Source organism: Citrobacter sp. SX206 (assembly GCF_024181025.1).
Taxonomy (GTDB): Bacteria; Pseudomonadota; Gammaproteobacteria; order Enterobacterales; family Enterobacteriaceae; genus Citrobacter; species Citrobacter youngae.
Genome location: NZ_CP049738.1, coordinates 748533 through 805830 on the forward strand (window position 1 = coordinate 748533; position 57298 = coordinate 805830).

Consider the following 57298-nt stretch of genomic DNA (forward strand, 5'->3'; position numbering starts at 1 on the left):
TAAGCAGGGGGGACGCGTGGCGCTATTCGAGCTGCTCGTTAACACGCCCGCCGTGGGCAATTTGATCCGCGAAGGGAAGAACCATCAGCTACCCGGCGTGATTCAAACCGGGCAGCAGACAGGTATGCAGACGTTTGCACAAAGTTTGCAGCAGCTACAGGCGCAGGGGCGGCTTTAATAGCCCTGCTCGAAATAGCTTTCCAGGATAATAACGGCAGAAGCGGAGTCCACTTTGCCTTTATTCAACGCCCGGTAACCGCCTTGCTCAAACAGGCCTGAGCGGGCTTCGACGGTGCTCAAACGTTCATCGTGCAGCGTTACGGTTACGCCAAAGCGACCATGAATGCGGTTGGCGAATTTACGCGCGCGCGCGGTAAGAGGTTGTTCGGTACCGTCCATGTTGAGCGGCAGGCCGACGATGATCTCATCTGGTTGCCACTCTTTTAGCAGGCGTTCAATCGAATTCCAGTCCGGCGTACCGTCCTGCGCTTTGATGGCGGGCAATGGCCTGGCCGTACCGGTAATGCGCTGACCTACGGCGACGCCGATACTTTTCGTACCAAAATCAAAAGAGAGTAATGTTCCGCTCATCATGCGTGTCCCGCCACGCCGGGCATGGTCTGAATATCTATTCCGATAAGTTTGGCAGCGTCGCGCCAGCGGTCGGCAATCGGCGTTTTAAACAGAATGTTGAGATCGGCGGGGGCGGTGAGCCAGGCGTTATCCAGTAGCTCTTGCTCCAGTTGACCTTTTTCCCATGATGAATAACCCAGTGCAACCAGCACTTCGGACGGTTGTTCTTGTGTGCCCAGGGTTTCTAATACATCGCGGGAGGTTGTGATGATGGTGTTATCAGAAATGCGAATACTGGACGCAAAGCGCGACGGTGGGGTATGAAGTATAAATCCACGGTCTTCTGCCAGCGGGCCGCCGAGCATCACGGGCTTATCCAGACGAATGGCCGGATCGCGTTCTTCTGGGGTAATCTTCAGCTTTTCCAGAATCCCTTCAATTTGTAAGTTTTCCAGAGGCTTATTAACGATAACCCCCATTGCTCCGTTCTCATTATGTTCACAGATGTACACCACGGAACGGCGGAAAATTGGATCCTGGAGAGCAGGCATGGCAATTAGAAAGTGATGCTGTAAATTCATTGTCAGAGGTTCTGTTTCCTGGTTCAAAAAAGCAACAGCGCCCAGTATGCGTACAAACAGGAGCGCTGTCACTATTAGTATTGGTAGGGTCCCTTCTACCGGCGAGTTCTTTTATTTTTGCAGGCGCGCTTCAATGGCATCCATCAGCATACCGGTAATCGAAACCGGGAACTCCGCTTCAATTTCACGAATACAGGTTGGGCTGGTGACGTTAATTTCCGTCAGACGATCGCCAATGATGTCCAGACCGACAAAAATCAAACCTTTCGCTTTCAGCGTTGGCCCAATGCGACGTGCAATTTCCCAGTCGCTGTCGGTCAATGGACGCGGCTCGCCACGACCACCAGCAGCCAGGTTGCCACGGGTTTCGCCGCCCTGTGGAATACGCGCCAGGCAGTACGGAACGGGTTCACCATCGACCACCAGCACGCGTTTATCGCCATCTTTAATGGCCGGCAGATAGTTCTGCGCCATGCAGTAGCGGGTACCGTGCTCTGTCAGCGTTTCCGCAATAACGCCAAGGTTCGGATCGCCTTCCTTCACGCGGAAAATAGAGGCCCCACCCATGCCGTCCAGCGGCTTAAGTATGATGTCGCTGTGTTTTTGCCAGAAGGCTTTCAGCTGCGCTTTGTTACGCGTGACCAGCGTTTCCGGCGTCAGATCGGCAAACCATGCGGTGAACAACTTCTCGTTGCAGTCGCGCAGGCTCTGCGGTTTGTTGACGATCAGCGTTCCTTTTTCTTCTGCACGTTCCAGAATATAGGTTGCATAAATGAACTCGGTATCAAACGGCGGATCCTTACGCATCAGAATAACGTCCAGGTCTGCCAGCGGGAGATCCTGCTCGCTCTTGAACTCATACCATTTGTCGTAGTTCTGCTCTACGCTCAGGGTACGCGTATGGGCGCGGGCTTCACCGTTGATCAGATAAAGATCGGCCATCTCCATATAATGAATTTCGTAACCGCGGCGTTGCGCTTCCAGCAGCATAGCGAAGCTGGAATCTTTCTTGATGTTGATGCTTGCGATGGGATCCATCACGATGCCGAGCTTGATCATTGTTTTTCTCCGTTAGCCCAGATCGCCAAAACGCACCTGTAGCGCGGTAATGGCGGTGAGCGCAGTTGTCTCAGTACGCAGAACGCGAGGTCCTAACAGAATATCAGTAAACTGATACCGTGCGGTCATGGCAATTTCATCTGCCGATAGCCCACCTTCCGGGCCAATCAGCAAGCGGATGCGCTCCACCGGGAGCGGCAGCGTGTTGATGCTGGCGCTGGCGCGAGGATGCAGATTGAGTTTCAGACCTTCGTCCTGTTCTGCACACCATGCTTCCAGATCCATTGCCGGGCGAATTTCAGGTACCCGATTACGACCGCACTGTTCGCAGGCGGCAATGGCAATTTTCTGCCACTGCTGGAGCTTCTTGTTCAGGCGTTCACTGTCCAGTTTAACGCCGCAGCGCTCAGAAAAAAGTGGCGTAATGAGGCTTACACCCAGTTCGATCGATTTCTGGATAGTAAATTCCATTTTTTCACCGCGCGACATTACCTGGCCCAGGTGGATATACAACGGTGATTCACGATCGTCGAGCTCGGCGTTAAGTACCTTCACGTCCACGCTTTTCTTACTGGCATGGGTAATTTCGGCGTCGAATACCTGATTGCTGCCATCAAACAGCTGTAGCGGCTGGCCTGGCCCCATACGTAGTACGCGGCCGATATGGTTGGCGGCATCCTCACACAATGAAATTTGGCTACCGGAAGTGATTGGCTCAGGGTGATAAATGCGGGGAATGCGCATAGTTAAACATCCGCGTCATGGCCCTGAGCTATTAAAGGCCAGGGCATGGTTAAAAATATTGCCGCTAGTGTAGGTTAGCTCTTTTGCGCCTGGCAAGCGCGTTGCACATAAGGGTTATGATTCCCCTGTACCTTCGCGATGCGTTCGTCGCGCTCACACTCCCAGTCGGTGACCGGATACTGCTTATTCCAGGCATTAAAAAGCTGGGTTTGCTGGCGGGAGAGCGTCAGGTTGTATTGGTCGCGCATATAAAAATAGGTACGCGCGATGGCGCCACGTGCGCGGGCAGGCGGTTCGGCAACTTTCTCTTTGAAATCAACCTTCATCGCGCACTGTCCATACTGGCCTTCGCCACCGTTCCACTGGCTGTACATAAAGTTTGCGCGATCGCCATTCACTTCACCTACCGCAGGCTGCAGGTTATGCATATCGCTTTCCATTTTGCGATAGACCGGATCTTTAGCGCAGTTTTTACGCCCCCCGTCCTGCCAGCACTGGCGCTGATGACCAAACTGCCAGGCGGGGACAACGTGTTCCCATTCAATTCGACTGGCGCGGTTTTCGTTTTTTCGCACTTTATAGCCGCAGGATTCGAGGTCCACGACCCCTTTTTTGCCTTGCCAGTTAATTTTACAGCCACAATAGAAATCGCCCGGCGCATCGGCGTTAACTTTGACGCCCGCAGCTTTTGCCTGGGAAAAACTATTGATGCCTTCGGCTAAAACCGGACCTGAAAACGCAGCGGCTAACAGGGCGGCTGCAAAAGAAAAATTACGGTACATCACGAACTCCGTGTCAAAACGAGCCCGCAACGTAGCGAAAGTCATTCCTGTATGCAATCAGTTAGATCAGAAAAGTTCCTGATAATTCTGAAGATTATTCTGCAATCAGTGGTTCGCCGCAGTGAACGCAGCGGTAGGTGGCTTCACCGCGTACCACGCGGTTATGGCGGCGTACGGTCAGTTGGTGTTCCTGACATTTGCAGCGGTAAGTAAAGGTCTTACGCTGCACGGATTGCAGTTCGAACTGATGCGTGCGTCGGGCTGGCACGCCCAGCACGCTCTCCATCATCCATTTCCACTCTTTGCCGTGCGGCGGCACGCGACCAAAGTATTTCCACACCAGTAAATGCGCCAGTTCATGGGGCACCACCTCATTCACGAATGCGTCGACATTTTCCATCAGCAGTACCGGATTGAGGCGGATTTCGTAGGTTTGTAACCACGCGGTGCCTGCAGCGGTGCCGCGCTGTTGGTACACCAGCTTAGGTTCCGGATAATTACGCTCGAGCTTAAGATTGGCCTGTGCGAGTTTTTCCCGCAGGCTGCGCATAACGGCTTGCTGGATGGCGATAGGGAGACGGGAGGTTTTCATAACGCCAGAGGATAGTGCGACAGGGAAGGGACTGCAAGAGGAAGGCTTCCTCCCGCGGGGGAGGAAGCTTTTCGTGATTAGTCGTGTGCGCCAATTTCGCGCAGTTTACGACCTTTCATCAGGTTACGTTCAATGTGTTCCAGAGAGACATTTTTAGTTTCAGGTATCAGCCACAGGGTCAGGAAGATGAACAAGACGTTCAGACCACCGTAGACCCAGAAAGTATTGGCGCTTCCCAGCGAGTTCAGCATCGTCAGGAAGGTAGCGCCGACAATCATGTTGGCTATCCAGTTGGTTGCGGTAGAGCAGGTGATACCGAAATCGCGACCTTTCAGCGGCTGAATTTCAGAGCACAGTACCCAAATCAGCGGACCGGCACTCATGGCGAAACCAACAATAAACATCAGCAGCATCAGTACAGCGAAGTATTGCGCGGCTGCCGAGTGAATACCCACGTGCATCATCGTGCCCAGTACGCCCATACCGACGGCCATGACGATAAAGCCGAGGATCAGCGTAGGCTTGCGGCCCCAACGGTCAACCAGACCAATGGCGATAAAGGTTGCCAGCACGTTGGTCAGACCGACGATAACCGTCCCCCACATCTGCTCGGTGGTGTTGGTGTAGCCCGCCAGCTCAAAGATTTTCGGTGCGTAATACATAATGACGTTCATCCCGGTGAACTGCTGCATCACCTGTAACAGGACGCCAAGGAATACCGCGCGGCGGAAGTTGCTGTTCTCTTTAAACAGCGCCCAGCCGCTCTGCTTCACCTGCAGACTTTCACGAATTTCATCCAGCTCGCGTTTGGCTTCTGCGCTGGTATCACGCAGACGCAACAGAACACGTTCAGCATCGACAAAACGACGTTTAGCAGCAAACCAGCGTGGGCTGTCCGGCAGGAAGATAACGCCAACCAGCAGCAGCAGGGCAGGGATGATGATCACGCCCAGCATCCAGCGCCATGCACCGCTGTAGCTAAACGCCGTATCGGAAAGATACGCGCCTAAAATACCGATGGTGATCATCAACTGATACATAGAGATCATGCTGCCACGAATTTTTTCCGGGGCAATTTCAGACAGGTACAGCGGCGCGGTATAAGACGCAACGCCCACCGCCAGGCCGAGCAGTACGCGGGAAACCAGCAGCACTTCAACGTTTGGCGCCGCGGCGGAGAACAGTGAACCGGCAACAAACAGGATTGCGCCGATCATCAGACTCTTTTTACGCCCCAATTTGAAGGAGAGCCAACCGCTGCCGACGGCACCCACGGCAGCACCAAACATCATCGAACTCACCACCCATTCCTGAGTGTGGGGGGTAATTTGGAACTCGTCGGTGATGAACGGTAAAGCACCGGCAATAACACCGATATCCAGGCCAAAAAGTAATCCAGCCAGGGCTGCAAGAAAGCAGACAAAAAATGTCATGGCTTTGTTGGAACGCCCCGTTTTTTTATTGTCAGGCATGATGCCCTCCGGTTGGGTAGCTAGTTTTGTTGATGTTAAGGGTAGGTGAGTACGGGGTAAAAAAATGCGAATCACATCACATTAGTGTAATCGGTTACACTGACATTTATCACGATTATCGATTAACCATTTGAAAATTAACATTTTATAATACGATTAAATATGGTTAATTGCCTGGAATTAAGACGATCCTGAAAAATAATGTAACAGTGACGCAAGCTTGACGGAAAAGAGATGTTAACTTGTTGTGGATATAAAATCGGTGCTATGTAATCGCTTTCATTGTTGTTAGAGGACCGCTTCACTGCATTGTTCAGGTGACGAGGCGTTGGGGGGAAAATTGGGGAATAAAAAAAGACCAGCACGAGGCTGGTCTTACTAAGCGGACAGTCTTCAGTAAATTACTTCAGACCGGCAGCTTCACGCAGCAGAGCGGCTTTGTCGGTTTTTTCCCATGGGAAATGTTCGCGGCCAAAGTGACCGTAAGCTGCGGTTTCTTTGTAGATCGGGTGCAGCAGATCCAGCATCTGAATCAGGCCATACGGACGCAGGTCGAAGAACTCGCGCACCAGCAGGGTCAGTTGCTCAGAAGGTACTTTTTCGGTACCAAAGGTTTCAACCATGATAGAGGTCGGTTCAGCCACGCCGATGGCGTAGGAAACCTGAATCTCACAACGGTCAGCCAGACCAGCGGCAACAATGTTTTTCGCGACGTAACGAGCTGCATAGGCTGCGGAACGGTCAACTTTAGATGGATCCTTACCAGAGAATGCACCGCCGCCGTGACGCGCCATGCCGCCGTAGGTATCAACGATGATTTTACGACCTGTCAGGCCACAGTCGCCCATCGGACCGCCGATCACAAAACGACCCGTCGGGTTGATGAAGAATTTGGTCGCAGCGCTCAGCCATTCAGTCGGCAGTACCGGCTTGATGATCTCTTCCATGACAGCTTCTTGCAGAGATTTCTGGTCGATATCTTCAGCATGCTGAGTCGACAGAACCACGGCATCAATACCGACGATTTTGCCGTCGTCATACTGGAAGGTAACCTGGCTTTTTGCATCCGGGCGCAGCCACGGCAGAGTACCGTTTTTGCGTACTTCAGCCTGACGCTGTACCAGACGATGCGCGTAGGTGATTGGCGCAGGCATCAGCACGTCGGTTTCATTGGTTGCATAACCAAACATCAGGCCCTGGTCGCCAGCGCCTTGTTCCAGCGGATCCGCGCGGTCAACACCCTGGTTGATATCCGGAGACTGCTTACCGATGGCGCTCAGAACCGCGCAAGAGTTGGCGTCAAAGCCCATGTCGGAATGCACATAGCCAATTTCGCGAACCGTGTTACGCGTGATCTCTTCGATATCTACCCAGGCGCTGGTAGTGATCTCACCGCCAACTAAAACCATACCGGTTTTGACATAGGTTTCGCAGGCTACGCGTGCTTTCGGATCCTGCTCGAGGATTGCATCCAGCACGGCATCAGAGATTTGGTCAGCGATTTTGTCAGGATGCCCTTCTGATACGGACTCGGACGTAAAAAGGTGTTTTGCCATATTTAATTTCACCTAAGGAATATTTAGTTAGCTCAAACTGTCGAGTGGAATAGCCATGTGTAGAAGATTCTACCATGAGTCTGCAGATGACGGACACTGGCAGTCTGAGTGTTAATCGGTATAGATGGATTAACATCTGGACGGCTATTTTAGGACAGTTCTTCGCCTGATTTCCAGCTTTTTTTGATTGAGGTCGCATTGTACTGAAAATGTAACTGGAAATTTTTCCTGACGGTGCTGGCAATGTACGTATTTATCTTTTGCATTTTCGTACTGTTGTCGGTATAAAACGCGGCGCGCGGCTCATACAAAAAGCACACGACGTTTTCATCGTGTTGCCACTTCCAGCCGGGTTAACACTTTAGCTTTGGCTTGTGGGTTCGTTCCGTCAGGAGCAACCGTGGAGGTGATACGAGATAATGAACCGTTGTATTCTGCTGAATCTGTCGCACCGTTCTGGTGTACATATGTCCCCCGCAATCTGCATCTTGCATACCTGCCGATGTTATACCCATCTCGGCGCTTCTCAGGACTCAAGAGCCGGTAACGGTCACTAAGAACTGAACAAGGGCGCTCTTGGTAAACAAGAGTTTTCTCGTGGTTTCGCCGAACCGTCAGCATTAAGTTCGGTTACGTGTTTACATTGATATGAAAAAGAAACCGGTCGCACAGTCGGAGCGTCAGCACTATCTGCTGGAAATTCTGCCTGTATTTGGGTTGTTATCGCGTCTATGGATTGCGATAGTAGTCAACTGTTTTACACTTGTTAATAAAATTGAGGTTCGCTATGTCTGACGACATTTCTTTGGGTTCGCCTTCGTCAGCAGGCGAACACGGTGTACTACGCTCCATGCAGGAGGTTGCAATGAGTTCCGAGGAAGCCAGCAAGATGCTGCGTACTTACAATATTGCCTGGTGGGGTAATAACTACTATGACGTCAATGAGCTGGGCCACATCAGCGTGTGCCCGGATCCGGACGTACCAGAAGCGCGCGTTGACCTTGCTGAGTTGGTGAAAGCCCGTGAAGCGCAGGGCCAGCGTCTGCCTGCATTATTCTGCTTCCCGCAGATCCTGCAACACCGACTGCGTTCGATTAACGCCGCGTTTAAACGCGCCCGTGAATCTTACGGTTACAACGGCGACTATTTCCTCGTTTACCCGATCAAGGTCAACCAGCATCGTCGCGTGATTGAATCGCTGATCCACTCCGGCGAACCGCTGGGGCTGGAAGCCGGTTCCAAAGCTGAACTGATGGCCGTTTTGGCCCATGCCGGAATGACCCGTAGCGTGATCGTGTGTAACGGCTATAAAGACCGTGAATACATCCGTCTGGCGTTGATTGGCGAGAAGATGGGCCATAAGGTCTATCTGGTCATCGAGAAGATGTCTGAAATCGCTATCGTGCTGGATGAAGCTGAACGTCTGAATGTGGTTCCGCGTCTGGGCGTGCGTGCGCGTCTGGCGTCGCAGGGGTCCGGTAAATGGCAGTCTTCCGGCGGCGAAAAATCCAAGTTCGGCCTGGCGGCAAACCAGGTGCTGCAACTGGTGGAAATACTGCGCGAGCGCGGTCGTCTGGACAGCATTCAGTTGCTGCACTTCCACCTCGGTTCGCAGATGGCGAACATTCGTGATATCGCCACCGGCGTACGTGAATCAGCGCGTTTCTACGTTGAGCTGCACAAGCTGGGCGTGAATATCCAGTGCTTCGACGTCGGCGGTGGTCTGGGCGTGGACTACGAAGGTACCCGTTCGCAGTCTGACTGCTCCGTAAACTACGGCCTGAACGAATACGCCAACAATATCATTTGGGCGATTGGCGATGCCTGTGAAGAGCATGGTCTGCCGCATCCGACGGTCATCACCGAGTCTGGTCGTGCGGTTACCGCGCATCATACTGTGCTGGTGTCTAACATTATCGGCGTTGAGCGTAGTGAACATACCGAAGCCACACCGCCGGCTGAAGATGCACCGCGTGCCCTGCAAAGCATGTGGGAAACCTGGCAAGAGATGCACGAGCCGGGAACCCGTCGTTCGCTGCGCGAATGGCTGCACGACAGCCAGATGGATCTGCATGATATTCACGTGGGTTACTCTTCAGGCACCTTCAGCCTGCAGGAGCGTGCGTGGGCAGAGCAGTTGTATCTGAACATGTGCCATGACGTGCAGAAACAGCTCGACCCGAGCAACCGCGCGCACCGTCCGATTATCGACGAACTGCAGGAGCGTATGGCGGATAAGATCTACGTCAACTTCTCCCTGTTCCAGTCGATGCCGGATGCATGGGGGATCGATCAGCTGTTCCCGGTACTGCCGCTCGAAGGACTGAATCAGGTGCCAGAGCGTCGTGCGGTGCTATTGGATATTACCTGTGACTCCGACGGTGCTATCGACCACTACGTTGACGGTGATGGCATTGCGACCACCATGCCGATGCCGGAATACGACCCTGAGAATCCGCCGATGCTGGGCTTCTTTATGGTGGGTGCGTACCAGGAGATCCTCGGCAACATGCACAACCTGTTTGGTGATACCGAAGCGGTTGACGTGTTCGTCTTCCCCGACGGTAGCGTGGAAGTTGAGCTGTCCGACGAAGGGGATACCGTGGCGGATATGCTGCAGTACGTGCAGTTGGATCCGAACACCCTGCTGACGCAGTTCCGTGACCAGGTGAAAAAAACCGATCTGGATGCTGAGCTGCAACAGCAATTCCTCGAAGAGTTCGAAGCGGGTCTGTACGGATACACTTATCTCGAAGACGAGTAAGGCTGCTCGGGTTCGCTTGAACCTGGGCAAATTAACGGCGATAATTCGCCCATACAAGTAGTCACGTAAATCAATCCCTTCCTCGTCGGGCTTAACGACGCGGAGGGGATTTTTTTTCACCGATTTTAAAAGAGGTCAGTACATGAGCACCTTAGGTCATCAATACGACAACTCCCTGGTTTCTAACGCCTTTGGTTTTTTGCGTCTGCCGATGAACTTCATGCCTTACGACAGCGACGCCGATTGGGTGATCACCGGCGTACCGTTTGATATGGCAACGTCAGGTCGCGCGGGCGGCCGCCATGGCCCGGCGGCGATCCGTCAGGTTTCCACCAACCTGGCCTGGGAGCACAACCGCTTCCCGTGGAACTTCGATATGCGCGAGCGCCTGAACGTGGTGGACTGCGGCGATCTGGTTTATGCGTTCGGGGATGCGCGTGAAATGAGTGAAAAACTGCAGGCGCATGCTGAGAAGCTGCTGTCTGCCGGTAAGCGCATGCTCTCCTTTGGCGGCGACCACTTCGTCACGCTGCCGCTGCTGCGCGCGCACGCTAAACACTTTGGTAAAATGGCGCTGGTGCACTTTGACGCCCACACCGACACCTACGCGAACGGCTGCGAATTCGACCACGGCACCATGTTCTACACTGCGCCGAACGAAGGTCTGATCGATCCGAATCACTCTGTGCAGATCGGTATTCGTACCGAGTTCGACAAAGACAACGGCTTTACCGTGCTGGATGCGTGCCAGGTTAACGACCGCAGCGTTGATGACATCATCGCTCAGGTTAAGCAGATTGTCGGTGATATGCCGGTATACCTGACTTTTGATATCGACTGTCTGGATCCGGCGTTTGCACCGGGAACCGGTACGCCAGTGATCGGCGGCCTGACGTCCGATCGCGCGATAAAACTGGTACGTGGTCTGAAAGATCTGAACATCGTCGGGATGGATGTTGTTGAAGTGGCTCCGGCCTACGATCAGTCAGAGATCACCGCACTGGCGGCGGCAACGCTGGCATTAGAAATGCTCTATATCCAGGCGGCGAAAAAAGGCGAGTAACGGTTTCGGGCTATTTTACTCGCCATTTTGAACCCGGGCAGTGCTCGCCATCCTCACGTACTACGTGTACGCTCCGGTGGCTGTGCGCTGTCCGGTCTCAAACTGACTTCGCCAATAACGCCCGATCGCTGGACTAAATTTGTCATTCTGTAGGCCGGATAAGGCGTTCACGCCGCCATCCGGCACTGTTCGAAGATTATTTGATCCCGTCTGCGCTCATGCGATCGCGAATATGTTGCGCACGTTCTGCGGATGCCGGGTGATCGTCAAACATTGAGCTTTGACGTCCTGCTTCCAGTTTTGCCAGTTTCTCAAAACTGGTGGCTAAGCCTGCCGGATTGATCCCTCGTTTGCGCAACAGATCATACGAGTAATCATCCGCTTCGGATTCCTGACGCTGGGAGAACTGCGAGTTCACCAGTTTCTCGCCAAGATCGCCCAATTGCGACTGCGACAAGCTGCCGACAATACCGCCAGCGGAAGCCGCAGCTGCGCGCACGGCGTTCGTACCCAGCGCAACCTGCATCCCTTTTTTCACGTGACCCAGCGCAACGTGACCCATTTCGTGGCCGATCACCGCTTCGACTTCGTTGTCGGTCATCATATCCATCAGGCCGCTGTATACGCGGATACAGCCGTTCGCCATGGCAAAGGCATTCACATCTTTCGCCATATACACTTTGTAGTTCACCGGCTGGCCGTTAATGTTATCGCCAAGCGCGGCGGCGATTTTGCCAAGACGCGTTGCATACTCGCTGCCAGCCGGGGCGATGGTAGCTTTGCTGTCCATATCCTTACAGGCCTGATCGCTCAGCGCTTTTACCTGCGCATCGCTCAGACTGTAGGCCTGGAAAGCCTCTGCGCCTGAGGAAAGCAGTCCGTTTGAGTCCATGTTCTGGCAGCCGGTCAATGCCGCCGCCATGCTCGTAGCAAGCAGTAAAGCGCGAATTTTCATTTTTTCTCTTCCGCACAAGGTCAGGATTATTCTAAAAAATGCGTCGTTTACAGGTGAACCGACGCTCGGCCTAAGTATAAAGAAAAGAACAATAAGCGGGCGAGAAGATTGCGCAACTTGCGCGCATGATCCAGAGATTTCTGAAGCGGCAAAAGGATGCTCCATGTACATGACACGCGGCTTGGGTTACATTGTTGGCACTTTTTTCCGGCGTAGCCCAAAACGCGCTGTCGTCAAGTCGTTTAGGGCGTGGCCTTCATTATCCGATCTGGAGTCAAAATGTCCTCACGTAAAGAGCTTGCCAATGCTATTCGTGCGCTGAGCATGGACGCAGTACAGAAAGCCAAATCCGGTCACCCGGGTGCCCCGATGGGTATGGCTGACATTGCCGAAGTCCTGTGGCGTGATTTCCTGAACCACAACCCGACTAACCCGTCCTGGGCTGACCGTGACCGCTTCGTGCTGTCTAACGGCCACGGTTCAATGCTGATTTACAGCCTGCTGCACCTCACCGGCTATGATCTGCCGATGTCCGAGCTGCAGAACTTCCGTCAGCTGCACTCCAAAACGCCGGGTCACCCGGAAGTGGGTTACACCGCGGGTGTTGAAACCACGACCGGTCCTTTGGGTCAGGGCATTGCGAATGCAGTGGGTATGGCTATCGCTGAAAAAACGCTGGCGGCGCAGTTTAACCGTCCTGGTCACGACATCGTTGACCACTTCACCTATGCTTTCATGGGCGACGGCTGCATGATGGAAGGTATCTCTCACGAGGTATGTTCTCTGGCCGGTACGCTGAAACTGGGTAAACTGGTTGCGTTCTATGATGACAACGGCATCTCTATCGATGGCCACGTTGAAGGCTGGTTCACCGATGACACCGCGAAGCGTTTCGAAGCTTACGGCTGGCACGTGATTCGTGGTGTAGATGGTCACGATGCTGACGCAATTAAGCGCGCAGTAGAAGAAGCCCGTGCAGTGACCGACAAACCGTCCCTGCTGATGTGCAAAACCATCATCGGTTTCGGTTCTCCGAACAAAGCCGGTACCCACGACTCTCACGGTGCGCCGCTGGGCGATGCAGAAATCGCACTGACCCGCGAACAGCTGGGCTGGAAATACGCGCCGTTCGAAATCCCGTCTGAAATCTACGCGCAGTGGGATGCGAAAGAAGCCGGCCAGGCAAAAGAAGCCGCCTGGAACGAGAAGTTCGCTGCTTATGCCAAAGCTTTCCCGCAGGAAGCTGCTGAATTCACCCGTCGTATGAAAGGTGAAATGCCGTCTGACTTCGACGCGAAAGCCAATGAGTTCATTGCTAAGCTGCAGGCTAATCCGGCGAAAATCGCCAGCCGTAAAGCGTCTCAGAACGCAATTGAAGCCTTCGGTCCTTGGCTTCCTGAATTCCTCGGCGGCTCCGCTGACCTGGCACCGTCTAACCTGACTCTGTGGTCTGGTTCTAAGGCCATCAACGAAGATACTGCCGGTAACTACATCCATTACGGTGTACGTGAATTCGGTATGACCGCTATCGCCAACGGTATTTCCCTGCACGGTGGTTTCCTGCCGTACACCTCCACCTTCCTGATGTTCGTGGAATATGCCCGTAACGCGGTGCGTATGGCTGCGCTGATGAAACAGCGTCAGGTGATGGTCTATACTCACGACTCCATCGGTCTGGGTGAAGATGGCCCGACTCACCAGCCGGTAGAGCAGGTTGCTTCTCTGCGTGTGACCCCGAACATGAGCACATGGCGTCCGTGTGACCAGGTTGAATCCGCAGTAGCATGGAAATACGGTGTTGAGCGTCAGGACGGCCCGACCGCGCTGATCCTCTCCCGTCAGAACCTGGCACAGCAGGAACGTACCGCAGAGCAGCTGGCGAACATCGCTCGCGGTGGCTACGTGCTGAAAGATTGCGCGGGTCAGCCGGAACTGATCTTCATCGCCACCGGTTCTGAAGTTGAACTTGCCGTGGCTGCCTGGGACAAACTGACCGCTGAAGGCGTGAAAGCGCGCGTGGTTTCCATGCCGTCTACCGATGCATTCGACAAGCAGGATGCGGCTTACCGTGAATCCGTACTGCCGAAAGCCGTCTCTGCTCGCGTCGCTATCGAAGCTGGCATTGCTGACTACTGGTTCAAATACGTGGGCCTGAACGGCGCTATCGTCGGTATGACTACCTTTGGTGAGTCTGCACCGGCAGAACTGCTGTTTGAAGAATTCGGCTTCACCGTAGACAACGTGGTCGCGAAAGCAAAAGAACTGCTGTAATTTCGATTACAGGTGAAAACGGGTCGCTCAGGCGGCCCGTTTTTTTGCTTATCAGGGTAGTTACGTGCGTAGCTGACCTGCTTCAAGACGTACTACGCGCGAAAAATGGCGCTGCGTAAATGCTGCGTCATGACTGATCGCCACAACGCTGGCGCCACGCGTACGACACACTGCGAGCCAGTTTTCGAAGACGCCAAGCCAGTGCGCATCAAAATCCCGGCTGGGCTCATCCAGCAGTAGAATAGCGGGTTCGAGGGCTTCCAGACTGGCGACGGCAACCATACGTCGTTGTGCAGTATGCAGATCGAGCGGGTGCGCGTCGGCGACATCCTCTAACTGACATAATCGCAGCGCCGCCATCGTGCGTTGCGCAATTTCAGTCGCCGGAAGCTTCTGTAGCCGTAATCCGAAGGCCACTTCCTCTGCAACCTTGCTGTGAAAGATTTGATTCTCCGCCTCCTGAAACAGTACGCCGAGCACCCTGGCGCGCTCCCGGTTTTTCAGTTGCGCAATCGCACGATTTTGAACGGTTATTGTGCCGGATGAGGGCGTCAGTAGCCCGGCCATGATGCGCAAAAGCGTGGATTTTCCTGCGCCATTATCGCCCGTTAGCGCCAGCCATTCCCCCTCCTGGAGTTCCAGCGAAATATTGCGTAAACAGTCATCGGCGGCGTTCGGCCAGCGATAGCTGACCTGGTTTAGCGTTAGCATAGTGATGACAATGCTCCGTCGCGCAGCTGCCATGCCTGCTGGCAGTAGCTGAGAAAAGGTGAAGGGTTGCGTTCGAAAAGTATCACCAAAGCATGCTGTTCCTGTGCCCACTGCTGCAGTCGAGCCAGCAGCATTGCCGTGGCTTGCGCCGTCAGGCGACTGAACGCTTCATCCAGAATCAATATTTTCGGCTGCATGGCGAGTGCGCTGGCAATCACCACCCGCTGGGTTTCCCCGCCGGAAAGGGTGCCGGGATGACGATGGCGCAGAGGCTGACATTCCGTCAGCGTAAGGGCGGCATCTATGCGCTGCATAATTTCAGTCTCGGTAAGGCAGAGATTTTCCGGGCCAAACGCCACTTCTTCCTCCACGCTGAAAGTACAACCTGAAAGCTGCAGGTAAGGTGACTGCTGCACAAGCTGGATGGTACTCGACTGCTCGACCAGCGACAGTTTCCCGATGGGATTACCCAGTAGCGTGCCTGTGCCCTCAATTTCTCCCGGAAGGAAGTCGGGGTACCAGCCAGCCATCAGCTGTGCCAGCGTACTTTTCCCGCTGCCGTTCTCACCAAAAATAGCCACCATACCAGGCCTGGCGTAATGGAAATCGTAACAGGCGGATGGCCGCATAGCGTGCGTCGGAATATAGCGAAACTGCTCTAACGTAACCATATCCAGACTCCTGTCTCAACCGCCATTAGAACCACCATACCGTAGCGGGCCAGACGTTGTAAGGTGCTGTCTGGTGGCGCCCACAGCGTGGTGCGAGTGCGATGCAGGCGAAATCCGCGCATATCGAGTGCTGCACCGCGAACGGCCAGGTCATTGAGCGCGTTATGGGTGAGCGGCACAATTAATGCCGGCATAGCGCGTAAACGTTGGTACCAGGATTCATCCAGCGGTACGCCGCGTGCGCGCTGAGCCTCGTGAATAATCGCCAACTGGCGTTTGAGCTGTTCAACCACCAGCAGCGGGCCTGCAAACAGATAGGCAACGCCTGGCGGCAGGCGTGAAGCAAACAGGGCGCGCATAAAACGCGCAACCGGCACGTACTGCATCCACATCTGCGATGTCGACACAATGGCCAGGATCCGCAGCCAGAGCGTAACGGCATCGGCCCAGCGTTCTGGTGCGCGCGGCTGCCCGCTAATCCACTCGGTAAGCCATCCGCCGTGTACCAGCCATAGCCCCAGTCCTAAGGGGATCATCAGCCAGAGTACGTATTTCGCCCGCGACCGCGTAGCCTTCATACATAGCAAACCGACAAACGTCGCGGCGCTGTACAAGCTGAGCGGCACTCCGGCTGGCAGCAGGAGCGTGGAGCAGGCGGCAAGCGCCCACAGAGTTAACGACGTAAACGGATGCATTTAACGCACGGCAGACATCGTAGGGAAATGGCGCGTGGTGCGCAGCGGAAGTTGTCGCAGCAGCACCCAGACGATGATTGCCGTAAGGATTTTATCGACCAGATTCGCTCCGATGACGGTAATGGCGACGGACTCCACCAGGTTCTGACCGACCGAGTGCATCCAGGCGACAAAAAGATCCGCACCGCTGCCGGTGACACCGCCGAACAGAGTCGTGCGAATCGGCACGGCAACGAGGGTCACGGCAAGCGTGATAATTACGCCGCTGACCACGACTTTGGGTAAGGTGCGAAACCATCCTGCCCGTGCCAGCCAACCGGCGACCAGTCCAATAACCATGGCGACGGGCGCAAAGGCGGCGGCGATCGGATCGGTCAGTAACCCCCACAACAGGTTAGTGAGTAATCCGGTTAGCATCCCCACAACCGGGCCTAACAGCACCGCGCTGATCAACGTGCCAATCGAGTCGAGAAAAATAGGTAATTTCAACATGCTGATAAGCTGCCCGCCGACCATGTTGATGGCGATAGCAATGACAATAAGAACCAGAGACTGGCTGGAAAATTGGCGACGCGCCATAAAAGACCTCGTATAAGTGAAGCGTTAGCGGGATGAAATAACCAGTTCGTCATAACCGGAAACGGCGCAGGGCTGACGGCTGAATGCCAGAGACGTCAACTCGCCAATCACCAGTTCCAGCGTGGTTCGCACGGTACAGCCCGGCATCATGTGTCCACCCAGCATCGTGCCGTGTGGGTCAGCAACCGCCAGATGGAGATGCTCGCCGGTAAGTTCTAGTGTGCCGTTCAGAGAGATAATTTCCCACGTACCCGTAAGTAATGTGGTTTCTTCACGTCCGGCGAAGCGCAGAGCAATGTTGGTCAAACTGCCGGTGCAACCCGCTATCCAGGCTGCCTGTAGCTGATGTTGCTGGATAAAAGCGTGTAGCGCTGAAAAGACTTCCTGGCCCGGTAATAAACGCAGCGCATGAAAGCGAGCTTCAGAGGGTTGGGGATAGAATGTTGCCATAGTTGAGGGACTCCGAGACTCGGACGTTGCGCTGATAATATAGACGCGGGTTAGGGAGCTTTCTGATATAAATCAGGATTTGTGACATGGCAACGAAATAATCTTGCTACGGTTATTCGTAATTCTGGAATATGGAATAAAAGTCGCGTTGAAGGACGTTAAAATGTGACGTAAGTCAGATAACTGTGTTCTGTTGCTGGACAATCATTCCTTTTATTCCGCGTTTCGCTTATTCTAGCTGAAGCGTTTCAGTCGATTAAATGTTCGACAATTAACCAATTAGTCGCAGTTTGCGACAGGTAAGGTTTCCCTGAGCGATTTGCTGCATTACTCTGTCTGCCACATCGTTTCTGAGAAATCCTTGCAGGAGACCTATGACCGTACGCGTAGCGATTAATGGTTTCGGTCGCATCGGACGCAACGTGGTTCGTGCTTTATATGAATCCGGGCGTCGGGCGGAAATCACCGTGGTGGCAATCAACGAACTGGCGGATGCTGCAGGCATGGCGCATTTGTTGAAATATGACACCAGCCATGGGCGTTTTGCCTGGGATGTTCGTCAGGAACGAGACCAGCTCATCGTTGGCGATGACGCGATCCGTATTCTGCATGAGCGAACGCTCGATGCGCTTCCGTGGCGCGAACTGGGTGTCGACGTTGTGCTGGATTGTACGGGGGTTTTCGGCAATCGCGAACATGGCGAGGCGCATATTGCCGCCGGCGCAAAGAAAGTGCTCTTTTCACATCCTGGTAGTCACGACATCGACGCAACCGTTGTGTTTGGCGTTAATCAGGATCAGCTGCGCGCTGAGCACCGGATCGTTTCCAATGCCTCCTGCACCACGAATTGCATAATACCCGTCATCAAATTGCTGGATGATGCTTACGGCATTGAGTCTGGTACCGTCACCACGATCCACTCCGCGATGCACGATCAGCAGGTTATTGATGCTTATCATCCTGACCTGCGTCGCACGCGAGCGGCCAGCCAGTCGATCATTCCGGTTGATACCAAACTGGCGGCGGGCATCACGCGAATTTTCCCGCAGTTTAACGATCGTTTTGAAGCGATAGCGGTGCGTGTACCGACCATAAATGTGACGGCGATCGACTTAAGTGTGACGGTGAAAAAACCAGTAAAAGCCAGTGAAGTCAACCAGTTGCTGCAAAAAGCAGCACAAGGTGCATTTCATGGTATAGTTGACTATACGGAATTACCGTTGGTCTCAGTAGATTTTAACCACGACCCGCACAGCGCCATCGTTGATGGCACGCAAACGCGCGTGAGTGGCGCTCACCTGATCAAAACGCTGGTCTGGTGTGATAATGAATGGGGCTTTGCTAACCGTATGCTCGACACGACGTTAGCGATGGCTGCTATTGGTTTCAGGCTCGACGCTTGAGCGTCGACAAAACTTTATGAATCAACGAGAGGATTCACCATGTCTGTAATTAAGATGACCGATCTGGATCTGGCTGGTAAACGCGTTTTTATCCGTGCGGACCTGAACGTACCAGTTAAAGAAGGGAAAGTAACCAGCGATGCGCGTATCCGTGCTTCCCTGCCAACCATCGAACTGGCCCTGAAACAGGGTGCTAAAGTGATGGTAACTTCCCACCTGGGTCGTCCTACCGAAGGCGAGTACAACGAAGAATTCTCTCTGCTGCCGGTTGTTAACTATCTGAAAGATAAACTGTCTGCTCCGGTTCGCCTGGTAAAAGATTACCTGGACGGCGTTGAAGTCGCTGCCGGTGAACTGGTTGTTCTGGAAAACGTTCGCTTTAACAAAGGCGAGAAGAAAGACGACGAAGCGCTGTCCAAAAAATATGCTGCTCTGTGCGACGTATTCGTAATGGATGCTTTCGGTACTGCTCACCGTGCGCAGGCGTCTACTCACGGTATCGGTAAATTCGCCGATGTCGCTTGTGCAGGTCCGCTGCTGGCTGCCGAGCTGGATGCACTGGGTAAAGCACTGAAAGAACCTGCTCGTCCGATGGTTGCTATCGTTGGTGGTTCTAAAGTTTCTACCAAACTGACCGTTCTTGATTCTCTGTCAAAAATCGCTGACCAGCTGATCGTTGGCGGTGGTATCGCGAACACCTTCGTTGCTGCTCAAGGCCACAACGTGGGTAAATCCCTGTACGAAGCAGATCTCGTTGACGAAGCTAAGCGTCTGCTGACCACTTGCGACATCCCGGTCCCAACCGACGTTCGCGTTGCAACTGAATTCTCTGAAACCGCACCGGCAACCCTGAAATCCGTTAGCGATGTAAAAGAAGACGAGCAGATCCTGGATATCGGCGACGCTTCTGCACAGCAGCTGGCTGACATCCTGAAGAATGCGAAAACCATTCTGTGGAACGGCCCGGTTGGCGTGTTCGAATTCCCGAACTTCCGCAAAGGTACTGAAATCGTTGCTAATGCCATTGCAGACAGCGAAGCATTCTCTATCGCAGGCGGCGGTGACACCCTGGCAGCAATCGACCTGTTCGGCATTGCTGACAAAATCTCCTACATCTCTACTGGCGGCGGCGCGTTCCTCGAATTCGTGGAAGGCAAAGTCCTGCCAGCAGTAGCCATGCTCGAAGAGCGTGCTAAAAAGTAAGACTTTAATGGGCAGGGAAACCTGCCCTTATTTCAGCGCGCTTTAGAGCACGCTTCAATTCTTTACACAAAATCATTCGAGTTGCATCAAGGCGGCAACAGAGTGAGTTCCCGGGAGCTTACTTACGTAAGTGACTGGGGCGAGCGAGGGCAGCCAACGATGAGGCGGCTTGAAGGATGATGTGTACAACGGCCGAAGATACAGGACTCGTAATATGTCTAAAATTTTTGATTTCGTAAAACCAGGCGTAATCACTGGTGATGACGTACAGAAAGTTTTCCAGGTAGCTAAAGAAAACAACTTTGCTCTGCCAGCTGTTAACTGCGTGGGTACCGACTCCATCAACGCCGTTCTGGAAACTGCTGCAAAAGTTAAAGCGCCGGTAATTGTACAGTTCTCCAACGGTGGTGCTTCTTTCATCGCGGGTAAAGGCGTGAAGTCCGACGTTCCTCAGGGCGCTGCAATCCTGGGTGCTATCTCTGGTGCACATCACGTTCACCAGATGGCTGAACACTACGGTGTTCCGGTTATCCTGCACACTGACCACTGCGCGAAGAAACTGCTGCCGTGGATCGACGGTCTGCTGGACGCGGGTGAAAAACACTTCGCAGCAACCGGCAAACCGCTGTTCTCTTCTCACATGATAGACCTGTCTGAAGAGTCTCTGGAAGAGAACATCGAAATCTGCTCCAAATATCTGGCGCGCATGTCCAAAATGGGCATGACTCTGGAAATCGAACTGGGTTGCACCGGTGGCGAAGAAGACGGCGTGGACAACAGCCACATGGACGCTTCTGCACTGTACACCCAGCCGGAAGACGTTGATTACGCGTACACCGAGCTGAGCAAAATCAGCCCGCGTTTCACCATCGCAGCTTCCTTCGGTAACGTACACGGCGTTTACAAGCCGGGTAACGTCGTTCTGACCCCGACCATCCTGCGCGACTCTCAGGATTATGTTTCTAAGAAACATAACCTGCCGCACAACAGCCTGAACTTCGTCTTCCACGGCGGTTCCGGTTCTACTGCTCAGGAAATCAAAGACTCCGTAAGCTACGGCGTAGTGAAAATGAACATCGACACCGATACCCAATGGGCTACCTGGGAAGGCGTTCTGAACTACTACAAAGCAAACGAAGCTTACCTGCAGGGCCAGTTGGGCAACCCGAAAGGCGAAGATCAGCCGAACAAGAAATACTACGATCCGCGCGTATGGCTGCGTGCTGGTCAGGCAACCATGATCACCCGTCTGGAACAGGCTTTCAAAGAACTGAACGCGGTTGACGTTCTGTAATTTACGCCGTTCCATGTGACATGAGGCCCGCAAATGCGGGCCTTTTTTATTGCTATGTCAATGTACTGCTGGCAGAGAATTCTGTGATCTGTTTGGCAAAATCCGGGTTTATTGTTTACCCTTGTCAGGTTGCCAGTCCCGTCAGGGCGGCTTTATTTCTCCCGTTTGGGTAAGCAAAAAAGGAATAGTGAATGGAAGATTTGAATGTTGTCGACAGCATAAACGGTGCGGGCACCTGGCTGGTGCGTAACCAGGAACTGCTGTTGAGCTATGCCGTCAACATCGTTGCGGCCATCGCGATTGTCATTATCGGTATGATCGTGGCGCGCATTGTATCAAATACCGTTAACCGCCTGATGCTGGCGCGTAAAATTGATGCCACCGTTGCCGACTTCCTCTCTGCACTGGTGCGTTACGGTATTATCGCGTTCACGCTGATTGCCGCGCTGGGCCGCGTTGGGGTGCAAACTGCCTCCGTGATCGCCGTTCTCGGTGCCGCAGGTTTAGCCGTCGGTCTGGCGCTGCAAGGCTCCCTGTCTAACCTCGCCGCAGGTGTCCTGCTGGTAATGTTCCGTCCGTTCCGTGCGGGTGAGTATGTCGATCTCGGCGGCGTGGCCGGAACCGTGCTCAATGTGCAGATTTTCTCCACCACTATGCGCACCGTTGACGGTAAGATTGTTGTGATCCCAAACGGTAAAATTATTGCCGGGAACATCATTAACTTCTCTCGCGAGCCGGTTCGTCGTAACGAATTTATTATCGGCGTGGCTTATGACTCCGATATCGATCAGGTGAAAAAAATCCTCACTGATATCATTCAGTCGGAAGATCGCATTCTTAAAGACCGTGAAATGACGGTGCGCCTGAATGAGCTGGGGGCTTCCTCAATTAATTTCGTCGTACGCGTCTGGAGCAACAGCAGCGATCTGCAAAGCGTCTACTGGGATGTGCTGGAACGCATTAAGCGCGAGTTCGATGCCAATGGTATCAGCTTCCCGTATCCGCAGATGGATGTGAACTTCAAGCGTGTGAAAGAGAGTACGGCAGAGTAATTACGCGCCCGGAGGCGCTTTTGCTTTCCGGGCCGATAAAACTATCTTTCCATTAATTTCCCTAATCTGCGATTAAAATTATCAATTTCCGCTAATGATTTTCCCGCGCTATAGTCTGCTCCTAAGAGAAACAGTTCGGGATGATTAACGTGCTATCGTATTATTTTCAAGGGCTTGCACTTGGTGCGGCCATGATACTTCCGCTTGGTCCACAAAATGCCTTCGTGATGAACCAGGGCATTCGCCGCCAGTATCACATCATGATTGCTTTACTCTGTGCTATCAGCGATTTAGTGCTGATCTGCGCCGGTATCTTTGGCGGTAGCGCTTTGCTGATGCAGTCGCCGTGGTTGATGGCGCTGGTCACCTGGGGCGGAGTGGCGTTTCTGCTCTGGTACGGTTTTGGCGCGTTAAAAACGGCGATGAGCAGTAATCTGGAACTGGCCAGCGCCGAGGTAATGAAGCAGGGGCGTTGGAAAATCATCGCCACCATGCTGGCGGTAACCTGGCTAAACCCACATGTTTATCTGGATACCTTTGTGGTGCTGGGGAGTCTGGGGGGCCAACTGGACGTTGAGCCTAAGCGCTGGTTTGCGCTGGGAACCGTCAGCGCTTCGTTCCTGTGGTTTTTTGGTCTGGCATTGCTGGCGGCCTGGCTGGCTCCGCGTCTGCGTACTGCTAAAGCGCAGCGCATCATCAATACGCTGGTAGGATTAGTGATGTGGTTTATCGCTTTTCAACTGGCAAAAGAAGGTGTTGCGCACGTTCATGCGTTGTTCAACTAAGTGTTGTCTGATGGACAACGCAGCGAGATCGGCTAAGCTTGCCTGCATGTGCCCTGAGTTTCGGGGTAATTAATGAAACATGGAGGAACGACCGTGAAGTTCAAAATAATGGCCCTGGCGGCATTAGTCGGATTCAGCGCACTATCGGTACAGGCAAATGAGTTGCCAAATGGACCGCACATCGTGACTTCCGGAACAGCAAGCGTGGATGCGACACCAGACATCGCCACGCTGGCAATTGAAGTGAACGTTGCTGCCAAGGATGCGGCTTCAGCGAAGAAGCAGGCCGATGAGCGCGTGGCGCAATATCTGTCCTTCCTTGAACAGAACCAGATAGCGAAGAAAGATATTAACGCTGCAAACCTGCGTACCCAGCCGGACTACGACTACCAGAATGGTAAAAGTATCCTCAAAGGGTATCGTGCGGTGCGCACCGTTGAAGTCACGCTGCGTCAGCTGGACAAACTCAACGCGCTGCTCGATGGCGCGCTGAAGGCGGGTCTGAATGAGATCCGTTCGGTATCACTGGGCGTAGCCCAACCGGATGCTTACAAAGATAAAGCGCGTAAAGCGGCAATTGATGATGCCATTCATCAGGCTGAACAGCTGGCCGCGGGCTTTAACAGCAAACTGGGTCCCGTATACAGCGTGCGCTACCACGTTTCCAATTATCAGCCGAGCCCGATGGTTCGGATGATGAAAGCAGATGCCGCACCTGCGACCTCTGCTCAGGAAACCTACGAACAGCCGGTTATTCAGTTTGACGATCAGGTTGATGTCGTTTTCCAGATTGAGCCGACGGCAGGGCAGCCCGCCGCAACGCCTGCCAAAACTCAGTAATTGTTGCAGACCCGGCTTTCCAGCCGGGTTTTTTCTGTGAGCAACTGTAAAAATGAGACTTCACATCCGGTCTTTTTTTTCGCCGTAATGAGGATAGGCCATAGCGATTTTTAAGGGGACGCTATGGATATTTTTATCTCGAAAAAGATGCGTAATTTCATTCTGCTGGCGCAAACCAATAACATCGCCAGAGCGGCAGAAAAAATACATATGACCGCATCGCCCTTCGGTAAAAGCATTGCCGCACTGGAAGATCAAATCGGCTATACGCTGTTTACCCGCAAAGATAACAACATCAGCCTGAATAAAGCAGGACAAGAGCTGTATCAGAAGCTATTTCCCGTTTATCAGCGCCTCTCTGCCATTGATAACGAAATCCATAACGCCTCTCGCCGCTCGCGGGAAATCGTCATCGGCATCGACAATACCTACCCAACGATTATTTTTGACCAGTTGATTAGCCTGGGTGATAAGTACCACGGCGTGACGGCTCAGGCCGTTGAATTCAGTGAGAATGGGGTGATTGATAACCTGTTCGATCGCAAACTGGATTTTATTATCTCGCCACAGCACGTTTCCCCCCGCGTGCAGGAGCTGGAAAATCTGGCGATCAGCGAACTGCCTCCGCTGCGCCTGGGGTTTCTCGTTTCCCGGCGCTATGAAGAAAAACAGCCGCAGGATCTGCTGCGCGAGCTGCCCTGGCTGCAAATGCGCTTCCAGAATCGCGCCAACTTTGAGGCGATGCTGGATGCCTACATGCGACCCTGCGGGATCAACCCGACGATAATCTATCGTCCGTACAGCTTTATGGCCAAGATTAGCGCGGTGGAGCGCGGGCAGTTTTTGACGGTGATCCCGCACTTCGCCTGGCGGCTGGTGAACCCGTCGACGCTGAAATATTTCGACGCGCCCGGCAGTCCAATGTATATGCAGGAGTTTCTCTATTCGCTGAAAAATCATCGCTATACCGCCACCATGCTCCAGCATATTGCTGAAGATCGTGACGGTAGTGCAAGTTAACCTAGCATCGAGCCTGTTTCGAGAAGGTTGCGATGCAGATCGAACGCATGGCTGAGATCGTGATGGATATGCCCGCCGGGCGCTTTTTCCAGATAGCGGTGCAAATAATCTCTGTAAAGCGGATGCGCACAGTTATTGATAATCGTGTACGCCCGCTGCATCGGAGATAGCCCACGCAGATCGGCAATCCCTTGTTCGGTCACGATCACTTTAACGCTATGTTCGCTGTGGTCGACATGGCTGCACATCGGTACGATGGTTGAGATTTTCCCGCCTTTGGCAATCGACGGCGCCATAAAGATAGACAGGTAGGCGTTGCGCTCGAAATCCCCGCTGCCGCCGATGCCATTCATCAGGTTCACCCCCGCAACGTGCGTGGAATTGGCATGACCGTAGATATCAAACTCCAGACCAACGTTGAGCGCAATGACGCCCAGCCGACGAATGATTTCCGGGTTATTGGAAATCTCCTGCGGGCGCAACACAATCCGGCTGGCGAAGAAGTCCATGTTGTCGTAAATCTTCTGTAGCGACGGGGCTGAAATGGTCAGACTGGAAGCGCTGGCACCGGTTATCTTGCCCGTTTCCAGTAGATGCACTACCGACTCCTGCAACACCTCCGAATACATCATAAAGGGCGGGATATCCGGGTTCTCGCCCAGTCGCGCCATTACCGCGTTGTTGATATTACCCACGCCGCTTTGTAAGGGCAGAAACTCAGCTGGAATGCGTTTGTGCGCCATTTCTGCCAGCAGAAAGGTGACCACGTTATCGGCAATTTGTTGGCTGACCGGATTGGTTTTATCCGATGCATTTCCGGCATCGGGCAGTTCGGTATCCACCACCGCAACCACCTTTTTGGGGTCTATCTGTACGCACTGACTGCCTACGCGATCCATGGTATGAAAAATGGGTACGCTGTTACGCCGCGGCGGCGCACCGGGTATCACGATGTCGGCAAACTCCGCCACACGCGGATTATGGTAATGATTCAATTCAATGATCACTTTTTTCGCCCGCAGCAGCCAGGTGGGGGCATTACCGATACCGCTGGACAGCCAAATCCGGCCATCCGGCGCGATGGCTGAGGCTTCAATGACGGCAACGTCGATCTCGCCAAAAAAGCCGTAATTAACCATTTGCGCCACTTCGCTCAAATGGAGATCGACAAACCTCACCTGGCCCTGATTAATTTTCTCGCGCAGGCCCGATGACGTTTGATAAGGTGCACGCCAGGAAACGGCATCCGCCGCGGATAGTGCATCATCAGCGGCGGCGCCAATTGATGCTCCGGTCAGCAGGCGGACCTGAAAAGGCTGTCCGTTCTGATGCTGTTCGCAGGCGCGTTGGGCAATTGCGGTGGGCAACGCTTTTGGCGAACCCGCGGGGGTAAAGCCGCTGAACGCCACCATATCATCGTGCTGGATAATTTCTGCCGCCTGTTCGGCGCTCATCCGTTTCATGGCCGTCTCCTTCCTCGGACGTGATTAATGGCCGACAAAATTAGGTTTACGTTTTTCCATAAACGCGTTCATCCCTTCCTGATAATCCTCGCTGTCGTACACCGCGCGGCGCATGCCCTGAATGCGCTCGAACTCATCGGAATTCATGGTGTGCGCTTCCCCCAGCACGCGCAGCTCTTCTTTAATGACGGCGATCGCCAGCGGCGCTTTCTCCGAGATGTGGTGCGCCATTTGCAGGGTGAAATCTTCCAGTTCGTCTACAGGAACCACATGGTTGAGGATCCCGACCGCCATGGCGCGTTGAGCGGTGATGGGCGAAGCGGTAAAAATCAGCTCTTTAACGATGTGAAAACCGGCGTCGCGAGTCAGGTTGTGGATGCCGACCAGGTTATACGGCACGCCAAGGTTGACCGGGGTCATCGAGAAGGTGGATGTTTCAGCGGCGATGATCAGATCGGAACTCATGATCATCTCAAACGCGCCGCCCCAGACGCTGCCTTCGACCATGGAGATCACCGGTTTCGGATATTTTTGGATCATGCGGGTTATCTGACGCAGCGGATCGTCATAGGAGAGCGGATCGCGACGTCCGGTCGGGAGTTCATGAATATCATGCCCGGCGGAGAAAACTTTGGCTCCGCTCGGTGCGCGCAGAATGATGCAGCGAATGTCCGCACGATTGAGATCGCTCAGCGCCTGCATCAGATCGTCAATAAACACTTTACTCAGGGCATTGAGCTTGCGGGCGTAATTGAACTCAATAACCGCGACTTTCTGGATGATGACCACGTTGACGTATTGATAAGACATAATGTTCTCTTTATTGAAAGTAATGATGCTGGATAAATTCGCTGATGTGCCGCAGACCGGTGCGCGGCGACAGATCGTTATTTTTGACGGCCTGTAGCGTCTGCTGGAAATAGCGGTCGAAATCAGTCCGCGCAAACAGCAGATGTAGGGCTTCTTCTTCAGCCTGCTGGTGTAACCAGTCCACCGCCTGCTGCTGGCGGACTTTTTCCAGTCGACCGCTGGCGGTAAGGCACGTTTTAAAGTCGGTTATCGCCTGCCAGACCTCCTCAATACCGCGTTTTTCCAGTGCGCTACAGGTCAGAACCTGCGGCTGCCACTCGTCATATTTGCGGCGCAGAATATGCAGGGCGGATTCGTACATATGGCGGGCGATGGCCACGTTGGTATGGTTCTCACCGTCGTCCTTGTTGATGACGACCAGATCCGCCATTTCCATCAGGCCTTTCTTGATGCCTTGCAAATCGTCGCCACCGCCAGCGATTTGCAGTGAGATAAAGCAATCCACCATGCCTGCGACTTCGGTTTCTGACTGCCCAACGCCGACGGTTTCTACAATCACCACGTCGAAACCAGCCGCTTCGCAAAGCAGCATTAATTCGCGGGCGCGCTGGCTGGCTCCGCCTAAATGACCGCTGGAAGGGACCGGGCGAATAAACGCAGATTCTGCGCGGGCCAGTTCCGTCATGCGGGTTTTATCTCCGAGAATACTGCCGCCGCTGACCGGACTGCTGGGATCGACGGCGATCACCGCCACCCGTAATCCGTGACGGATTAACAGCATGCCGAAGGCTTCCAGAAAGGTGCTTTTCCCTGCGCCCGGCGTACCGGTTATCCCCAAACGCAGGGCGTTACCGGTGAACGGCATAATCGCGTCCAGCAATTGCGTACTGAGCGGCTGGTGGCGCGGGTGGTTGCTTTCTACCAGCGTCATTGCCTGGGCGAGCGTAGCCCGTTCGCCAAGTCGCAAGCGACGAACGGTATCCTCAAGCGTGGCGGCGTTAATCATGATGCTGGCTGATACGGGTTAATACGTCGCGAACGCTGTCGAGCATTGGCGTGCCGGGGCCATAAATGGCGGCCACGCCATGCTCGTGCAGGAAGGCGTAATCCTGTGGCGGAATAACGCCTCCTGCTACCACGCAGATATCTTCACGCCCCCATTTTTTGAGCGCGGTAACCAGTTCCGGGATCAGCGTTTTATGACCTGCCGCCAGTGACGATGCGCCTATTACATGCACATCGTTTTCTACCGCCAGACGGGCGATCTCTTCTGGTGTGGAGAACATCGGACTGAGGTCAACATCGAAGCCGAGATCGGAGTAGGCGCTGGCGATCACTTTAGCGCCGCGATCGTGGCCATCCTGACCCATCTTGGCGATCAGAATGCGCGGTCGGCGGCCATTTTCCGCGAGGAACTGTTCGGTTTGCGCAACGATGGCGTCGAACTCATCGGCGGATTTTTCGGACTGGTGATAGCTTTGCGCAATCACGCCGGTGACGCACTGGCTGGGAACCAGATAGCGGTCAAAAGCGGTTTCCAGCGCGTCGGAGATTTCACCGAGCGTGGCGCGAACGCGGGCGGCGTTGACGGCGGCTGCCAGCAGATTTTCATTATGCTGTGCGGCATGGGTCAGCGCCGCGAGTGCGGCATTGACGGCATCAGTGTCGCGAGTTGCACGGATATGCTGCAACGAGGCAATTTGCTCGTTGCGCACCTTCACGTTGTCGATTTCCAGTACCGACGTTTCGTCTTCTTTATCCAGCTTGTATTTGTTCACGCCGACGATAACGCGTTTACCCTGGTCGATCAGCGACTGCTCGCGCGCGGAAGCTTCTTCGATCATCCGTTTAGGGAGCCCGGCTTCGATCGCTTTCGCCATGCCGCCTGCCTCATCAATTTGTTTGATGATCGTGCGCGCCTGCTTCACAATTTGATCGGTGAGCGATTCGACGTAATACGATCCGGCCAGCGGATCGACGGTGCGGCAGATCTCTGACTCTTCCTGAATGATGATCTGTGTATTACGCGCGATGCGGGCGGAGAAATCGGTGGGTAGCCCGAGCGCTTCATCAAAGGCGTTGGTATGCAGAGACTGGGTGCCGCCAAGCGTAGCGCCGAGCGCTTCAATGGTCGTGCGGATCACGTTGTTGTAAGGATCCTGCTCGGTCAGACTCCAGCCGGAGGTCTGGCAGTGGGTACGCAGAGCGAGAGATTTCGGGTTAGTCGCACCAAAACCGCTGACTGCTTCACTCCACAAATAGCGAGCCGCGCGCAGCATGGCGACGTTCATAAACAGATCCATGCCGATGCCGAAGAAGAATGACAGGCGCGGCGCGAAGTCATCAATTTTCAGCCCGGCAGACAGCGCGGCTTTGATGTACTCAATGCCGTCAGCCAGCGTAAACGCCACCTGCTGGACGCAGTTCGCCCCGGCTTCCCCCATGTGATAACCGCTGATACTGATGGTGTTATAGCGCGGCATATTGGCGGAACACCAGGCGATGATGTCGGCGATGATGCGCATTGAAGGTTTTGGCGGGTAAATGTAGGTGTTGCGGCACAGGTACTCTTTCAGAATATCGTTCTGAATGGTCCCGGTGAGTTGCTCCGGCGTTACGCCTTGTTCTTCTGCAGCGACGATATAAAACGCCAGTACTGGCAGCACCGCGCCGTTCATGGTCATTGATACCGACATCTTATCCAGCGGGATCTGGTCGAACAGCACCTTCATATCTTCGACGGTATCGATCGCCACGCCCGCTTTGCCGACGTCACCTGCCACGCGCGGGTTGTCAGAGTCATAGCCGCGATGGGTGGCAAGGTCAAAGGCGACGGAAAGCCCTTTTTGCCCGGCGGCGAGATTGCGGCGGTAAAAGGCGTTGGACTCTTTGGCGGTAGAGAAACCGGCGTACTGGCGAATGGTCCACGGCTGCGCGGTATACATGGTGGCGCGCGGGCCACGCACGTAAGGCGGCAGACCGGGGAGGGTGCCCGTGACTTCCAGATTATCGAGGTCCGCTTCGGTGTACAGCGGTTTGATGGCAATCCCTTCCGCCGTCTGTCTTTCCAGCGATTCGACGGTTTTTTCCCGTCGACTGAGTTCTTTGTTGGCGAGTGTTTGCCACTCCTGCACGTTTGCCATTTTTTGCTCCGTATTACGCAATAAGTTGAATCTTTGCGAATACGGTGTGCTTTTTCATTTGGCTTGTCGCCAGCAAAAAATAGCCAACAGGACGTCGTTTTTTGCCGCGTGGCGTGTTTTATTTTGTGATGTATTTCAAAGACGTGGCGGGAATAGCATGAAAAGAGGGTAAAGGCTTGTAGGCCGGATAAGGCGTTACGCCGCCATCCGGCACTCTGGAGCAATACACGGTTTAATCCTGACGCAACACCTTGTGCCCGTATTCCAGCAGCGCGTCGGTAACGTTGCGCATCATGCGGCTTTCCGGGGCAAAACGGTGCCAGTACAGCATCCGGCGCTGGAACAGGCCCGGCGTTAAGTCGATCAGCTCGCCGCTTTCCAGCTCTTTCTCAATCTGTAAGTGCGGGATCATGCAGCAGGTGGTTCCCTGGCGCGCCAGTTGGACGAAGGCTTCAGACGAGTTAACGATATGGCACGGCACGCTGCCCGGCGGCAGGTCGAAGTTTTGTTGCAGGAACGCCTGGTGCATATCATCAAGATGGTCAAACGCTACCGCCGGGGCTTTCAGCAGGGCGGAGCGGGTGACGCCGTTAGGGAAATAACGTTCGGCGAAAGGTTTGGAGCCAACAAACAGGTAGTCCAGCGCGCCGAGTTTATCCACCAGACAGCTTGGCAGCGCCTGATGTTGGATACTCACCGCACCGACCACTTCACCACGACGCAGACGTTCCTGGGTGCGGGTTTCATCTTCAACCTGCAGATTCAGGCGAATCGGCGAATTGGCCAGTACCGGGGCTAACGCCGGAAGTAACCAGGTTGCCAGGCTGTCGGCGTTCACCGCCAGAGAAAGCAGCAGCGGCGTCGAGCCGGTTTGTTCATCACCCAGCCACTCGTCTTCCAGCAGTTCAACCTGGCGCAGAAGTGCCAGAAGCTTTTGTCCTTGTTCGGTAGGGCGCGGGGGGACGGTACGCACCAGCAGCGGTTGTCCGAACATATTCTCAAGCTGTTTTATGCGCTGTGAAACCGCGGATTGCGTGATGCACAGCTTTTGCGCCGCGCGCTCAAATCCTCGTTCACGAATAACCGCATCCAGTGCTTGTAGTGTTCTGTAGTCCGGACGTTTCATTGCTTTGACGCACTCCTGAAAATTTTGCTTGTTCTGCACTATGACACAAATTTAGGTTGGGTAAAGACGAAATCCGCCGCTTGCGAGCGGGTGTGGGAACATTTTTCTGCACAATGTTCTATAATGCGCGTGAATTTTCCCACCATATTCACACCACAGGCGAAACGATCATGACGCAGGATGAACTGAAAAAAGCAGTAGGATGGGCGGCACTTCAGTATGTACAGCCCGGCACCATTGTGGGCGTAGGTACCGGTTCAACAGCCGCACACTTTATTGATGCGCTGGGCACAATGAAAGGTCAGATTGAAGGCGCAGTGTCCAGCTCGGACGCCTCGACCGAAAAACTCAAAAGCCTCGGTATCCACGTGTTCGATCTTAACGAAGTTGATAGTCTCGGCGTATACGTTGACGGCGCGGATGAAATCAACGGCCACATGCAGATGATCAAGGGCGGCGGTGCAGCGTTGACCCGTGAAAAAATCATTGCTTCGGTGGCGAAGAAATTTATCTGCATCGCGGACGCGTCCAAAGAAGTCGATATTCTTGGTAACTTCCCGCTACCGGTTGAAGTGATCCCAATGGCGCGCAGCGCAGTCGCGCGTCAACTGGTGAAGTTGGGCGGCCGTCCTGAATACCGTCAGGGCGTGGTGACGGACAACGGTAACGTGATCCTCGATGTGCACGGTCTGGAGATCCTTGACGCCGTGGCGCTGGAAAACGCCATCAATGCGATTCCGGGCGTAGTAACCGTAGGTCTGTTCGCCAACCGTGGTGCGGATGTGGCGCTGATCGGTACCCCAGACGGCGTGAAAACTATCGTAAAATGATCTGATGGGAGTGTCTTCTCCCGTTAAAAAAATTTTGGCAGGGCAAATTTGGTGACTTGTGTCACGTTTATAATATTGTCCTGCCGATCCCTCCAAAGAAAAAGTTATCGCCAGTATATTCCTCTGACAATTCCCGCTGAATGACATTTCCTCAGCACGGCGACGCAAACGTTCATATTGCCGCAATATTATTTTTTGATATGTTGAAGAGGAGGATGAAAATCCCACACACAACACATCAGTTTGAACAAAAAAGACAGGGTCGGGAAATGGCAAAGGTATCACTGGAGAAAGAGAAGATTAAATTTCTGCTGGTTGAAGGCGTGCATCAAAAAGCGCTCGAAAGCCTTCGTGCAGCAGGTTATACCAACATCGAGTTTCACAAAGGCGCTCTGGACACTGAGCAACTGAAAGAGTCCATCCGTGATGCCCATTTCATTGGCCTGCGATCCCGTACCCATCTGACTGAAGATGTGATTGACGCCGCAGAGAAACTGGTCGCGATTGGCTGCTTCTGTATCGGCACCAACCAGGTTGATCTGACCGCTGCGGCAAAGCGCGGGATCCCCGTGTTTAACGCGCCATTCTCTAACACGCGTTCCGTTGCGGAACTGGTGATTGGCGAACTGCTTCTCCTGCTACGCGGTGTACCTGAAGCGAACGCCAAAGCACACCGCGGCGTGTGGAACAAACTGGCTACCGGCTCATTTGAAGCGCGTGGCAAAAAACTGGGGATCATCGGCTACGGCCACATTGGTACTCAGCTAGGCATTCTGGCGGAATCGCTGGGGATGCATGTCTATTTCTATGATATTGAAAATAAACTCCCGCTCGGCAACGCCACACAGGTGCAGCATCTTTCCGACCTGCTCAATATGAGCGACGTGGTCAGTTTGCACGTACCGGAAAATGCCTCCACCAAAAATCTGATGGGCGCGCGTGAGATTGCGTTGATGAAACCAGGCGCGCTGCTGATTAACGCCGCACGTGGTACGGTTGTTGATATTCCTGCGCTGTGCGACGCGTTAGCGACCAAGCATCTGGCTGGGGCGGCAATCGACGTATTCCCAACCGAGCCGGCAACCAACAGCGATCCTTTCACTTCGCCGCTGTGTGATTTCGACAACGTGATCCTGACGCCGCACATTGGTGGTTCAACGCTGGAAGCGCAGGAAAACATCGGTCTGGAAGTGGCTGGGAAACTGACCAAGTATTCCGACAACGGCTCTACGCTATCTGCAGTTAACTTCCCGGAAGTGTCGCTGCCGCTACACGGCGGTCGTCGTCTGATGCACATTCACGAAAACCGTCCGGGCGTACTGACCGCGCTGAACCAGATTTTTGCCGAGCAGGGCGTCAACATTGCCGCACAGTATCTGCAGACTTCCGCACAGGTAGGTTACGTGGTTATTGATATTGAAGCGGATGAAGATGTGGCGGAGAAAGCGCTGCTGGCGATGAAAGCCCTCCCGGGTACTATTCGTGCTCGTCTGCTGTACTGATTTCCTCTACATGGGCAGGCGGTTGACCTGCCCATCTTTCCTCTGATTTTCCTGCCTTACTATCTCTTTGTGTAACGCATACATTCTGTTTTCGGCTCTTGCCGCAATTGGTAATTAAAGGCTGCGCTCTGCGTTGTACATCAATAAAAGGAATTTACGATAGGGGCTCAGCATCGTGCTGAAACGGGAAAGCCCCTACCGAAGCAGGGGCTTTAAAAAGGAAAGGGACGATGATGAGATACGTCATCATGCTGCTGATCCTGTTAATCATCGCTTACCCAGCATATTAACAGAGAGTACGCAGGAGGGAGGTTAGCCTCCCTCACCCTTCACCGAGGAATTTAGGTCAAAAAAACGACGCTGTCAATCGCTAAAAAACGGCTACCATTGCCAAATTTTTGACGGCGTCACCACCGCAGGCAGCGGGATATCCCACTCTTCAACCGGCAACTTCTCGACTAACTGACAGTCGTGCGCGTAGCCTACTGGCTGGATCTTATGCTGCTGCCAGTTTTGTAACGTGCGGTCATAAAATCCGCCGCCCATCCCCAGGCGCTGTCCATCCTCGTCAAAAGCCACTAACGGCGTAATCAGTACATCCAGCTTTGACAGCGGCAATACGTCACGCACATCAAGCCGTGGTTCCTGGATCTTTAAGCGATTGGTTACCAGGTCGCTGTGCGGATGATAGTGCAGGAACAGTAAATTACCGGGGCTGAAGGGATGAAGCACTGGAAGGTAGACACACTTGCCCGCTCGCCACAGCTGTTCGATCAGCGGCTGGGTATCGAGTTCGCCATCGAACGAGAGAAACACCGCCACCGTATGAGCGAGTACAACAGGGGGAAAGCTGAGCATTCGGGTCGCGGCTTGCTGACCGTATTGTTGCTGCTGTTCGAAGGTAAGCGCACGCCGACGCTGACGAATCAGTTGACGAATTTCTTGCCGGGATAAAGGGAGTTCAGAAAGTAATGTCATGGCTGTTGCCAGGTAGAAGGGAATCTCCGAGATGCCGCCGCAGGCTGTAACCCTTGAACCCTTGGTTCAAGGTGAATGCGTCGTCACAGTTTTAAGGCTTCTCGGACGGGCCGAGCATGCTCACCAACCGTGGAGCGCCACATTCTTGTGGTATGAAATATCGGCTCAGGGGACTGGCCCGCTTGCAAACATCTCAGAGAAATTTTGTCTTCACGGTCACTCTACCACAGTAAACCGAAAAGTGTTATTCAAAGTTTTGGCCCGTTTTTTCGGTTATGCGACCCTGATCAAGCAACGCCTGTTCGATGGTCTGTTGTAGCATCCGAATACGTTGTTCCATGCTCGCCGCGTACTCACGCGTCTTCGCTTTTTCCTGAGTTAATTCATAGCTGATGTTCAACGCGGCGATGAAAACCAACTGCTCAGTATTTGTGACTCTAGTGCGAACTTTCAGATCTTGCAATCGCTGATTGAGATCGTCCGCAGCCTGATTCAACGCATCCCTTTGTTCAGGCGGGCAATTCACTCGCAGTGAACGGCCAAATATTTGGATATCGACGGGTTGTGCAGACATGCCACCTTCCTGCTGATTGACTGCGCTGCCTTCGTCTCCAGACCGTGGGTCCGCGAAGGGGCGACACTATAGCTACCCTGGTATCAAGATACAAGCCCTTTTCTGGTTCACCAGGGTCCAAAGTGGTAGCATACCATGAATATTCCTCCCTTTGATGACGAATGCTTATGTCTATACAGAACGAAATGCCTGGCTACAACGACGTTAGCCAGTTTTTGAACCAACAAGGGGCTGGATTAACCCCGGCCGAAATGCACGGCTTAATCAGCGGAATGATTTGTGGCGGCAACAACGACAGCTCATGGCAACCGCTGCTGCACGACCTGACGAACGAAGGTCTGGCCTTCGGTCACGAGCTGGCTCAGGCGCTGCTGAAAATGCACTCTGCCACCAGCGATGCGCTGGAAGATGATGGTTTCCTTTTTCAGCTTTATCTGCCTGAAGGCGATGACGTTAGCGTGTTCGATCGCGCCGATGCGCTGGCTGGTTGGGTAAACCACTTTTTGCTGGGCCTCGGTGTGACACAACCGAAGCTCGACAAAGTGACCGGCGAAACCGGGGAGGCGATTGACGACCTGCGTAATATCGCTCAGTTGGGATATGACGAAGACGAAGATCAGGAAGAGTTGGAAATGTCGCTCGAAGAGATCATCGAATACGTGCGCGTAGCCGCCTTGCTGTGTCATGACACGTTTACGCGTCAACAGCCGACCGCGCCTGAAGTCCGTAAACCGACTCTGCATTAAGAACAAAACGCCAAGGAGAGTGTGATGAGCGAAATATCTCAGCAAGAATTCCAGCGCCGCCGCCAGGCTTTACTGGCACAAATGCAGCCCGGCAGCGCCGCGCTGATTTTTGCCGCGCCTGAAGCGACGCGCAGCGCGGACAGTGAATACCCGTACCGCCAAAGCAGTGATTTCTGGTACTTCACCGGTTTTAACGAACCTGAAGCCGTGCTGGTGCTGATTAAAAGCGATGACACTCATAACCACAGCGTTTTGTTTAATCGGGTTCGCGATCTGACGGCGGAGATCTGGTTTGGCCGTCGTCTTGGTCAGGATGCCGCACCGGCAAAACTCGGCGTTGACCGGGCGCTGGCCTTCAGCGAAATTAACCAACAGCTGCACCTGTTGCTCAATGGCCTGGACGCGGTGTACCACGCACAGGGCGAATATGCCTGGGCCGACGAGATTGTGTGCACGGCGCTGGATAAACTGCGTAAAGGTTCCAGGCAAAATTTGCGCGCGCCTGCCGCGATTATCGACTGGCGTCCAATGGTGCATGAGATGCGCCTGTTCAAATCAGCGGAAGAAATTGCGGTCATGCGCCGTGCCGGAGAAATCACCGCGCTGGCGCATACCCGTGCGATGAAAAAATGCCGTCCGGGAATGTTTGAATACCAGTTAGAAGGGGAGATTCACCACGAATTTACCCGCCATGGTGCGCGTTATCCGTCCTATAACACGATTGTCGGCAGCGGCGAAAACGGCTGTATCCTGCATTACACCGAAAATGAAAGTGAAATGCGCGATGGCGATCTGGTGCTGATTGACGCCGGGTGTGAATACAAAGGCTATGCGGGCGACATTACGCGTACCTTTCCGGTAAATGGCAAATTTACCCCTGCACAGCGTGAAATCTACGACATCGTACTGGAATCCTTAGAGACCAGCCTGCGCCTGTATCGTCCCGGGACATCCATCCAGGAAGTCACCAGCGAAGTGGTGCGTATCATGATTACCGGCCTGGTGAGGCTTGGCATTCTGCACGGCGAGGTCGATCAACTGATTACCGAAAATGCACACCGACCTTTCTTCATGCACGGGCTTAGTCACTGGCTGGGTCTGGATGTACACGACGTCGGCGTTTATGGTCAGGACCGCTCACGTATTCTTGAGCCGGGAATGGTGCTTACCGTTGAACCGGGACTCTATATCGCGCCGGACGCCGACGTACCGGCTGCCTATCGTGGTATCGGCATTCGTATTGAAGATGACATCCTTATCACGGAAGACGGCAATGAAAACCTGACCGCCAGCGTGGTGAAGAAAGCGGATGACATTGAAGCCCTGATGGCTGCGGCGCGACTGCAATGAGCGTGATTATCGTCGGTGGTGGCATGGTCGGCGCGACGCTGGCGCTGGCCATTTCCCAGCTTAGTCATGGGACGCTGCCAGTTCATCTGATAGAAGCAAGCGCGCCTGACAACGATCGCCATCCGGGGTTTGATGCCCGGGCGATCGCGCTGGCGGCAGGGACCTGCCAACAGCTGGCGCGAATTGGCATATGGCAGGCGATTGCCGATTGCGCAACGGCGATCAAAACTGTTCACGTCAGCGATCGCGGCCATGCCGGATTTGTAACGCTGGATGCGCAGGAATACCGTATTCCTGCGCTGGGGCAAGTTGTAGAGCTGCACGATGTCGGGCTACGTCTGTTTGCGCTACTGCGTAAAGCGCCGGGCGTCACGCTGCACTGCCCCGACCGCGTAGCCAGCGTGTCACGCACGCAGGAGCGCGTGGAAGTTACGCTGGAAAATGGTGAGATGATTGATGGTCGCCTGCTGGTGGCCGCCGACGGTACGCGCTCCGCACTGGCTACCGCCTGCGGCGTTGACTGGCAGCAACAGCCCTATGAGCAACTGGCGGTAATTGCCAACGTCACAACCTCTGTGCCGCACGACGGTCGAGCGTTTGAACGTTTCACGCAATATGGCCCGCTGGCAATGCTGCCCATGTCTGATGGTCGCTGCTCGCTGGTGTGGTGTCATCCGCTGGAGAAGCGTGATGAGATTATGGCCTGGTCCGACGAACAGTTTTGCCGTGAACTACAAACCGCTTTTGGCTGGCGACTGGGACGTATTACCCAGGCCGGTAAACGCAACGCCTATCCGCTTTCGTTAACCTCGGCGCAAAAAGCGATTACCCATCGAACCGTGCTGGTAGGGAACGCAGCCCAGACGCTGCACCCCATTGCCGGACAAGGTTTCAACCTTGGTCTGCGTGATGTGATGAGCCTGGCTGAAACGTTGACCCAGGCGCAGAACAGCGGGGAAGATGTCGGTGATTATGCGGTGCTGGCACGCTATCAGCATCGCCGCGAACGCGATCGCGAAACGACGATTGGCGTGACTAATAATTTGGTGTATCTGTTTGCCAATCGCTGGGCCCCGCTGGTTGTTGGACGAAATGTCGGGCTGATGGCGATGGAATTATTTACCCCTGCGCGCGATGCGCTGGCGGAGCGAACCCTCGGTTGGGTTGCGCGATAAATATGACCTGTAGGCCGGATAAGGCAAAGCCGCCATCCGGCAAGGGTCTCCGCAAAAATGCCTGATGGCGCTGCGCTTATCAGGCCTACGGATTACAGGTTTCGAGGTATAAACAGTGCAAAGTGTTGATGTAGCAATTGTGGGTGGCGGCATGGTGGGACTGGCGGTTGCCTGCGGCTTGCAGGGCAGCGGGTTGCGCGTTGCGGTGTTGGAACAACATGTCCCGCAGCCGTTGGCGGCGGATGCTCCTCCTCAGCTTCGTGTTTCGGCCATTAATGCCGCCAGCGAAAAACTGCTGACCCGTCTTGGCGTCTGGTCCGACATTGTTGCCCGTCGCGCTTGCTGCTACCACGGCATGGAAGTCTGGGACAAAGACAGCTTTGGACGTATTGCGTTTGATGACCAGAGCATGGGCTACAGCCATTTGGGGCACATTGTCGAAAACTCAGAGATTCATTATGCGCTGTGGCAAAAGGCGCAGCGTTCAGCGGATATTACGCTGATGGCACCTGCTGAATTACAGCAGGTGGCCTGGGGTGAGAACGAGGCATTTCTGACCCTGAAAGATGGCGCAATGTTGACGGCCCGCCTGGTCGTCGGTGCTGATGGTGCTAACTCCTGGCTGCGCAACAAAGCGGATATTCCGCTCACCTTCTGGGATTATCGTCATCATGCGCTGGTGGCGACAATCCGTACGCAGGAAGCCCACGGTGCGGTTGCGCGTCAGGCGTTTCATGGTGAGGGTATCCTGGCATTCCTGCCGCTCAGCGATCCACACCTGTGTTCTATCGTCTGGTCGCTCTCGCCGCAGGAAGCAGAACGTATGCAGCAGGCAAGTGCAGATGATTTCAATCAGGCGCTGAATATCGCTTTTGATAATCGCCTGGGGCTGTGCAGCCTTGAGAGCGAACGCCAGACGTTTCCGCTGACTGGACGCTATGCCCGCCAGTTTGCCGCCCATCGTATGGCCCTGGTGGGTGATGCGGCGCATACCATCCACCCGCTGGCGGGCCAGGGGGTGAACCTTGGCTTCATGGATGCGGCGGAGCTGATCGACGAGCTTAAGCGGCTACAGCGTCAGGGCAAAGATATTGGTCAGTACCTCTATCTGCGCCGTTATGAACGTAGCCGTAAGCACAGCGCAGCGCTGATGTTGGCGGGGATGCAGGGTTTCCGTGAACTGTTTGCTGGCGAGAATCCGGCTAAAAAACTGCTGCGTGATATTGGTCTGAAACTGGCCGATACCCTGCCAGGCGTAAAACCGCAACTCATCCGCCAGGCGATGGGACTGAACGATCTTCCTGAGTGGCTACGCTAGTGTCCGTAAGGACAATCTTAAGAGTTTGAAACCCGTCACACTTTCCTCTCCCGGCCTGCGCGCCGGGATGGTTCTCTCATTTGAAATAATCTAATTCCACGCCTTTTTTCGCATTAGTTTTTTTAATATTACGTTTTTTTCATAACGCCATTTTTGACATTTTTTCCACATTTAATATGGATTGATACGGCTTAACTTCGCTTATATATGTCTGTTGTTCTGATGTATTGGCATTTTACTGGTTTTTTATGCTGTCGTCGATCTGGTCATTTTTAGTCATAAGCTAATGTGATGGTTAATTTTGCCTTATGGTTTAGCGTCTGTTTCGGTGGTAAGTTCAGGACAAAGAGAACGTTTGCGTCGCAGCCCCTGGAGCGGCTGTGGTGCTGGGTTTCGTGGCGACAATTTCACCGCGAAAGAGTTGATAGCCCCGCTTATTCAACGAGGAAAAGATGGCTCAACAGACTCCTTTGTACGAACAACACACGCTATGTGGCGCGCGCATGGTTGATTTCCATGGCTGGATGATGCCGCTGCATTACGGCTCTCAGCTCGATGAGCACCATGCTGTCCGCACCGATGCCGGTATGTTCGATGTGTCGCATATGACCATCGTCGACCTGCGCGGCAGCCGCACCCGGGAGTTCTTGCGTTATCTGCTGGCAAACGACGTCGCGAAGCTAACGAAGACAGGCAAAGCCCTCTACTCCGGTATGCTCAACGCTTCGGGCGGCGTGATAGATGACCTGATTGTCTATTACTTCACTGAAGATTTCTTCCGCCTCGTTGTAAACTCCGCCACCCGCGAAAAAGACCTCTCCTGGATTACCCAACACGCTGAACCATACGCTATCGACATCACCGTTCGTGACGACCTGTCGCTGATCGCGGTGCAGGGACCAAACGCGCAGGCAAAAGCAGCCACCCTGTTTACTGACGAGCAACGCCATGCAGTTGAAAGTATGAAACCTTTCTTCGGCGTTCAGGCGGGTGACTTGTTTATCGCAACCACCGGTTATACCGGCGAAGCGGGATATGAAATTGCCATGCCGAATGAAAAGGCCGCGGATTTCTGGCGTGCGCTGGTACAAGCAGGTGTCAAACCTTGCGGTCTCGGCGCACGTGACACGCTGCGTCTGGAAGCGGGCATGAACCTGTACGGTCAGGAGATGGACGAAGGCATTTCTCCGCTGGCAGCTAACATGGGCTGGACCATCGCGTGGGAACCGGTCGATCGCGACTTTATCGGTCGGGATGCGCTGGAAATGCAGCGTGAAAAAGGCCACGAACAGCTGGTTGGGCTGGTGATGACCGAGAAAGGCGTGCTGCGTAATGAACTGCCGGTGCGTTTCACCGATGCTTCCGGCAACCAGCAGGAAGGCATTATCACCAGCGGGACATTCTCCCCAACCCTGGGTTACAGCATCGCGCTGGCTCGTGTCCCTGCGGGTATCGGCGACACGGCGATTGTGCAAATTCGTAACCGCGAAATGCCAGTTAAAGTCACTAAACCTGTTTTTGTGCGTAACGGCAAAGCCGTTGCGTAATTCATCCTTTTTTGGAGATTGATTGATGAGCAACGTACCTGCAGAACTGAAATACAGCAAAGAACACGAATGGCTGCGCAAAGAAGCTGACGGCTCTTACACCGTTGGTATCACCGAACACGCTCAGGAGCTGTTAGGTGACATGGTTTTCGTTGACCTGCCAGAAGTTGGCGCCACCGTCAGCGCGGGCGATGATTGTGCCGTTGCGGAGTCCGTAAAAGCGGCATCCGATATCTATGCGCCAGTAGGCGGTGAGATTGTGGCGGTTAACGACGCGCTCAGCGACTCCCCGGAACTGGTCAACAGCGAACCGTATGCGGGCGGCTGGATTTTCAAAATCAAAGCCAGCGATGAAAGCGAAATTGAATCGCTGCTGGATGCGACCGCATATGAAGCATTGTTAGAAGACGAGTAAATACGCTTCATCCTTCACGTTGCAGGTGTGTTGGCTTCCTAGCTCACCCCAGTCACTTACTTATGTAAGCTCCTGGGGATGTGCTGCGTCGCCGCCGTCCTGCAACGCGAATTATTTTGCGTATTCAGGTAAGTAGAGACACCTACGATTCACTGCACGTTTCAGGAACCATCGCCCATGACACAGACGTTAAGCCAGCTTGAAAACAGCGGCGCTTTCATTGAACGCCACATCGGACCGGACGCCGCGCAGCAGCAAGAGATGCTGAATGCGGTTGGCGCCGAGTCGTTAAACGCGCTGATCGGCCAGATTGTGCCGAAAGACATTCAGCTCGCAACCCCGCCACAGGTGGGCGAGGCGGCGACCGAATACGCTGCGCTGGCTGAATTAAAAGCCATCGCTGGGCGTAACAAGCGCTTCACGTCCTACATTGGCATGGGCTACACCGCCGTGCAGCTGCCACCGGTAATCCTGCGCAACATGCTGGAAAACCCAGGTTGGTACACCGCATACACGCCGTATCAGCCGGAAGTCTCTCAGGGGCGTCTGGAAGCTCTGCTGAACTTCCAACAGGTCACACTGGATCTGACGGGGCTGGATATGGCTTCCGCTTCTCTGCTGGATGAAGCCACCGCGGCCGCTGAAGCCATGGCGATGGCCAAACGTGTCAGCAAACTGAAAAACGCCAACCGCTTCTTCGTTGCGGCTGATGTTCATCCGCAAACGCTGGACGTCGTGCGTACCCGTGCACAAACCTTTGGTTTTGACGTGATTGTTGATGACGCGGCGAAAGCACTGGATCACCAGGATGTGTTTGGCGTGCTGTTGCAGCAGGTTGGCACCACCGGTGAAGTGCATGACTACAGCAAACTGATTAGCGAGCTGAAATCCCGTAAAGTTGTGGTCAGTGTCGCTGCCGACTTTATGGCGCTGGTACTGCTGACTGCTCCGGGCAAACAGGGCGCGGATATCGTTTTCGGTTCTGCACAACGCTTCGGCGTACCGATGGGTTACGGTGGCCCACACGCGGCATTTTTCGCCGCTAAAGACGAATTCAAACGCTCCATGCCAGGCCGTATTATCGGCGTCTCCAAAGATGCGGCGGGCAATACCGCACTGCGCATGGCGATGCAGACTCGTGAGCAGCATATCCGCCGCGAGAAAGCGAACTCCAACATTTGTACCTCGCAGGTTCTGCTGGCCAACATCGCCAGCCTGTATGCCGTTTATCATGGTCCGGTTGGCCTGAAACGCATTGCTAATCGCATCCACCGCCTGACTGATATCCTGGCAGCCGGTCTGCAACAGAAAGGATTGAAGCTGCGTCATGCGCATTACTTCGACACCCTGTGCGTTGAAGTAGCCGATAAGGCCACAGTGCTGGCGCGTGCCGAAGCAGCAGAAATCAACCTGCGTAGCGATATCCATAACGCGGTAGGTATTACGCTCGATGAAACCACCACCCGTGAAAACGTGGTGCAGTTGTTCAATGTTCTGCTGGGCGACAATCACGGCCTGAACATCGATACGCTGGATAAAGACGTGGCGCTCGACAGCCGTTCTATTCAGGAAAGCATGCGGCGTGACGATGCGATCCTCAGTCATCCGGTGTTTAATCGCTATCACAGCGAAACCGAGATGATGCGTTATATGCACTCGCTGGAGCGTAAAGATCTGGCGCTGAATCAGGCAATGATCCCGCTGGGTTCCTGCACTATGAAGCTCAACGCCGCTGCCGAGATGATCCCTATCACCTGGCCTGAATTCGCTGAGCTGCATCCGTTCTGCCCGCCAGAGCAGGCTGAAGGTTATCACCAGATGATCGGCCAGCTTTCCGAGTGGTTGGTTAAACTGACCGGTTATGATGCTGTCTGCATGCAGCCGAACTCCGGTGCGCAGGGCGAGTATGCGGGTCTGCTGGCGATTCGTCATTATCACGAAAGCCGTAACGAAGGTCATCGCGATATCTGCTTGATCCCGGCTTCTGCCCACGGTACCAACCCGGCGTCTGCACAGATGGCGGGTATGCAGGTAGTGGTTGTCGCCTGTGATAAGAACGGCAACATCGACCTGGACGATCTGCGAGCAAAAGCAGAACAACATGCCGACAACCTTTCTTGCATCATGGTGACCTATCCATCCACCCACGGCGTTTATGAAGAAACGATCCGTGAAGTGTGCGACGTTGTGCACCAGTTCGGCGGCCAGGTTTACCTTGATGGCGCGAACATGAACGCTCAGGTTGGGATCACCACGCCGGGCTTTATTGGCGCAGATGTCTCGCACCTCAACCTGCATAAAACATTCTGCATTCCGCACGGCGGCGGCGGCCCAGGTATGGGACCGATCGGCGTGAAATCACATCTGGCTCCGTTTGTACCGGGCCACAGCGTAGTGCAGATTGAAGGGATGCTGACCCGTCAGGGCGCAGTTTCTGCGGCGCCGTTCGGTAGCGCATCCATTTTGCCAATCAGCTGGATGTACATCCGTATGATGGGCGCAGAAGGTCTGAAGCAGGCCAGCCAGGTGGCGATTCTTAACGCTAACTACATTGCCAGCCGTCTGAAAGATGCTTATCCGGTACTGTATACCGGTCGCGATGGTCGCGTGGCGCATGAATGTATTCTCGACATTCGCCCACTGAAAGAAGAGACCGGCATCAGCGAACTGGATATTGCCAAGCGTCTAATCGATTACGGTTTCCATGCTCCGACTATGTCATTCCCGGTCGCGGGTACCCTGATGGTTGAACCGACAGAATCTGAAAGCAAAGTGGAACTGGATCGCTTTATCAATGCGATGCTGGCAATCCGCGCTGAGATCGATCGCGTGAAAGCCGGTGAATGGTCACTGGAAGATAACCCGCTGGTTAACTCACCGCACACGCAAAACGAGCTGGTCGCGGAGTGGAATCACGGTTACAGCCGCGAAATCGCCGTCTTCCCGGCGGGTGTGGCGAACAAATACTGGCCAACCGTGAAACGCCTTGATGACGTTTACGGTGACCGTAACCTGTTCTGCTCCTGTGTACCGATGAGCGAATATCAGTAATCTGCTGATTCGACTATCTTTTAAAGGCGCTTCGGCGCCTTTATTTTTTGGGAGAAACGTTATGGCTATAGCATTGGTGACGGGCGGCAGTCGTGGCATTGGTCGAGCAACCGCGCTGCAACTGGCGCAAGAGGGTTACACGGTCGCCGTGAATTTTCATCACAATATTCGTGCGGCAACCGAGGTGGTGAACAACATCGTCGCTGCAGGCGGTAAAGCATTTGCTTTGCGTGCGGATATCAGCGATGAAAGCCAGGTGGTGGCAATGTTTGAGTCTATTGACCGTGAAGGCGAGCAACTGACTGCCCTGGTGAATAATGCCGGGATCTTGTTTGAGCAAAGCACGGTCGAAAACTTAACCGCCGAACGAATTAATCGCGTACTGGCAACCAACGTTACCGGCTATTTTCTGTGCTGTCGGGAAGCGGTAAAGCGAATGTCGTTTAAGCATGGTGGTCAGGGCGGGGCGATTGTGAATGTCTCTTCAGCGGCATCGCGGCTTGGTGCGCCATTCGAATATGTTGATTACGCGGCCTCGAAAGGTGCTGTGGACACGCTCACCACCGGCCTGGCGCTGGAGGTTGCGGCGCAGGGCATCCGCGTGAACTGTGTGCGACCGGGTCTTATCTACACTGAAATGCATGCGTCAGGCGGCGAGCCGGGAAGAGTCGATCGCGTGAAATCTATGTTGCCTATGCAGCGTGGCGGGCAGCCGGAAGAAGTCGCGCAGGCAATTACCTGGCTGTTGAGCGAGAAGGCATCTTACGTAACGGGCAGTTTTCTGGAACTGGCGGGCGGGAAGTAGGGATTTAATTGCCGGATAGCGCTGCGTTTATCCAGCCTACGGGAGTATAACCTGTAGGCTGGATAAGGCGTTTACGCCGCCATCCGGCAAAAATTACAGATTCTCGCCGTTGCTGGCAATAACCTCTTTGTACCAGTCAAAACTCTTCTTTCGTGAACGCGACATATCGCCGGTGCCGTCGTCATGTTTGTTCACGTAGATAAAGCCGTAACGTTTGCTGTACTGACCGGTGGTAAACGATACGCAGTCGATGCAGCCCCATGGCGTGTAGCCCATCAGGTCTACGCCATCATAGGTCACCGCTTTCATCATTTCTTCGATGTGGGCGCGCAGATAGTCGATGCGATAGTCGTCGTTGATGCTGCCGTCTTCTTCTACTTTGTCATAAGCGCCAAACCCGTTTTCAACGATAAACAGCGGCTTCTGGTAGCGTTCATACAGCTCACATAAGGCATAGCGTAGACCGACGGGGTCAATCTGCCAGCCCCAGTCGGAGGCTTTTACGTGCGGGTTCGGTACGCTGCCCTCAAAACCAGAAATGGCATCGCCGCTGCCGCCTTCCGCTTTTACCGCGTTGGTCATGTAGTAACTGAATCCGAGATAGTCACAGGTGCCTTCACGCAGGATTTGCTCATCGCCGGCCTCCATTCGGATGTTGAATTCGCGGCGTTCCCACTCGTTCAGTACATATGATGGATAGTAGCCGCGCAGCTGAACGTCAGTGAAAACGTAACGCTCACGCATCGATTCCTGCGCGAACATCACATCTTTAGGCTTACAGGAGAACGGGTACAGTGGCACCATCGCCAGCATGCAGCCGACTTTCATTTCCGGGTTGATGCGACGTGCGGCTTTTACTGCCAGAGCGCTGGCCACGAACTGGTGGTGCAGCACCTGGTACATAGTCTCTTCCGGGTTTTCATGCTCGGTATACACCACGCCGGAGCAGCAATAGCCAAACAGCGGCGCGCGCCAGTTACGCTGGTTGTTGATCTCATTGAAGGTCATCCAGTATTTGACCTTGTGCTTATAGCGCTCAAAAACGACTTCAGCAAAACGGACAAAGAAATCGACGACTTTACGATTGGTCCAGCTACCGTACTGTTGAACCAGGTGCAGCGGCATTTCGAAGTGGGAAAGGGTGATGACTGGTTCAATGTTGTACTTCAGCAGTTCATCAAACATGTCGTCGTAGAATTTTAACCCTTCTTCATTTGGCTGGGTTTCGTCCCCTTTCGGGAAGATGCGGGTCCAGGCAATTGACGTACGGAAGCATTTGAAGCCCATCTCGGCAAACAGCTTGATGTCTTCTTTGTAATGACTGTAAAAATCGACAGCTTCGTGGTTGGGGTAGTACTTACCGGGCTCAACTTCCTGAGTGATTTCTCGCGGAACGCCGTGTGCCCCTCCGGTCAGTACGTCGCAAATGCTGGGGCCTTTGCCACCTTTGTTCCAGCCGCCTTCAACCTGATGCGCCGCCACCGCGCCGCCCCATAAAAAATCGTTTGGTAAGGTAAGTTTTTTCATCTGCGCTCAGTCTCAAATTAATACAATCTGATTTTGAGTCTAACAAAAGAAAGATAAATGTCACGATATAACAAAATAGCGTAAATGTGATTTGTTACATCAAAAAAACAGAGTGTTTTTTTACGCTATTCTTTTCGCCAGCTTGCGACCGAGTGATTCCAGAATATAAATAACGGGGATCTGCGTGGTTATATCGTATACCCCGGCAATACGTGTTTGTGGAACATGCCAGGAGAGATTAAAGTCGGCGAGTTTCGCCAGGCGAGAGTGTTCATGGCTGGTGACCGACAGAACCTTACAGTTGTGCAGACTGAACTGGCTGGCAAAGCGCAGGATCTCTTCTGTTTCACCAGACACGGAAAGCACGATCGCCAGCGCGTTTCTGGCCATGTCGTTAGTTACCGGGAAATAAGGATCGTCAATGTGATTACTGAATTTACCGACGTTTGAGAAAAAACGTGCGCCATATTTTGCCAGCGCTCCAGACGTTCCCGCTCCGACGAATATAATACGTTCGGACGATAATATAATATCAACAGCCTGATCGAGCAGTTTATCGAACTCGTCGTTATTGACGCCTTTAAAGAAACTGATAATTTCGCTGGCACCGAAATTAGCCTGTTGCGGTTCATTCTGCTCTAAATATAATTTGAAGCGTAAGCGAAATTCTGAGTAACCCTCACACTTAAGCTTGCGGCAAAAGCGCAGTACGGTGGTGGTGGAAACGCCCACGGCATCAGCCAGTTCGCGAATGGTCATGTACATGACTTTGTCACGGTTTTTGATGACATAGTTGTAGACCAGCATCTCAAGATTGTTGAGACTGGCGATGGCAGCGTGGGAGAACATACTCACAATGGCAAAACTCACTCATCAGACTTTATCTACAGGGAATAATAACATGCAGCCAAATGACATCACTTTTTTTCAGCGTTTCCAGGATGACATTCTGGCCGGACGCAAAACCATCACCATTCGTGACGAGTCCGAATCACACTTTAAAGCCGGGGACATTCTACGGGTTGGACGCTTTGAAGATGAGGGCTACTTCTGCACGATTGAAGTTGTCGGCACCTCAACGGTTACGCTGGATACGCTAACGGAAAAACATGCCCAGCAGGAAAACATGGCGCTCGATGAGCTTAAACAGGTGATCGCCGAGATTTACCCGGATCAAACGCAATTTTATGTGATTGATTTTAAATGCCTTTAACTTTACAGGTACAGCTGTTAGCTGAAATATAAAATGCAATTATATGATTTTTATTAATTATTTATTATTTGATAAATATTTTAGCTAACATGTGTTCACTGGAACCATTCTCAGTTACGCTAGAGGCGCAATAACGAAAGTGTTCGTTTCTGGGGAGTAACTTATGGTTCAGAAGCCATTAATCGCGCAGGGATATTCGCTGGCAGAGGAAATAGCCAATAGCATCAGTCACGGTATCGGGCTGGTGTTTGGGATTGTCGGACTGGTGCTGTTACTGGTTCAGGCAGTGGATACCAACGCCAGCGCCATGGCTATTACCAGCTATAGCCTGTACGGCGGCAGCATGATCCTGCTGTTCCTTGCCTCAACCTTGTATCATGCGATCCCCCATCAGAGAGCGAAAGTCTGGCTGAAAAAATTCGACCACTGCGCGATTTATCTGCTGATTGCCGGGACCTACACGCCATTCCTGCTGGTGGGGCTGGATTCGCCGCTGGCACGCGGACTGATGATTGTTATCTGGAGCCTGGCGCTAATCGGTATTTTATTCAAACTGACTATTGCGCACCGCTTTAAGGTTCTGTCGCTGGTGACCTACCTGACAATGGGCTGGCTATCGCTGATAGTGGTGTATCAACTGGCGGTTAAGCTGTCGGCGGGTGGTGTGACGTTGCTGGCCGTTGGCGGCGTCGTGTATTCGCTGGGCGTTATTTTCTACGTCTGTAAGCGCATTCCTTACAACCACGCGATCTGGCATGGCTTTGTGCTGGGCGGCAGCGTTTGCCACTTCCTGGCAATCTATCTGTACGTTGGTCAGGCTTAACCCTTGATGCCGGATGGCGGCTAGCGCCTTATCCGGCCTACAAAACAAAAGCCAGCATGCCTGATTGACGCATCGCAATCAGGCATTATTCATTTATTCTTCCAGCGAATACGGCAGCGGTACGATATGTAGCGTTTTTGCATCGTCGCGAACGCGGAACACGCTGTCGGCTTCCATGTCGTTATTCATCACAACCTGCACCAGCACTTGTCCATCAGCCAGCTGTACCGCGGCGAGTACGGTGCCGGTACGACGCCAGTTCTCGCCCATTTTCAGCTCCAGGTCTTCACCCGCTTCCGGCACCCGACTGGCCGCACCTGCCAGAGTCCACATGGCGCGTTTATTGGCGCCGCGGAATTTTGCGCGGGCAACCATTTCCTGACCGGTATAGCAGCCTTTTTTAAAGCTGATACCGCCCAATGCCTGCAGATTGGTGGCCTGCGGAATAAACTGTGCGCTGTTGGCAGTATCAATAACCGGAATACCCGCTTCGATATCCAGCGCCAGCCACTGTTGGCTGTTATTCAATTCTGCTTCGCCACGCAGTTTCTCCGCAATCATCTCAGCTGTTGCGACATCAACGATCAGCAGGAAGCGTTCAGATGGATGCTCGAACCACAGCAGGGTGGAAGCGCCGTGGGTAACGACCTGCTTATCGCTGGTTGGCAGTTCGTTAAAGAGATTGGCTAGCGCCGCGCGCGCCTGGAAGCCCGCTACGCCCAGCAGGACGCGCTCGTCATCCGGGGCAATCACGACCTTCGAGAAGACGGCGTATTTTTTCAGTTCGGTCAATTGGGCATCACGCAGGCTACGGCGTTCAAGCCAGGCAAAACCATCAGCCTGACGGAAGAGACGCAGGTTGCTCCACATTTTACCTTTGGCATCGCAGTGAGCTGCCAGCAGGTGTTGCTGTTCGGTCATCTGGCTGACATCAGCGGTGACCTGGCCCTGGATGTACTTTTCACTGTCGACGCCGGTAATGGTGGCGAGAGCCCAGTCGTCGAGCGTCATTAGCGTCAGAGGCAAACGTGCCGACGCACACGGCTGGCGAGGAGGAAACGATGTAAAAGCCATAATAATGTCCTGATTTGCTTAACGCAGTGATAATGACTAATGGTAAAAGAGCTATAGGCTATTGCAAGCGGTTTAAACATCCTGTTTGTGCCTTATATTAAGCTTTGCGAGGAGACATCCAAAAAAGTGAACCCTTTGACTTAATGTGGTTTTATTTAGCGATCGCGCTTCCGTTTACTGATATTCCCGTAAAAGAGCGTGAAAAACACGTTACAATAGCCGGATACTTCGTTTTCGCGAGACAGGGAAAAGAACATGGATATTAACAACAAAGCACGTATTCATTGGGCATGCCGCCGCGGTATGCGTGAACTGGACATCTCTATCATGCCGTTTTTCGAACATGAGTATGACAACTTAAGTGACGAAGAAAAACGCATCTTTATCCGTCTGCTGGAATGTGATGATCCAGACTTATTTAACTGGTTGATGAATCATGGGAAACCGGCTGATGAGCAGTTGGAGCAGATGGTGCGACTCATCCAGACACGGAATCGGGAACGTGGTCCAGTGGCAATCTGATTTACGCGTTTCATGGCGCGCACAGTGGCTCTCTCTGCTCATTCATGGGCTGGTTGCGGTATTCATTTTATTGATGCCCTGGCCATTGAGCTACACCCCATTATGGTTGGTGCTGCTCTCTCTGGTGGTGTTTGATAGCGTACGCAGTCAGCGTCGCATTAACGCTTGTCAGGGAGAGATTAGACTGTTAATGGACGGTCGCCTGCGCTGGCAGGGGCAAGAGTGGTCTATCGTTTGTGCACCCTGGATGATTAAAACGGGCATGATGCTGCGTTTGCGTTCAGATGCGGGAAAACGTCAGCATTTGTGGCTGGCAGCGGACAGCATGGATGACGCTGAGTGGCGGGATTTGCGGCGGTTAATGCTGCAACAGGTAAAGCAGGGTTAACGCCGGCGAATGACTGATGACGAGCAGCTACGGTTTAGCGCGCTATGTAAGCCGGAGAAGGCATTCACGCCGTCATCCGGCAAACTGGCTATCAGGACCAGTGTTCGGCCATTTCACCGAGAATTTGCTCACACCATGCCTGGATACGTTCATCGCTGAGGTCGTACTGGTTCGTTTCATCCAGAGCTAAACCGACAAACAACTGCCCATCGGCAATCACGGGTTTATCACTGGTGAATTCATAACCTTCTGTTGGCCAGTAACCGACAAACTTAACGCCTTTGGTGACCAGTTTATCATGCAGCATACCCAGTGCATCAAGGAACCACTCACCGTACCCCAGTTGATCGCCCATGCCGTAAAGCGCGACAATCTTGCCTTCCAGGTTGAGGTTGTCCAGTTGATCCCAGACCGCTTCCCAGTCTTCCTGAATTTCACCGAAATCCCAGGTTGGAATACCCAAAATGAGCACGTCATACTGCTCCATTAGAGCCGGGGAATCATCCTTGAGATTGTGCAGTGTCACCAGTTCGGGACCCAGGATATCGCGGATTTTTTCTGCTGCCATTTCGGTGTAGCAGGTGCTGGAACCGTAAAAAAGACCCATGTTCATGACGTAAACATCTCAATTCTGCTGTAGCGTTGCGGGTAGTGTAACAGAATCGCCGCAATCCCGGCACAATGAGGCATAATGCATCAAAAATGAGAGTGGAATAAGGGGCGCGAGTGGAACAGGATCTGGCGCGCATCGAGCAGTTTCTTGATGCACTGTGGCTGGAACGAAATCTGGCAGAGAACACGTTAAGTGCGTATCGTCGCGATCTGACAATGCTTGTTGAATGGTTGTACCATCGTGGCATTTCACTGGCGACGGCGCAGAGCGATGATTTGCAGGCATTGCTGGCTGAGCGGATGGATGGCGGGTATAAAGCCACCAGTTCAGCACGTTTGCTCAGTGCCATGCGGCGTTTTTTTCAGCATCTTTACGGCGAAAAATTTCGCGAAGACGATCCAAGCGCCTCGCTTGCTTCACCTAAACTTCCGCAGCGTTTGCCAAAAGATCTCAGCGAAGCGCAGGTAGAACGGCTGCTGCAGGCCCCGCTTATTGACCAACCGCTTGAGCTACGCGACAAAGCGATGCTGGAGGTTTTGTACGCTACGGGGTTGCGCGTATCAGAGTTGGTGGGGCTGACGATGAGCGATATTAGTCTGCGCCAGGGCGTTGTGCGGGTGATTGGTAAAGGCAACAAAGAGCGGCTTGTGCCGTTGGGCGAAGAAGCCGTGTACTGGCTGGAAACATACCTGGAACACGGTCGTCCGTGGTTGCTCAACGGCGTATCGATTGACGTACTGTTTCCCAGCCAGCGTGCGCAGCAGATGACCCGTCAGACTTTCTGGCATCGTATTAAACACTATGCTGTGTTAGCAGGGATCGACAGCGAGAAACTGTCACCGCACGTATTGCGGCATGCTTTTGCCACACATCTGCTCAATCACGGCGCTGACCTGCGCGTGGTGCAGATGCTGCTGGGGCATAGCGATCTCTCGACTACGCAGATTTATACACATGTCGCAACGGAGCGCTTGCGTCAACTACATCAACAGCATCACCCACGAGCGTGAGTGCTGACAGTAAAGGATAGGTTATGAAGAAACGTTTTATGATGCTCACCCTGCTGGCTACAGCGTTTTCAGGCATGGTGCATGCAGACGATGCAGCTATTCGCCAGTCATTAGCGAAGCTGGGCGTGCAGAGCACCGAAATTCAACCTGCTCCGGTTGCGGGCATGAAAACCGTACTGACCAATAGCGGTGTGCTGTACGTGACTGAAGACGGCAAGCATATTATTCAGGGGCCGATGTATGACGTAAGTGGCGCAAGTCCGGTAAATGTCACTAATCAACTGCTGATGAAGCATCTGAATGCGCTGGAAAAAGAGATGATCGTCTACAAAGCGCCGCAGGAAAAACACGTCATCACCGTTTTCACCGACATCACCTGTGGTTACTGCCACAAGTTGCATGAAGAGATGAAAGACTACAATGCGTTAGGGATCACCGTCCGTTATCTGGCCTTCCCTCGACAGGGGCTGGAAAGCCAGGCCGAGCAGGACATGAAGTCAATCTGGTGTGCAAAAGATAAAAACAAAGCCTTTGACGATGCAATGGCGGGCAAGGGCGTGAAAGCGGCGACCTGTGATGTGGATATCGCGAATCATTACGCGCTGGGCGTGCAGTTTGGCGTCAGTGGCACACCGGCGATTGTCCTGAGCAACGGCTATGTTGTTCCGGGCTATCAGGGGCCGAAAGAGATGAAAGAATTCCTCGACGCACACGAAAAACAGACCAGCGGTAAATAATTCGCGTGAAACAACAGATACAACTTCGTCGGCGTGAAGCCGACGAGACCGCCGAGCTACCAGCCGACTTGCCGCCGCTGCTGCGTCGTTTGTACGCCAGTCGCGGCGTGCGCAGCGCGCAGGAGCTTGAGCGTAGCGTGAAAGGCATGCTGCCGTGGCAGCATTTGAACGGCGTCGAAAAAGCGGTTGAGATCCTCTATAACGCCTTTCGCGAAGGAACCCGCATCATTGTGGTGGGGGATTTCGATGCCGATGGTGCGACCAGCACGGCGCTGAGCATCCTGGCAATGCGTGCGTTGGGCTGCAGCAACGTTGACTACCTGGTGCCTAATCGTTTTGAAGACGGCTATGGTTTAAGCCCGGAAGTCGTGGATCAGGCCCATGCCCGGGGCGCTCAGCTAATTGTCACCGTAGACAACGGCATCTCGTCTCACGCGGGAGTCGAACATGCCAGAACGTTGGGGATCCCGGTCGTTGTGACCGATCACCACCTGCCCGGTGACACGCTGCCGGGCGCAGAGGCGATCATCAACCCTAACCTGCCCGACTGTGAATTCCCGTCGAAATCGCTGGCAGGCGTTGGTGTAGCCTTCTATCTGATGCTGGCGCTGCGTACTTTCCTGCGTGACAAAGGCTGGTTTGATGAACGTGGTATCGCGCCGCCGAACCTGGCAGATTTGCTTGATCTGGTTGCTTTGGGCACAGTAGCAGACGTGGTGCCGCTGGATGCCAATAACCGTATCCTGACGTGGCAAGGTTTAAGCCGCATTCGTGCTGGAAAGTGCCGCCCTGGCATTAAGGCGCTACTGGAGATTTCCAATCGTGACCCGCTCAAACTGGCCGCCAGTGATTTAGGTTTTGCGCTTGGCCCTCGGCTGAACGCGGCAGGTCGTCTGGATGATATGTCCGTCGGCGTGGCGCTGCTACTGTGTGACAACATTGGTGAAGCGCGCGTGCTGGCCAATGAGCTGGACGCGCTAAACCAGACACGAAAAGAGATTGAACAGGGGATGCAGGCAGAAGCACTGACCCTGTGTGAAAAGCTGGAACGCAGTAGTGACACACTCCCAGGCGGCCTGGCAATGTACCACCCAGAGTGGCATCAGGGCGTGGTGGGGATTCTGGCGTCGCGCATCAAAGAGCGCTTCCATCGTCCGGTGATTGCGTTTGCGCCTGCCGGTGACGGTACGCTGAAAGGCTCCGGACGTTCGATCCAGGGACTGCATATGCGTGATGTGCTGGAGCGTCTGGATACGCTTTATCCCGGCATGATCATTAAGTTTGGTGGACATGCGATGGCAGCAGGTCTGTCGCTGGAAGAAGCGCAGTTTGAGCATTTCCAGCAGCGTTTTGGCGAACTGGTAACAGAATGGCTTGACCCCGCTTTATTACAGGGTGAGGTAGTCTCTGATGGTCCGCTGAGTGTGGCAGAGATGACCATGGAGGTCGCGCAAATGCTGCGCGATGCCGGCCCGTGGGGACAAATGTTCCCGGAGCCGCTGTTTGACGGGCATTTCCGCCTGCTTCAGCAGCGCCTGGTCGGTGAGCGTCATCTGAAGGTGATGGTGGAGCCTGTTGGCGGCGGCCCACTGCTGGACGGAATTGCGTTTAATGTCGATACCACATGCTGGCCGGATAACGGTGTTCGCGAAGTTCAGCTTGCCTACAAACTGGATATTAACGAGTTTCGCGGCAACCGCAGCCTGCAGATTATAATCGATAATATCTGGCCACTTTAGCGTCACAATACACATAATCATTCAAGCTGCATCGAGGCGGCAAGTGAATGAGTCCCCAGGAGCGTACAACGAGTACGTGACTGGGGTGAATTCGCGCAGCCAACAAAGAGTCAGCTTGAAGGATGACGTGTATATTCGCTATAAAAAAGGGTGTGGATTGGTTACAATCCCGCTCTTATAACCGCATTTTGACTCGTTCAATAAAAGAAATCAGATCATGTTTGAAATTAATCCGGTAAATAACCGCATTCAGGACCTCACGGAACGCTCAGACGTTCTTAGGGGGTATCTTTGACTATGATGCCAAGAAAGAGCGTCTGGAAGAAGTAAACGCCGAGCTGGAACAGCCGGACGTGTGGAACGAACCCGAACGTGCACAGGCGCTGGGTAAAGAACGTTCTTCCCTTGAGGCCATCGTTGATACGCTCGATCAGATGAGCCAGGGCCTGGAAGATGTCTCCGGCCTGTTGGAACTGGCTGTAGAAGCCGATGACGAAGAAACCTTTAACGAAGCCGTAGCAGAACTCGATACGCTGGAAGATAAGCTGGCCCAGCTGGAATTCCGTCGTATGTTCTCCGGTGAATATGACAGCGCAGATTGCTATCTCGATATCCAGGCGGGTTCCGGCGGTACGGAAGCGCAGGATTGGGCCAGCATGCTGATGCGTATGTATCTGCGTTGGGCTGAAGCGCGCGGCTTTAAGACCGAAATTATTGAAGAGTCTGAAGGTGAAGTGGCGGGTATTAAATCCGTGACCATCAGAATTGCTGGCGAGTATGCTTACGGTTGGCTGCGTACTGAAACCGGCGTACACCGTCTGGTTCGTAAGAGTCCGTTCGACTCCGGCGGACGTCGCCATACGTCGTTCAGTTCGGCGTTTGTTTATCCGGAAGTTGACGATGATATTGATATCGATATCAACCCGGCGGACCTGCGTATTGACGTTTACCGTGCCTCCGGTGCAGGCGGTCAGCACGTTAACCGTACGGAATCTGCGGTGCGTATTACCCACATCCCGACCGGGATTGTGACGCAGTGTCAGAACGACCGTTCCCAGCACAAGAACAAAGACCAGGCCATGAAGCAGATGAAAGCGAAGCTTTATGAACTGGAAATGCAGAAGAAGAATGCCGAGAAACAGGCGATGGAAGACACCAAGTCAGATATCGGCTGGGGTAGCCAGATTCGTTCTTATGTCCTTGATGACTCCCGCATTAAAGATCTGCGTACCGGGGTTGAAACCCGTAACACGCAGGCGGTGCTGGATGGCAGCCTGGATCAATTTATCGAAGCAAGTTTGAAAGCAGGGTTATGAGGAACCAACATGTCTGAACAACACGTACAGGGCGCTGACGCGGTAGCCGACCTTAACAATGAACTGAAAACGCGTCGTGAGAAGCTGGCGAGCCTGCGTGAGCAGGGGATCCCGTTCCCGAACGATTTCCGTCGCGATCATACCTCAGACCAACTGCATGCTGACTTCGACGCAAAAGAAAACGAAGAGCTGGAAGCGCTGAACATTGAGGTATCCGTTGCTGGCCGTATGATGACCCGTCGTATTATGGGTAAAGCATCATTCGTTACGCTGCAGGACGTTGGCGGCCGTATTCAGCTGTACGTTGCGCGCGACGACCTGCCGGAAGGCGTCTACAACGAGCAGTTCAAAAAATGGGATCTGGGCGATATCCTCGGCGCGAAAGGTA

At 53.7% G+C, this 57298-nt stretch carries 57 protein-coding genes and 1 other RNA gene (2 of these 58 only partly in view); 32 read left to right on the forward strand and 26 right to left on the reverse strand.

All coding sequences use genetic code 11. From position 1 onward, the window contains the following. On the forward strand, positions 1-178 hold the final stretch of the coding sequence (locus G8S19_RS03660) for a type IV pilus twitching motility protein PilT (RefSeq protein ID WP_253686100.1). It extends 803 nt beyond the left edge of the window; the window shows 178 of its 981 coding nt (coding positions 804-981); its start codon lies beyond the left edge, outside the window; it ends in the stop codon at positions 176-178. On the opposite strand, the gene ruvX is transcribed toward G8S19_RS03660, so the two are convergent. The 8 genes from ruvX to metK form a co-directional block, all read right to left on the reverse strand. Beyond that, positions 175-591: a Holliday junction resolvase RuvX gene (gene ruvX, locus G8S19_RS03665; RefSeq protein WP_061068855.1), complete on the reverse strand. Its 417-nt coding sequence runs from the start codon at positions 589-591 to the stop codon at positions 175-177. The two genes, G8S19_RS03660 and ruvX, sit on opposite strands and share 4 nt — an antisense overlap. Then, entirely contained in the window at positions 591-1154 is a 564-nt protein-coding gene (locus G8S19_RS03670; RefSeq protein WP_253686102.1) for a YqgE/AlgH family protein, read from the reverse strand. Before G8S19_RS03670 ends, ruvX begins: the two co-directional genes overlap by 1 nt. Positions 1155-1265: 111 nt before the next feature. Next, entirely contained in the window at positions 1266-2213 is a 948-nt protein-coding gene (gshB, locus tag G8S19_RS03675; RefSeq protein WP_003027083.1) for a glutathione synthase, read from the reverse strand. 12 nt (positions 2214-2225) lie between these two features. Further along, positions 2226-2957, reverse strand: a complete 732-nt coding sequence (gene rsmE / locus G8S19_RS03680; RefSeq protein ID WP_137364356.1) for a 16S rRNA (uracil(1498)-N(3))-methyltransferase — start codon at positions 2955-2957, stop codon at positions 2226-2228. 74 nt (positions 2958-3031) lie between these two features. Next, positions 3032-3739, reverse strand: coding sequence for a deoxyribonuclease I (gene endA, locus G8S19_RS03685; protein WP_058842381.1), 708 nt, complete (start codon positions 3737-3739; stop codon positions 3032-3034). A gap of 94 nt (positions 3740-3833) precedes the next feature. After that, complete coding sequence (locus G8S19_RS03690; protein WP_061068543.1) at positions 3834-4331, reverse strand: SprT family zinc-dependent metalloprotease; 498 nt, start codon at positions 4329-4331, stop codon at positions 3834-3836. Positions 4332-4408: 77 nt separating this feature from the next. Beyond that, positions 4409-5803, reverse strand: coding sequence for a galactose/proton symporter (gene galP / locus G8S19_RS03695; RefSeq protein ID WP_003027074.1), 1395 nt, complete (start codon positions 5801-5803; stop codon positions 4409-4411). Positions 5804-6204: 401 nt separating this feature from the next. Further along, on the reverse strand, positions 6205-7359 hold the full coding sequence (gene metK, locus G8S19_RS03700) for a methionine adenosyltransferase (protein ID WP_115601494.1): 1155 nt from the start codon (positions 7357-7359) through the stop codon (positions 6205-6207). Positions 7360-7778: 419 nt separating this feature from the next. Between metK and G8S19_RS22435 the strand changes: the two genes are divergently transcribed. From G8S19_RS22435 to speB, 4 genes are all read left to right on the forward strand, one after another. Next, positions 7779-7916 (forward strand): hypothetical protein, encoded by a 138-nt coding sequence (locus G8S19_RS22435; protein WP_269149342.1) that lies wholly within the window; start codon positions 7779-7781, stop codon positions 7914-7916. Positions 7917-8007: 91 nt separating this feature from the next. After that, positions 8008-8154 carry an acid stress response protein YqgB gene (gene yqgB / locus G8S19_RS03705; protein ID WP_005123310.1) on the forward strand — a complete coding sequence of 49 codons (147 nt, stop codon included), beginning with the start codon at positions 8008-8010 and terminating at the stop codon, positions 8152-8154. Continuing rightward, positions 8147-10123, forward strand: a complete 1977-nt coding sequence (gene speA / locus G8S19_RS03710; RefSeq protein ID WP_071887384.1) for a biosynthetic arginine decarboxylase — start codon at positions 8147-8149, stop codon at positions 10121-10123. Before yqgB ends, speA begins: the two co-directional genes overlap by 8 nt. Before the next feature lie 142 nt (positions 10124-10265). Next, the gene (gene speB, locus G8S19_RS03715) at positions 10266-11186 is read left to right on the forward strand and encodes an agmatinase (RefSeq protein ID WP_003027056.1); all 921 of its coding nucleotides are present in this window, start codon (positions 10266-10268) and stop codon (positions 11184-11186) included. Between the two features lie 196 nt (positions 11187-11382). Here the strand turns inward: speB and G8S19_RS03720 are convergent, their stop codons facing one another. Beyond that, complete coding sequence (locus tag G8S19_RS03720) at positions 11383-12141, reverse strand: M48 family metallopeptidase (RefSeq protein ID WP_003027053.1); 759 nt, start codon at positions 12139-12141, stop codon at positions 11383-11385. 279 nt (positions 12142-12420) lie between these two features. On the opposite strand from G8S19_RS03720, the gene tkt reads away from it, so the two are divergent. Beyond that, a complete protein-coding gene (tkt, locus tag G8S19_RS03725; protein WP_048213189.1) occupies positions 12421-14412 on the forward strand; it encodes a transketolase in 1992 nt (663 codons plus the stop codon). A gap of 60 nt (positions 14413-14472) precedes the next feature. Here the strand turns inward: tkt and G8S19_RS03730 are convergent, their stop codons facing one another. The 5 genes from G8S19_RS03730 to G8S19_RS03750 are packed head-to-tail and all read right to left on the reverse strand — an operon-like array spanning position 14473 to position 17518. Beyond that, positions 14473-15123: an ABC transporter ATP-binding protein gene (locus G8S19_RS03730; protein ID WP_101742763.1), complete on the reverse strand. Its 651-nt coding sequence runs from the start codon at positions 15121-15123 to the stop codon at positions 14473-14475. Next, the gene (locus tag G8S19_RS03735) at positions 15117-15794 is read right to left on the reverse strand and encodes an ABC transporter ATP-binding protein (RefSeq protein WP_061068539.1); all 678 of its coding nucleotides are present in this window, start codon (positions 15792-15794) and stop codon (positions 15117-15119) included. Before G8S19_RS03735 ends, G8S19_RS03730 begins: the two co-directional genes overlap by 7 nt. After that, positions 15782-16489 (reverse strand): energy-coupling factor transporter transmembrane component T, encoded by a 708-nt coding sequence (locus G8S19_RS03740; protein WP_121585032.1) that lies wholly within the window; start codon positions 16487-16489, stop codon positions 15782-15784. Before G8S19_RS03740 ends, G8S19_RS03735 begins: the two co-directional genes overlap by 13 nt. Further along, complete coding sequence (locus G8S19_RS03745; RefSeq protein WP_003027040.1) at positions 16490-17068, reverse strand: ECF transporter S component; 579 nt, start codon at positions 17066-17068, stop codon at positions 16490-16492. Positions 17069-17092: 24 nt separating this feature from the next. Continuing rightward, positions 17093-17518, reverse strand: coding sequence for a PPC domain-containing DNA-binding protein (locus tag G8S19_RS03750; protein ID WP_032937414.1), 426 nt, complete (start codon positions 17516-17518; stop codon positions 17093-17095). Positions 17519-17892: 374 nt separating this feature from the next. Between G8S19_RS03750 and epd the strand changes: the two genes are divergently transcribed. The 7 genes from epd to G8S19_RS03785 all read left to right on the forward strand — a co-directional run bounded on the left by epd (position 17893) and on the right by G8S19_RS03785 (position 25115). After that, a complete protein-coding gene (epd, locus tag G8S19_RS03755) occupies positions 17893-18921 on the forward strand; it encodes an erythrose-4-phosphate dehydrogenase (protein ID WP_137378945.1) in 1029 nt (342 codons plus the stop codon). Between the two features lie 39 nt (positions 18922-18960). Further along, positions 18961-20124 carry a phosphoglycerate kinase gene (pgk, locus tag G8S19_RS03760; protein ID WP_003027032.1) on the forward strand — a complete coding sequence of 388 codons (1164 nt, stop codon included), beginning with the start codon at positions 18961-18963 and terminating at the stop codon, positions 20122-20124. A 214-nt stretch (positions 20125-20338) separates the two neighbouring features. Beyond that, positions 20339-21418, forward strand: coding sequence for a class II fructose-bisphosphate aldolase (gene fbaA, locus G8S19_RS03765; RefSeq protein ID WP_003027029.1), 1080 nt, complete (start codon positions 20339-20341; stop codon positions 21416-21418). Positions 21419-21609: 191 nt separating this feature from the next. Further along, complete coding sequence (locus tag G8S19_RS03770; protein ID WP_040232115.1) at positions 21610-22470, forward strand: small-conductance mechanosensitive channel MscS; 861 nt, start codon at positions 21610-21612, stop codon at positions 22468-22470. A gap of 149 nt (positions 22471-22619) precedes the next feature. Further along, a complete protein-coding gene (gene argO / locus G8S19_RS03775) occupies positions 22620-23255 on the forward strand; it encodes an arginine exporter ArgO (RefSeq protein ID WP_003027005.1) in 636 nt (211 codons plus the stop codon). A 93-nt stretch (positions 23256-23348) separates the two neighbouring features. Beyond that, positions 23349-24095, forward strand: coding sequence for an oxidative stress defense protein (locus tag G8S19_RS03780; protein ID WP_048213183.1), 747 nt, complete (start codon positions 23349-23351; stop codon positions 24093-24095). Between the two features lie 123 nt (positions 24096-24218). Beyond that, the gene (locus G8S19_RS03785) at positions 24219-25115 is read left to right on the forward strand and encodes a LysR family transcriptional regulator (RefSeq protein ID WP_048213182.1); all 897 of its coding nucleotides are present in this window, start codon (positions 24219-24221) and stop codon (positions 25113-25115) included. On the opposite strand, the gene G8S19_RS03790 is transcribed toward G8S19_RS03785, so the two are convergent. The 5 genes from G8S19_RS03790 to argP form a co-directional block, all read right to left on the reverse strand. Continuing rightward, positions 25112-26578 (reverse strand): acetyl-CoA hydrolase/transferase family protein, encoded by a 1467-nt coding sequence (locus tag G8S19_RS03790; protein ID WP_253686104.1) that lies wholly within the window; start codon positions 26576-26578, stop codon positions 25112-25114. The two genes, G8S19_RS03785 and G8S19_RS03790, sit on opposite strands and share 4 nt — an antisense overlap. A 24-nt stretch (positions 26579-26602) precedes the next feature. Continuing rightward, positions 26603-27388: a methylmalonyl-CoA decarboxylase gene (gene scpB, locus G8S19_RS03795; RefSeq protein WP_003026994.1), complete on the reverse strand. Its 786-nt coding sequence runs from the start codon at positions 27386-27388 to the stop codon at positions 26603-26605. A gap of 10 nt (positions 27389-27398) precedes the next feature. Beyond that, positions 27399-28394, reverse strand: a complete 996-nt coding sequence (meaB, locus tag G8S19_RS03800; protein WP_200037724.1) for a methylmalonyl Co-A mutase-associated GTPase MeaB — start codon at positions 28392-28394, stop codon at positions 27399-27401. Then, positions 28387-30531 carry a methylmalonyl-CoA mutase gene (gene scpA, locus G8S19_RS03805; RefSeq protein WP_137378941.1) on the reverse strand — a complete coding sequence of 715 codons (2145 nt, stop codon included), beginning with the start codon at positions 30529-30531 and terminating at the stop codon, positions 28387-28389. Before scpA ends, meaB begins: the two co-directional genes overlap by 8 nt. A 232-nt stretch (positions 30532-30763) precedes the next feature. Continuing rightward, a complete protein-coding gene (gene argP, locus G8S19_RS03810) occupies positions 30764-31657 on the reverse strand; it encodes a DNA-binding transcriptional regulator ArgP (protein ID WP_003026988.1) in 894 nt (297 codons plus the stop codon). 170 nt (positions 31658-31827) lie between these two features. Here argP and rpiA point away from each other — a divergent pair, with 170 nt between their 5' ends. After that, a complete protein-coding gene (rpiA, locus tag G8S19_RS03815) occupies positions 31828-32487 on the forward strand; it encodes a ribose-5-phosphate isomerase RpiA (RefSeq protein WP_086523812.1) in 660 nt (219 codons plus the stop codon). 269 nt (positions 32488-32756) lie between these two features. After that, entirely contained in the window at positions 32757-33989 is a 1233-nt protein-coding gene (serA, locus tag G8S19_RS03820) for a phosphoglycerate dehydrogenase (RefSeq protein ID WP_115601500.1), read from the forward strand. 381 nt (positions 33990-34370) lie between these two features. Here serA and G8S19_RS03825 read toward each other — a convergent pair whose 3' ends face one another. The 3 genes from G8S19_RS03825 to zapA all read right to left on the reverse strand — a co-directional run bounded on the left by G8S19_RS03825 (position 34371) and on the right by zapA (position 35541). Then, on the reverse strand, positions 34371-34967 hold the full coding sequence (locus tag G8S19_RS03825; protein WP_253686106.1) for a 5-formyltetrahydrofolate cyclo-ligase: 597 nt from the start codon (positions 34965-34967) through the stop codon (positions 34371-34373). 19 nt (positions 34968-34986) lie between these two features. Further along, positions 34987-35170: non-coding RNA, 6S RNA (ssrS, locus tag G8S19_RS03830), on the reverse strand. Between the two features lie 41 nt (positions 35171-35211). Further along, on the reverse strand, positions 35212-35541 hold the full coding sequence (zapA, locus tag G8S19_RS03835) for a cell division protein ZapA (RefSeq protein ID WP_003026980.1): 330 nt from the start codon (positions 35539-35541) through the stop codon (positions 35212-35214). A gap of 167 nt (positions 35542-35708) precedes the next feature. Between zapA and G8S19_RS03840 the strand changes: the two genes are divergently transcribed. From G8S19_RS03840 to G8S19_RS03875, 8 genes are all read left to right on the forward strand, one after another. Then, entirely contained in the window at positions 35709-36287 is a 579-nt protein-coding gene (locus G8S19_RS03840) for a YecA family protein (RefSeq protein WP_086523442.1), read from the forward strand. Between the two features lie 24 nt (positions 36288-36311). Continuing rightward, a complete protein-coding gene (pepP, locus tag G8S19_RS03845; RefSeq protein WP_199969674.1) occupies positions 36312-37637 on the forward strand; it encodes a Xaa-Pro aminopeptidase in 1326 nt (441 codons plus the stop codon). Further along, complete coding sequence (gene ubiH, locus G8S19_RS03850; protein WP_101742753.1) at positions 37634-38812, forward strand: 2-octaprenyl-6-methoxyphenyl hydroxylase; 1179 nt, start codon at positions 37634-37636, stop codon at positions 38810-38812. The genes pepP and ubiH overlap by 4 nt, the downstream gene beginning before the upstream one ends. Before the next feature lie 115 nt (positions 38813-38927). Continuing rightward, on the forward strand, positions 38928-40130 hold the full coding sequence (gene ubiI, locus G8S19_RS03855) for an FAD-dependent 2-octaprenylphenol hydroxylase (RefSeq protein WP_116360709.1): 1203 nt from the start codon (positions 38928-38930) through the stop codon (positions 40128-40130). Between the two features lie 452 nt (positions 40131-40582). Further along, a complete protein-coding gene (gcvT, locus tag G8S19_RS03860) occupies positions 40583-41677 on the forward strand; it encodes a glycine cleavage system aminomethyltransferase GcvT (RefSeq protein WP_253686108.1) in 1095 nt (364 codons plus the stop codon). 25 nt (positions 41678-41702) lie between these two features. After that, entirely contained in the window at positions 41703-42092 is a 390-nt protein-coding gene (gcvH, locus tag G8S19_RS03865) for a glycine cleavage system protein GcvH (RefSeq protein WP_003026965.1), read from the forward strand. A gap of 177 nt (positions 42093-42269) precedes the next feature. Continuing rightward, a complete protein-coding gene (gene gcvP, locus G8S19_RS03870) occupies positions 42270-45143 on the forward strand; it encodes an aminomethyl-transferring glycine dehydrogenase (RefSeq protein ID WP_101742750.1) in 2874 nt (957 codons plus the stop codon). A gap of 61 nt (positions 45144-45204) precedes the next feature. Then, positions 45205-45948, forward strand: a complete 744-nt coding sequence (locus G8S19_RS03875; protein WP_199969676.1) for an SDR family oxidoreductase — start codon at positions 45205-45207, stop codon at positions 45946-45948. A 93-nt stretch (positions 45949-46041) separates the two neighbouring features. Here G8S19_RS03875 and bglA read toward each other — a convergent pair whose 3' ends face one another. Both bglA and G8S19_RS03885 read right to left on the reverse strand, forming a co-directional pair. Next, a complete protein-coding gene (bglA, locus tag G8S19_RS03880) occupies positions 46042-47475 on the reverse strand; it encodes a 6-phospho-beta-glucosidase BglA (RefSeq protein ID WP_253686110.1) in 1434 nt (477 codons plus the stop codon). A 120-nt stretch (positions 47476-47595) separates the two neighbouring features. Then, the gene (locus tag G8S19_RS03885; RefSeq protein WP_061068520.1) at positions 47596-48324 is read right to left on the reverse strand and encodes a MurR/RpiR family transcriptional regulator; all 729 of its coding nucleotides are present in this window, start codon (positions 48322-48324) and stop codon (positions 47596-47598) included. 52 nt (positions 48325-48376) lie between these two features. Between G8S19_RS03885 and yqfB the strand changes: the two genes are divergently transcribed. Further along, positions 48377-48688 (forward strand): N(4)-acetylcytidine aminohydrolase, encoded by a 312-nt coding sequence (gene yqfB, locus G8S19_RS03890; RefSeq protein WP_048213167.1) that lies wholly within the window; start codon positions 48377-48379, stop codon positions 48686-48688. Between the two features lie 163 nt (positions 48689-48851). Then, positions 48852-49511 (forward strand): hemolysin III family protein, encoded by a 660-nt coding sequence (locus G8S19_RS03895; RefSeq protein WP_101742747.1) that lies wholly within the window; start codon positions 48852-48854, stop codon positions 49509-49511. 93 nt (positions 49512-49604) lie between these two features. On the opposite strand, the gene ygfZ is transcribed toward G8S19_RS03895, so the two are convergent. Then, the gene (ygfZ, locus tag G8S19_RS03900) at positions 49605-50585 is read right to left on the reverse strand and encodes a tRNA-modifying protein YgfZ (protein ID WP_137364342.1); all 981 of its coding nucleotides are present in this window, start codon (positions 50583-50585) and stop codon (positions 49605-49607) included. A gap of 255 nt (positions 50586-50840) precedes the next feature. Here ygfZ and sdhE point away from each other — a divergent pair, with 255 nt between their 5' ends. Beyond that, positions 50841-51107, forward strand: a complete 267-nt coding sequence (gene sdhE / locus G8S19_RS03905; protein ID WP_005123351.1) for an FAD assembly factor SdhE — start codon at positions 50841-50843, stop codon at positions 51105-51107. Then, positions 51088-51495: a protein YgfX gene (locus tag G8S19_RS03910; protein WP_048213165.1), complete on the forward strand. Its 408-nt coding sequence runs from the start codon at positions 51088-51090 to the stop codon at positions 51493-51495. The genes sdhE and G8S19_RS03910 overlap by 20 nt, the downstream gene beginning before the upstream one ends. A 91-nt stretch (positions 51496-51586) precedes the next feature. On the opposite strand, the gene fldB is transcribed toward G8S19_RS03910, so the two are convergent. After that, entirely contained in the window at positions 51587-52108 is a 522-nt protein-coding gene (gene fldB, locus G8S19_RS03915; protein WP_048213164.1) for a flavodoxin FldB, read from the reverse strand. A gap of 113 nt (positions 52109-52221) precedes the next feature. On the opposite strand from fldB, the gene xerD reads away from it, so the two are divergent. The 5 genes from xerD to lysS form a co-directional block, all read left to right on the forward strand. After that, the gene (xerD, locus tag G8S19_RS03920) at positions 52222-53118 is read left to right on the forward strand and encodes a site-specific tyrosine recombinase XerD (protein ID WP_253686112.1); all 897 of its coding nucleotides are present in this window, start codon (positions 52222-52224) and stop codon (positions 53116-53118) included. Positions 53119-53141: 23 nt separating this feature from the next. Further along, positions 53142-53855: a bifunctional protein-disulfide isomerase/oxidoreductase DsbC gene (gene dsbC / locus G8S19_RS03925; protein WP_101742745.1), complete on the forward strand. Its 714-nt coding sequence runs from the start codon at positions 53142-53144 to the stop codon at positions 53853-53855. A gap of 5 nt (positions 53856-53860) precedes the next feature. Beyond that, positions 53861-55594, forward strand: a complete 1734-nt coding sequence (recJ, locus tag G8S19_RS03930) for a single-stranded-DNA-specific exonuclease RecJ (protein ID WP_115601508.1) — start codon at positions 53861-53863, stop codon at positions 55592-55594. A gap of 217 nt (positions 55595-55811) precedes the next feature. Further along, positions 55812-56910, forward strand: a protein-coding gene (gene prfB / locus G8S19_RS03935) for a peptide chain release factor 2 (RefSeq protein ID WP_096878465.1) whose coding sequence is annotated in 2 segments (ribosomal slippage) — positions 55812-55886 and positions 55888-56910 — 1098 coding nt in all. Because the reading frame shifts where the segments join, the coding sequence is not laid out codon by codon here. Between the two features lie 9 nt (positions 56911-56919). Next, positions 56920-57298: the 5' portion of a lysine--tRNA ligase gene (gene lysS / locus G8S19_RS03940; RefSeq protein ID WP_116360704.1), read on the forward strand. It continues 1139 nt past the right edge of the window; the window shows 379 of its 1518 coding nt (coding positions 1-379); the start codon lies at positions 56920-56922; its stop codon lies off the right edge, out of view.

Excerpts from the sequence above, each read along its gene's own strand:
- ruvX (WP_061068855.1), bottom strand. The coding sequence starts at position 591 with ATGAGCGGAACATTACTCTCTTTTGATTTTGGTACGAAAAGTATCGGC.
- G8S19_RS03670 (WP_253686102.1), bottom strand. The coding sequence starts at position 1,154 with ATGAATTTACAGCATCACTTTCTAATTGCCATGCCTGCTCTCCAGGAT.
- gshB (WP_003027083.1), bottom strand. The coding sequence starts at position 2,213 with ATGATCAAGCTCGGCATCGTGATGGATCCCATCGCAAGCATCAACATC.
- rsmE (WP_137364356.1), bottom strand. The coding sequence starts at position 2,957 with ATGCGCATTCCCCGCATTTATCACCCTGAGCCAATCACTTCCGGTAGC.
- endA (WP_058842381.1), bottom strand. The coding sequence starts at position 3,739 with ATGTACCGTAATTTTTCTTTTGCAGCCGCCCTGTTAGCCGCTGCGTTT.
- G8S19_RS03690 (WP_061068543.1), bottom strand. The coding sequence starts at position 4,331 with ATGAAAACCTCCCGTCTCCCTATCGCCATCCAGCAAGCCGTTATGCGC.
- galP (WP_003027074.1), bottom strand. The coding sequence starts at position 5,803 with ATGCCTGACAATAAAAAAACGGGGCGTTCCAACAAAGCCATGACATTT.
- metK (WP_115601494.1), bottom strand. The coding sequence starts at position 7,359 with ATGGCAAAACACCTTTTTACGTCCGAGTCCGTATCAGAAGGGCATCCT.
- G8S19_RS22435 (WP_269149342.1), top strand. The coding sequence starts at position 7,779 with ATGAACCGTTGTATTCTGCTGAATCTGTCGCACCGTTCTGGTGTACAT.
- yqgB (WP_005123310.1), top strand. The coding sequence starts at position 8,008 with ATGAAAAAGAAACCGGTCGCACAGTCGGAGCGTCAGCACTATCTGCTG.
- speA (WP_071887384.1), top strand. The coding sequence starts at position 8,147 with ATGTCTGACGACATTTCTTTGGGTTCGCCTTCGTCAGCAGGCGAACAC.
- speB (WP_003027056.1), top strand. The coding sequence starts at position 10,266 with ATGAGCACCTTAGGTCATCAATACGACAACTCCCTGGTTTCTAACGCC.
- G8S19_RS03720 (WP_003027053.1), bottom strand. The coding sequence starts at position 12,141 with ATGAAAATTCGCGCTTTACTGCTTGCTACGAGCATGGCGGCGGCATTG.
- tkt (WP_048213189.1), top strand. The coding sequence starts at position 12,421 with ATGTCCTCACGTAAAGAGCTTGCCAATGCTATTCGTGCGCTGAGCATG.
- G8S19_RS03730 (WP_101742763.1), bottom strand. The coding sequence starts at position 15,123 with ATGCTAACGCTAAACCAGGTCAGCTATCGCTGGCCGAACGCCGCCGAT.
- G8S19_RS03735 (WP_061068539.1), bottom strand. The coding sequence starts at position 15,794 with ATGGTTACGTTAGAGCAGTTTCGCTATATTCCGACGCACGCTATGCGG.
- G8S19_RS03740 (WP_121585032.1), bottom strand. The coding sequence starts at position 16,489 with ATGCATCCGTTTACGTCGTTAACTCTGTGGGCGCTTGCCGCCTGCTCC.
- G8S19_RS03745 (WP_003027040.1), bottom strand. The coding sequence starts at position 17,068 with ATGGCGCGTCGCCAATTTTCCAGCCAGTCTCTGGTTCTTATTGTCATT.
- G8S19_RS03750 (WP_032937414.1), bottom strand. The coding sequence starts at position 17,518 with ATGGCAACATTCTATCCCCAACCCTCTGAAGCTCGCTTTCATGCGCTG.
- epd (WP_137378945.1), top strand. The coding sequence starts at position 17,893 with ATGACCGTACGCGTAGCGATTAATGGTTTCGGTCGCATCGGACGCAAC.
- pgk (WP_003027032.1), top strand. The coding sequence starts at position 18,961 with ATGTCTGTAATTAAGATGACCGATCTGGATCTGGCTGGTAAACGCGTT.
- fbaA (WP_003027029.1), top strand. The coding sequence starts at position 20,339 with ATGTCTAAAATTTTTGATTTCGTAAAACCAGGCGTAATCACTGGTGAT.
- G8S19_RS03770 (WP_040232115.1), top strand. The coding sequence starts at position 21,610 with ATGGAAGATTTGAATGTTGTCGACAGCATAAACGGTGCGGGCACCTGG.
- G8S19_RS03785 (WP_048213182.1), top strand. The coding sequence starts at position 24,219 with ATGGATATTTTTATCTCGAAAAAGATGCGTAATTTCATTCTGCTGGCG.
- G8S19_RS03790 (WP_253686104.1), bottom strand. The coding sequence starts at position 26,578 with ATGAAACGGATGAGCGCCGAACAGGCGGCAGAAATTATCCAGCACGAT.
- scpB (WP_003026994.1), bottom strand. The coding sequence starts at position 27,388 with ATGTCTTATCAATACGTCAACGTGGTCATCATCCAGAAAGTCGCGGTT.
- meaB (WP_200037724.1), bottom strand. The coding sequence starts at position 28,394 with ATGATTAACGCCGCCACGCTTGAGGATACCGTTCGTCGCTTGCGACTT.
- scpA (WP_137378941.1), bottom strand. The coding sequence starts at position 30,531 with ATGGCAAACGTGCAGGAGTGGCAAACACTCGCCAACAAAGAACTCAGT.
- argP (WP_003026988.1), bottom strand. The coding sequence starts at position 31,657 with ATGAAACGTCCGGACTACAGAACACTACAAGCACTGGATGCGGTTATT.
- rpiA (WP_086523812.1), top strand. The coding sequence starts at position 31,828 with ATGACGCAGGATGAACTGAAAAAAGCAGTAGGATGGGCGGCACTTCAG.
- serA (WP_115601500.1), top strand. The coding sequence starts at position 32,757 with ATGGCAAAGGTATCACTGGAGAAAGAGAAGATTAAATTTCTGCTGGTT.
- G8S19_RS03825 (WP_253686106.1), bottom strand. The coding sequence starts at position 34,967 with ATGACATTACTTTCTGAACTCCCTTTATCCCGGCAAGAAATTCGTCAA.
- zapA (WP_003026980.1), bottom strand. The coding sequence starts at position 35,541 with ATGTCTGCACAACCCGTCGATATCCAAATATTTGGCCGTTCACTGCGA.
- G8S19_RS03840 (WP_086523442.1), top strand. The coding sequence starts at position 35,709 with ATGTCTATACAGAACGAAATGCCTGGCTACAACGACGTTAGCCAGTTT.
- pepP (WP_199969674.1), top strand. The coding sequence starts at position 36,312 with ATGAGCGAAATATCTCAGCAAGAATTCCAGCGCCGCCGCCAGGCTTTA.
- ubiH (WP_101742753.1), top strand. The coding sequence starts at position 37,634 with ATGAGCGTGATTATCGTCGGTGGTGGCATGGTCGGCGCGACGCTGGCG.
- gcvT (WP_253686108.1), top strand. The coding sequence starts at position 40,583 with ATGGCTCAACAGACTCCTTTGTACGAACAACACACGCTATGTGGCGCG.
- gcvH (WP_003026965.1), top strand. The coding sequence starts at position 41,703 with ATGAGCAACGTACCTGCAGAACTGAAATACAGCAAAGAACACGAATGG.
- gcvP (WP_101742750.1), top strand. The coding sequence starts at position 42,270 with ATGACACAGACGTTAAGCCAGCTTGAAAACAGCGGCGCTTTCATTGAA.
- G8S19_RS03875 (WP_199969676.1), top strand. The coding sequence starts at position 45,205 with ATGGCTATAGCATTGGTGACGGGCGGCAGTCGTGGCATTGGTCGAGCA.
- bglA (WP_253686110.1), bottom strand. The coding sequence starts at position 47,475 with ATGAAAAAACTTACCTTACCAAACGATTTTTTATGGGGCGGCGCGGTG.
- G8S19_RS03885 (WP_061068520.1), bottom strand. The coding sequence starts at position 48,324 with ATGTTCTCCCACGCTGCCATCGCCAGTCTCAACAATCTTGAGATGCTG.
- yqfB (WP_048213167.1), top strand. The coding sequence starts at position 48,377 with ATGCAGCCAAATGACATCACTTTTTTTCAGCGTTTCCAGGATGACATT.
- G8S19_RS03895 (WP_101742747.1), top strand. The coding sequence starts at position 48,852 with ATGGTTCAGAAGCCATTAATCGCGCAGGGATATTCGCTGGCAGAGGAA.
- ygfZ (WP_137364342.1), bottom strand. The coding sequence starts at position 50,585 with ATGGCTTTTACATCGTTTCCTCCTCGCCAGCCGTGTGCGTCGGCACGT.
- sdhE (WP_005123351.1), top strand. The coding sequence starts at position 50,841 with ATGGATATTAACAACAAAGCACGTATTCATTGGGCATGCCGCCGCGGT.
- fldB (WP_048213164.1), bottom strand. The coding sequence starts at position 52,108 with ATGAACATGGGTCTTTTTTACGGTTCCAGCACCTGCTACACCGAAATG.
- dsbC (WP_101742745.1), top strand. The coding sequence starts at position 53,142 with ATGAAGAAACGTTTTATGATGCTCACCCTGCTGGCTACAGCGTTTTCA.